Source organism: Phocaeicola coprophilus DSM 18228 = JCM 13818, assembly GCF_000157915.1.
GTDB classification, from domain to species: Bacteria; Bacteroidota; Bacteroidia; order Bacteroidales; family Bacteroidaceae; genus Phocaeicola; species Phocaeicola coprophilus.
The window spans coordinates 375,578-431,571 of sequence record NZ_EQ973632.1 but is presented as its reverse complement, the minus strand read 5'-3'; the positions used below and the strand labels follow the sequence as shown (position 1 = coordinate 431,571).

Genomic DNA, 55,994 nt, shown 5'->3' with positions numbered 1-55,994 from the left:
GATATTATCACTTATTTTCGTTTGAAACTATTGATTAATAAAACTCTATTTCCTTCATTTAATGCGTCTGTTATAGAGTCAGGTAACATGTTATAATCATTGCACATGTCGTTCAATTCTGGGCTGATAAGACTAATTATAGCTCCATTGTTATCAGAAAACATAGGTTCTATAATGTCATATACAGAAGATTCCCTTGTAAACTTCTTATATCCGAAATCATTGGTAAATGGATTAAAAATAGCTGTGTATTGATTGTTCCCATCTTCTATAAGTCCTATCCAAATGCTGTCAGAAATACAGATTGGATTGTTGACAAAATGCAAGAAATCGGCAGATTGTTCTTTTTGGCTAAATGAGATGTAATCAGTCTTTGCAATTTGAGGAACTGATTTGTTTAAGAAATCAAAAACTATAAACGCTTTAATTTTCCCATCTTTATCCAATATTGTTAGGGAATCTGAGGGTGCCCGATAAAAATTTAATCCTGTTTTATTCTCTCTTATAATATTATTTGTTGTATATCCTCCAATATAATTGCTTCTATAATTCAACGATTTACCAACAATATTCATTTCAGAATCTGTATAGATCAGGCTTGGTTGCTGTGTTCCATCAGGTGTTGTATTGAAAACGAAATTACCATTTTTAAGTCGTTTTATAGCATCTGCAAAAAAAGGAATTTTTCTTTCTTCCAGGAAAGAACCCTCTTCACTATAATGGATGACTTTTTTTGATTTTGTGTCTAAGATATATAGACCTGTTGTATCTATATCAAAGTCCCATGGAGAAACATATTCTCCTGGACCTTGTCCAATTCGCCCGTATTTTGTTATAGGATTTCCGTCTTTTTTAAATGAAACGATAGAACGAAGTGAACTTTTATCCAAAATGAAATATTTATTATTATGCTCTATGATCTTATTAGCATAAGAGAACATAATATTTTCCTTTTCTTTAAGGATTACAAATGCAGTGTCTGATATCAAGTTAATAATAGAGTCGTAGTAGTTTTTATTTGTCGATACTTCTACTTTGTATATATTGTAATCAGAAAGAATAGTTGTCTCAAAATTGTTTTTCTTATTAGAACAATTACTAAGTGTCAAAAACAAAGCAAGTAAAATTAATATTGTTTTCATATAGATATATTTTTAAGTTTAACAATATTCAAATATATAAACAATTATATCAATCGTGCGGTCGATGAGCCTGCAACGACTACACGATTCGGCCGCAACGAGCGGTCGATCTGACCGCAATGACCGCACGATTCAGACGCATCGGCTGCACGTTGAAACGGCACTGTCTGCAAAGGTAAGAAAAACAGACGGACAAGCAGAATGACGTGCAAAAAAAAATACATCCCCGCTCCCGAAGGAGTGAGGATGTATCTTTATGGATGTTTACAACGCCTTATGCCATCGTACCACCGATGATATCCAGCAGTTCATTGGTAATGGCCTGCTGACGGCTCTTGTTGTAAATCAGGGTCAGATCCTGTATCAGTTCATTGGCATTGTCGGTAGCAATCTGCATAGCCATGGTACGTGCTGCATGTTCGGCTGCATTCGAGTCGAGCAGAACGGTATAGATCTTCATGCGCAGTACCTTGGGAAGCAATTCCTGCAACACCTGTGCCGATGAAGGTTCAACGATGTAATCGGCCTGCATGTCGGCTCCTTCTCCCTTGTCCTTTCCGGCAGTTTCAGCCGAAAGGTCGAAAGGCAGATAGGTTTCGCGCGTCAGCACCTGTGTGGAAGTCGACTTGAAATGGTTGTACAGCAGTTCTACCTGCTGTATTTCCCCGCTCAGGAAGCGGTTGATCAAGTCAGTCGCCAGATCAGAAGCCTCCTTATAGTTCGGCTTTCCGCTCATGTGCTGGAAATCTCCCATGGGAGTGATTCCCATCTTCTTCACGGCATCGGCCACCTTGCGGCCAACGGGATAGACCAGCAGGTTCTCCTTTCCCACTTTCGCGCCATATTCATCAACAACCTCGTGCAGATGACGGATCACATTCATGTTGAATCCGCCGCAGAGGCTGCTGTTTGACGCGAACACTACAATCGCTATTTTCTTGACCTCACGCTTCACAATGAAAGGCGACTCCACGCTCAGCCCCGCACTCAGGAAGTTCGTCAGCATGCGGTGTAGTCTTCGTTCGTAAGGAAGCATGTTCTCGATGGCCTCCTGCGCCTTGTGGAGCTTGGAAGAGGCCACCATCTTCATGGCCGAAGTGATCTTCAGCGTCCCGTTTATCGAGTTGATTCTTCCCTTTACTTCTTTCAGTGATGCCATGATGCTTATTGTTTATACTGTAAAGCCGTTGCGGCCGCTACTTTTTCGATGATTGCTGTTACTTCGTCGTTGATCTTTCCGGATGCCAGAACGTCGAGCACGTCTTCCTTGTGGTTGGCGCGCAGGGTGGTCAGGAAGGTATCCTGGAAAGCACGAACCTTGCTCAGAGGAACTTCACGCATCAGTCCGTGGGTTCCGCAATACAGGATGGCAACCTGTTCGCCGACAGGCATCGGTGAATATTGCGGCTGGATCAGCAGCTGGTTGTTCTTACGTCCGCGGTCGATGGCCATGGCGGTTACCGGGTCCATGTCGCTGCTGAACTTGGAGAACGCTTCCAGTTCACGGTACTGTGCCTGATCGATCTTCAGCGTACCGGCCACTTTCTTCATACTCTTGATCTGTGCACTACCACCGACACGGGATACGGAGATACCGACGTTGATGGCCGGACGGAAGCCCTGGTTGAACAGGTCGGTTTCCAGGAAGATCTGTCCGTCGGTGATGGAGATCACGTTTGTAGGAATATAGGCGGAAACGTCGCCTGCCTGGGTTTCGATGATCGGCAGTGCAGTCAGTGAACCGCCGGCTTTGACTTTTCCTTTCAGGCTGGGGGGCAGGTCGTTCATCTGTTCGGCCACTTCCTGCTGGCTGATGATCTTTGCCGCACGTTCCAGCAGACGGGAGTGCAGATAGAAGATATCGCCCGGATAAGCTTCACGTCCTGACGGACGGCGCAGAATCAGAGATACCTCACGATAGGCTACCGCCTGCTTGGACAGGTCATCATAGACTACCAGGGCATGACGGCCGGTATCACGGAAATATTCACCGATGGCTGCACCGGCAAACGGTGCGAAATACTGCATGGCAGCCGGATCGGAAGCCGTAGCAGCCACAACCACCGTATAATCCATGGCTCCCTTTTCACGGAGTGCACTTACGATGCTGGCAACGGTAGAACCCTTCTGTCCGATTGCAACGTAGATACAGTACACCGGATTACCGGCTTCGTAATTGGAACGCTGGTTGATGATGGTATCGATGGCAATAGCCGTCTTTCCAGTCTGGCGGTCACCGATGATCAGCTCACGCTGTCCGCGTCCGATAGGAATCATGGCATCGATCGCCTTCAGACCGGTCTGAAGAGGTTCTGTTACCGGCTGACGGAAAATAACTCCCGGAGCCTTGCGTTCCAGCGGCATTTCAAAACGTTCGCCGCTGATTTCGCCGCGTCCGTCCATCGGTACACCCAGAGGGTCGATGACACGTCCCAGCATTCCTTCTCCCACATTGATGGAAGCAATTCTCCGGGTACGTTTAACGATCATGCCCTCCTTGATCTGGTCAGTAGGACCGAGCAGCACAGCTCCGACGTTATCCTCTTCCAGATTCATCACGGTACCCATTATACCGTTTTCAAATTGCAGAAGTTCGTTGGCTTCTGCATTGCGCAAGCCATAGATACGTGCCACACCATCGCTCACCTGCAGGACGGTACCTACCTCGTCGAATTTAAGGGAGGTGTCGATTCCTTGCAACTGGCGAAGCAGCACTTCAGAGACTTCGCTGGGTTTGATTGTATTTTCTGGCATAATTACTCGATTTGGATTAAACAATTCTTCTGTTTCTGGCGATAAACTGCTGTTTCACCCGCTTCAGCTGATTGGCAACACTGGCATCAAGCCGGAAACCGGACAATTCAATGATGTATCCTCCGATAATGTTCGGATCAATCCGTGCATCCAGTTCCACATTTTCATGCGTCCGGGCACCAATCAGTTCCACCAGATGCTGCACCAGTCTTTCCGAAGGAACAGCAGTAGTAAGCTTTCCGATCAGGATATGCTTCTCTTCCCGGTAAAGATCGATGTATGACCATGTCATAAACTGGAGAAATTTCTCCCGCTTGGCTTCCAGCACCAGCCGGAAGAAGCGTTTCAGCTCCTCACTGACATCCTTACCGCCTGCCGCTTCCTGAAGCAGTTGCAGCTTCGTTTCGATATCCAGTACAGGATTCTCTACGGCACGCCTCAATCCGGGAACAGTCACATAATGGTCGGCTAAAGTCTTGACTTCCTCATAGACCTGGTCTTCCTTTCCCTGTGCATCGGCATAGGCCAGCAGTGCCTTTGCGTAACGCATTGATACGACTCCTGTATTCATAAGACCTGTTATTTCTTAGAAGTTTCTATCATTTCGTCCAGCATTCTGTCGATCAGTTCCATCTGCTCTTTTTCGTCAGCCAGCTTGCTGCGCATTACCTTTTCGGCAATTCCTACAGACAATACGGCTACCTGACGGCGGATGTCACGAATGGCGCTTTCCTTTTCGGTCTCGATCTGCTTCTTCATTTCTTCCATCAGACGGTCGCCTTCAAGACGGGCCCGTTCCTTGGCTTCGTTGATGATGCGGTCACGAGTGGCAGCTGCTTCATTCAGAATACGGACTTGTTCTTCATTGGCCTGTGCCAGGATTCTTTCACCCTCCTGCTTCACGCTGGCCAGCTTTTCGTTGGCTTCACGTGCCGCCTTCAGCGACTGGTCAATGTATGCTTTCCGGTCCTCTACCATCCGGATGATTACCGGGAAGCCATATTTTGCCAAGATGAAAAATACGACTCCAAAAACGATAATCATCCAGAAGAGCAGCCCCGGATCCGGAGTTAATAATCCCATAATCTTTTACCTGTTTAAGTTGGACGGTGAAATTATAAGAACAATGTCAGCAGACAAACAACGATCGCAATCAAAGCGACACCTTCTACCAGCGCTGCTGCGATAATCATGTTCATACGCAAATCGCCTGAAGCTTCCGGCTGGCGGGCAATACCTTCCATGGCTGAGCTACCGATCTTACCGATACCGATACCTGCACCCAAAACTGCGATACCTGCGCCGATTGCTGCGCCTAACTTACTGATTCCAACACCTGCAGCTGCCTGCAATAAAATTGACATTAACATAATTCTTCAAATTTAAATGGTTATACTTTTTCTGTTTTTATCTCTTTTAGTTTTCTTTTGCGTGACCTTTCACGCGTGACAGTCCGATGAATACGGCTGACAACATCGTAAATACATAAGCCTGGATGAAAGCTACCAGAATTTCAAGCGCATCCATAAAGATACCGAATACCACGGCAACGAAGGTCATGGAACCGTTGATGACCGGTCCGGCCTTTACGGTGATGAAAATGATAGCGATCAGACTCAGAATGGCTGCGTGGCCTGCCATGATATTGGCAAAAAGACGGATCATCAGGGCGAACGGCTTGGTGAATATTCCGAAGAACTCGATCAGCGGCATCATGGGTACCGGAGCTTTCAGCCAGGTCGGAACATCGGGCCAGAAGATTTCCTTCCAGTATTCCTTTGAACCGTAAAGGTTGGTCAGCACGAATGTACAGAATGCCAGCACCAGGGTGATCGCAATATTACCGGTTACGTTGGCTCCTCCGGGAAAGATAGGAATCAGTCCCATCAGGTTGTTGACCAGCACAAAGAAAAAGGCGGTCAGCAAATAAGGAGCATAACGCTTGTAGTCTTCACCGATACAGCCTTTGATGACATCTTCGTAGATCATCAGCACCAGAGCTTCAATCATGCCGACTCCGCCTTTCGGTGCTCCCTGTTCTACCGGATGCTTCTTGTACCAGCGGACACAGCTCATCAGGATAATGAGCAGCACGGCACTGTTGATGAAGAGTCCCAGCACATTCTTCGTGATGGAAATATCCAGCGGCCTTACTTCCTCGCCGGCAGCGTTGCGCTCCACGATCTTTCCGTCGTAAGCACCTCCCCTGGCGATGTAAAGGCCTTCATATTCCCCTTCTTCCAGACGGGAAGAAGAAAAGACATGCCAGCCGGTACTGCTATGCACGATGACCGGAAGCGGAATACTCAGCGTCTTGCCCCCGATGGTGGCGATGTGCCACTCGTAAGCGTCACCGATGTGTCCGAATACCAGTTCATTCACATTTACTTCCCCGGCTTCCGTTGCAGACGCCTCCTGTGCCTGAACACTGGCCGACGTTGCCAGCAGCAGGGAAAGCATTAGGACTATGTACCGTAATTTTTTCATTTTTTATTCTTTTGTCTTAGTTTCAGTTTCTCCTCAAAGCGAAGGAAAAAACGAGTTTCAAAAATCAGAAACGCAAAGTAGAAGAACATGAATGTAGCAATGAAAGCCACCACTTCATGCCTGATTACGAATCCGTAGAAAATCAGGACGAAAGCGCTTAATATAAATTTCAGCACTTTACAGACCAGATAGGTCATGGCCAGTTTTTCCAGACCCAGGCGATAGCTGAACGAAAAGAATGCTATGTAAAGCAAACCGAACAGATAAAAGAATATCGGAATGGCAGGAAACCAGAGGAAATACCTTTCCGGTATAAATAGGTGATACACTATGGCCACCAGACCTGTCAACACTACACCGATGACGGTGAGTTCCTTGATAAACTTTTTTCTTACGGTTAACAAAAACATAGTATCGTGCAGTTTTTCATCCGGAAAGCTGCTAAAAACATCTTTGATTCAACAAATGCCTGTGTGGGGAGAAGCAATCCCGTTCAGAGTTCCACGCATGCGGAAACTGAATTGTCTCTGACCTCCACGAATCCTCCTGCAATCTGCAGGACCTGTGTTTCCTTTCCGACAGTATATTTCAACTCTCCGGCCCCTAATGAAGAAATCAGCGGAGCATGTCCCGGAAGAATCTGGAAGCTACCCACTTCACCGGGCAATGTCACCGAAAGTACCTTTCCGTCATATACGGTCCGTTCAGGTGAAACGACTGTCAGATGTAATTCTTTCGTATCCATACGCTTATCCCTTTGCTGCCTCCAGCAGTTTCTTACCCTTTTCGATGGCGTCTTCAATCGTACCTACATTCAGGAAGGCCTGTTCAGGCAGATAGTCGACTTCACCGTCCAGAATCATCTTGAAACCTTTGATTGTATCTTCAATGGAAACCATCACACCCGGAACGCCGGTAAACTGTTCGGCCACGGCAAACGGCTGTGAAAGGAAACGCTGTACACGGCGGGCACGGTTGACTGTCAGACGGTCTTCGTCAGAAAGTTCGTCCATACCCAGGATGGAGATGATATCCTGAAGTTCCTTGTTACGCTGCAGAATCTGTTTCACACGCTGTGCAGTCTCGTAGTGTTCCTTGCCCACGATCAGCGGATCCAGAATACGTGAGGTTGATTCCAGCGGGTCAACAGCCGGATAGATACCCAGCTCGGTGATTTTACGGCTCAGCACGGTTGTGGCATCCAGGTGAGTAAAGGTGGTTGCCGGTGCCGGGTCTGTCAAGTCATCGGCAGGCACATAGACAGCCTGTACTGAAGTAATAGAACCGTTCTTCGTAGAAGTGATTCGTTCCTGCATCTGTCCCATTTCCGTAGCCAGTGTCGGCTGGTAACCTACGGCCGAAGGCATACGTCCCAGCAAGGCTGAAACTTCTGAACCGGCCTGGGTGAAACGGAAGATGTTGTCAATGAAGAACAGGATATCACGCGGACCGTTGTCACCGGTCTTGCGGTCACGGAAGGATTCTGCCAGGGTCAGTCCGGAAAGAGCCACAGACTGACGGGCGCCGGGAGGTTCGTTCATCTGTCCGAACACCATCGCTACCTGAGACTTCTCAACTTCGTTGTAGTCTACCTTTGACAAGTCCCAGTTGCCTTCTTCCATGCTCTTCAGGAACTCGTCTCCGTAGCGGATAACTCCGGATTCAATCATTTCACGCAACAGGTCGTTACCTTCACGTGTACGTTCACCGACACCGGCGAATACGGAGAATCCGTTGTGCTTCTTGGCAATGTTGTTGATTAATTCCTTGATGAGGACCGTCTTACCTACTCCGGCACCTCCAAACAATCCGATCTTACCACCTTTCAAATAAGGTTCCAGCAGATCAATTACCTTAATACCTGTGAAAAGGACTTCCTGGGTCGTAGCCAGATCTTCAAACTTAGGCGGTTCGCGGTGAATGGGGAAACCGTCCGTACGATCGAGTTCCTTCATTCCGTCGATGGTTTCACCGACTACATTCATCACACGTCCCTTGATCTGGTTTCCTACCGGCATCGTGATAGATTGTCCGGTCGGGACGACCTCCATTCCGCGCTGCAATCCGTCGGTACTGTCCATGGCTACGGTACGCACCGTATCTTCTCCGATGTGCTGCTGTACTTCAACGACCAGTGTACGGCCATCTTTACGCACAATTGTCAGCGCATCGTGGATACTAGGTAACGCAATGTCCGCATCTTGCCCTTCCAGATTGAAGTGCACATCGACCACCGGTCCGATTACCTGCGAAATGTGTCCAACGATTTTTGACATAAGCAATTCTTTTTAAATTAAAAGTATCTCCGATTTTGTTCTTCAAACGTCTGGTTTTTTCCTTTTTCAGAAAGTGCCTTTCCGTTTGTTTCGGTTACGCAAATTTACTGAATAAAATCACTAAGGTGTTATCGCATGTAACATTTTTTAGCCCTAAAACTATGTTATCAGACATAAATCAAGGGATATAGAACAAGTGTATTTATAGAACAAAAGGTTTCTAAACATTTGTTCACACGGAGAAAAATAAAAAAACGGCTCTGGAGTACACAGAAAGCCGTTTTTTGTGCAAAAGCGAAATGTTCAGATTTCTCATTTTTTCTTTAACCAGATGGCCTGAACCTTCCGGCGGATGGCCAGAACATTGGCTGCCGAGACGAGAATAAAGAGGAAAAGACCGGTTATCCAGGCTGCGAGCAGACTCCCTGCCTCCATGCCCGGAAGCAGATGTTCCAGAGTTCCCAGATAGGCAGAACGGACTGGCAATACAAGAGCCATACCGATCAGCAGGACGGCTGCATTCAGCAGAACGGCCAACATCTGATAAGGGAGTGAAACCCGGACCGGACTATAGCCGATCAGCAGCAAGGTTTCAAGCTTGACCGTATTCTTCTGCAAAAGTAAATAAATGCTGAGCATCAGGAGGGCAAATGACAGGAAACTGATCACCAGCCCGACCGAGAGTACCAGTCCGACCGTCATTCGCAGGAACCAGGTTGTTTTCCCGGCATCCAGCTTGTCACTTTCAGTGGTGTATCCCTGCTGCTGAAAGTATTGGGCAATCCGTTCATCAGCCGGATTGTTCACTTCCAGAATCAGGCGCGACGGACTCTTCTCTTTTTCTTCTCCGTAAGTACTGTTGGCCCAGTTCATGAAATCTTCGGGAACCAGAATCGTATTCAGCCGGTTCGAGAATCCCACGATACGTCCCTTCAGTGTCTTCACCTGTCCGCGTCCGGACATCCGGATATCCAGCGTCATCATTCCCATGACACTTTCCGAAAGCTGGGGAAGATTGCGGCTCTGGGCAAAACCGAAATTATAGAGGTTCAGATAATTCCGGGGAATAATGATTGGTATTTCTTCCTGTCCCGGACGATAAGTCCAGTCATCTACCTTCACATCGACAAAACGGTCGGGAACCGATTCAAAAAACATGGCCGTAGAAAGCTGCATGCCCTGCATTCCCATACCGGCAGACACTTTGAAACGGGCTGGCTGAAAAGCCCCCACGCTTTCCGTAAAAGGCTGCTTCTCCAGTTTGGCCATTTCCGCATCTGAAAAAGTGCCGTCCCGTCCGACCAGCGAACCGAGTGTACTGACTTCTTTATTTATAATCAGGTAATCCTTTTTCAAAAAGCTGTCTCCCTGTGTAAATACCGGAAGCACATCCTTATAGAACTGAACACTGAGCAGGACAATAACCATACCGCAGAGGTTTGCCAGAAAGAACCCGGTCAGTTGCGACACGCTCAGATGCTGCCTTAATAATTTCCAAACCATATCTTCATCCGATTTCAAATTAATGTATTACAGCGAAAGTACCCGGTCATACGCCAGTTCCAGATGTTTCCCGATGGAGGTTACAATGATTCCGGCTCCCTGTCTGGCGGCTTCTTCTGTCAGAATACGGGCCATGCAACGTCCGTTCCCGTCATCCAGGTGACTGATCGGTTCGTCCAGAAAAATAAAGTCGAAAGGCTGGCACAAGGAGCGGATAAATGCCACACGCTGTTGCTGTCCGAACGACATCTGCCCCACCTTGCGGTCCCATTTATCAGCAATGCCCAGTTCTTCAAACCACTGCCGGATCTCCGAACGTTTCTTGTAACCGGTCAGGTTGTTTTTCAGCTGCACATTCTCCCAGGCTGTGAGTTCCTCAAACAGACGGAGTTCCTGAAACAGCATACTCAGGGAACGTTTCCGGATTTCTACCCAGCGGGATACGGAAATGTTCCGGATATTTTCTCCATCAAAGGACAGGATGCCCTGATAGTCTTTCCGGTATCCATAAATAAAACTGCACAGAGAAGATTTTCCGGTACCCGAAGCAGCTTCTACCAGATATTTCTGTCCTTTCTGGAAGGCCAGCTGACGATGCCAGACATCCGAAGTGATGCGGTCATTACCGGCAAATACTTCCGGCAGGACCTGTTGGAGTTCAATGACATGCATGGTCAGCTGTTTATCAGGTTCATGGTATGTACGGCAACCAGTGCAGCCGTCTCCGTACGCAGGCGGGATTTGCCGAGGCTGACGGCATGGAAGCCTTTTTCTTCGGCTCTGGCCACTTCTTCCGGACTAAAGTCCCCTTCCGGTCCGATCAGCACCAGGGCGTCTTCGCCCGGAACCAGCACATCCTTCAGCAGGGGTTTCTCGCCCTCATAGCAGTGAGCAATGAATTTCTGTCCCGGAAAATCGCGCTCCATAAATTTCATGAAATCCGTCATCTCGTTGACGACAGGTTTCCGGGCCTTGAGCGACTGTTTTACCGCAGAAACAACAATCTTTTCCACCCGTTCCGTCTTGATAACCTTGCGCTCCGAGAAACGGCAGTTCAGAAAACTCAATTCATCAAAACCGATTTCCGTCGCTTTTTCAGCCAGCCATTCAATGCGGTCCATATTCTTGGTAGGTGCCAAAGCCAGATGCAGATGTCCTTTCCAGAAAGGTTCCTGCGGAATGGTTTCCAGAATTTTCACCTGACAGCGTTTGTTCGTAGCCGCACTGATGACAGCCTTGTAGAAACAGCCTTTTCCATCGGTCAGCATAACTTCATCGCCCATACCCAGGCGGAGCACCCGCAGACAATGTCCGGCTTCTTCTTCCGGGAGCTCATTGCTGACAGCAATGTCCGGAGTATAAAATACATGCATATTGTTCCTTGTTTTATAAATGAAGAGGATTGGGTTCCTCTGTTTCTTTCTCTTCTTTCCGGCGCTTGATTTCATCGCGCAACTGCGATGCACGCTCATAATCTTCCTGTTTGACAGCCTCTGCCAGGGCCTGTTCCAGCATATCAGTGCTGACAGCATTGACCGTCAGCGTATAGACAGATCCGTCCGGAGAGATATTTCTCAGACGCTCACGTTCCAGCAACTCTTCTTCGATATAGATCGGGAAATGAGCACGCATGGACAAAGCCACGACGTCTGTCGTACGTGCATCCGCTTCATATTCCGAACCATCCGGACGCTCCATGTACAAATGCGTATAATAGATTCCATCCTTGACATCATAAATCACTGCCTGAATGAAATCCATTCCTCCTTCGTAGATCAGGTTCATCAGCAGTTCATGGGTAAATGGACGCGGTGTCCGGTAACCGATCTGGGCCATTTTGATGGCCTGGGCTTCCGGAGCCCCGATAATCACCGCCAGTTTTCTGTCCTTTCCTCCTTCAGCCTCTGTCAGTACCATTGCATAGGAATCAGACGGTTTCAACACCGTTGACATATCGCCGAAAAACATTTCAATCATTCTCATTTCCTTACGTGTTTATATTTAAAGACAAAGGCAAAAACGACAGCTACGATCAAGGCGTATCCGGCAAATATGTACCAGGCACAGCTCCAGCCTTCAATCTGGGGAGCTGTACTGTTGAAATCAACAAAGCGGTTGACCACCCATTGGGCACTCAGCGTACCGACTGTAGCTCCAATACCATTCGTCATGATGATAAACAGTCCCTGTGCGCTGGAACGGATGGAAATATCAGTTTCCTTGTCAACAAACAAGGAACCGGAGACATTGAAGAAGTCAAAGGCAACGCCATAGACCAGCATGGACAGAATAAACATCCAGACTCCGTTTCCCGGATTACCGGCACCGAACAAGGCGAAGCGAAGTACCCAGGCTCCCATGGCAATCAGCATGACCCGCTTGATTCCGAAACGTCCCAGGAAGAACGGAATCAGCAGAATGCAGCAGGTTTCACTGATCTGAGAGAGGGAAATCAGCAGATTGGCATGCTGTACGCCAAATGTATTCGCATATTCAGGAATCACGCTGAAGCTGGTGATGAAAGGATTGGCGAATCCGTTGGTAATCTGCAGGGAAACTCCCAGCAGCATGGAGAAGATAAAGAAAACGGCCATCTTCCGCTGCTTGAACAGCAGGAAGGCTTTCAGGCCCAGGGCTTCAACAAAAGATTTTTTCTCCTGGCCACCTCCGCTTGTCGGACATTCCGGCAGCGTATTGGCATAAAGAGCCAGCAGAACTCCCCAGGCAGCACAGGTGAAGAACTGGTTGGGGGTAGCCTGGAATCCCAGTAAATCAACCAGCCACATGGAACAGATAAAACCAATGGTTCCAAAAGTCCGGATCGGCGGGAAAGCTTTGATGGTATCCAGACCGGCCTGGTCAAGAGCCGAATATGCAACGGAATTGGAAAGAGCCAGTGTCGGCATATAGAATGCAACACTGACGGAATAGAAGGCAAACAGAACCTCAAAAGATACTGCATTTCCGGAAACCGTTCCATAATATCCCGCCCCTCCCATAAACAGGGCGGCCAATAAGTGACAGATGCCCAACAGACGTTGTGCCGGTACCCAGCGGTCGGCTATAATTCCCATAATGGCGGGCATAAATAAGGAAACGATTCCTTGCATGGCATAAAAAATTCCGATGTGATTACCCAAACCGATTCCGGCCAGATAAGTCCCCATCGATGTCAGATAGGCCCCCCACACGGCAAACTGCAGGAAGTTCATCAAAATCAGTCGGGCTTTAATGTTCATGGTTTTTCAGTTTTTTGTTAGTTAAGTTCAGGCTTTTTGCCCGAACAAATATAGAGAATATTCGGGAACTAACGAAAAAACGGACAGAAATTTGTACGGAAAGTCCTCGATACTGTCATAAAAGGGAACTGTTTCTCCTGAAAAGCCTCAGAAGCCCAGGCTGAGGCCGAAGACAAAATACGCTCCTTCCGTAGCCGGATTCCATGTTACACGGGCAAAAACGGGTAATGTGAATGAAGTCGTCACCGGCAATTCTTTCGTAGCCTGCAGACTGACTTCCGTTACTTCAAATCCATTGGCTCCGGAACTTTCTTCATCGGTTGCATTATAGTAGTCGGTTGCCCAGGGAACAGCACCGGCTTCCACATTCCAGTCGATCCCTGCCAAAGCAAAGGGAACATTCACTGACAGGAAAGAAGAATAGGCCCGCTTCCCGCTTTCCGTCTGTCCGTCACCACCGGCGAAATTTGTATACCAGTTAAGAGCTGCCCAGCCGAAATCATAACCGACCTGTGCCTCGAAGACATGACTGGTGCTGTGCGCTCCGTAATGAAAATACCCAGGTCCTTCATTGGTCCAGTAATCCGTAACGGACACACTGAATCCGCCCCGCTCATAGCCGAGAGTCAGATCTATTTCTTCCGTATCCTCACGGGTAAAGCCGACAGAACCCCATGCACTCAGTGAAAGCCCGTTCCATCCCAGTTCGATGGTTGGCTGGACACTGACACCTCCCAGATCCTGTCCTCTCCAGACATACCGGCTTACCAGATCAGCCCCTACACTTGCTTCCACTTTTTCACCTGCCTGTACTTTTTCTGCACAAGCCATCCCTGCAATCGCCACTGCGACTGCAGCCATCATCGTTTTTCTCATTCTACTGCTGTTTTTGTTATCCTTTTCTAATCTTGATTACGTGCGTTATGATCCGCCAGTCTACACCTTCATTCATCTTCCGGCCAGCAACGTTTCCAGTTCCCGCTGCAGACGTTCCGTCACTTCTTCCACTGATATTTCATGCCCTGTTTCACGGGCTATGGAGGTGACTCCTCTATCTATAAAGCCACAAGGATGAATGTAGCTGAAGTAACGGAGATCCGTATTGACATTCAGCGCCAGCCCGTGCATGGTAACAAAATGACTGCTTCTCACTCCCATGGCACAAATCTTGCGTTCCCGGGGAGTTCCCGTTTCCAGCCACACTCCGGTGGCTCCGTCCACCCTTCCCGCTTCAATGCCGTAAGACGCACAGACCCTGATGACCGCTTCTTCCAGCAGATGCAGATATTCCTTCAGTCCCAGATGAAAATCTTCCAGGTTCAGAATCGGATAACACACCAGCTGTCCGGGACCATGATAAGTAATGTCCCCTCCGCGGTCAATATGAAACAGGGAAGCTCCGATGCGCTCCAGCTGCTCTTCACTCAGCAACATATTGGCTGCCTTGCCGTGGCGGCCTAAGGTGTATACATGCGGATGCTGGCAAAACACGATGCGATTGACGTACGGACGTCCCTCCTGTTTGGCGTTTACCAGTTCGTCGAACAGTTCTGTCTGGCGCTGCCAGGCTTCCGGATACGAGATTACTCCCCAGTTTTCTATTTCCATATCAGTCTGTTAATGAATTACTCGTGCAAAATAAGCACATTTCTTTAACATATAGCAAGAAATTAGTTACTTTTTTTAAATGGTCGTTTCGGGAACTTATGCTATATTTGTCCTATCGGAACTTTTGCTTCCGGTGTCCATGACAAAAAAAATGAATATATGAACAGAAGAATTATTTTACTTACCGCCACTGTACTGGCCGTTACCGGATGTTTTTTCATGCAGGGATGCATCCAGCAGCACGCTCCTGCCTTCCCCGAAATTGCCAGTATTCAGGCAGACACGACCGTTTTGCTGAAACCGGAAGTGGAAACTTCACCGGACTGCCGCATTTCCATTGATTTTATGTATCTGAAGCCGGCTTCTCCCACAGATTCCGTTTCGGAAGCTGTCAACCGGATATTCTATGAGACCGTTTCAGAGAAGACGGCAGGTGCAGGTTCACTGACTCCGGAAGCCTTGTCAATTCCATGAAAGAGGGCTACATCGACGGATACAGAAAAAATCTTCAGAAATTCTACGACGCAGATCTGCACAACGGAGTCAAGCAAGAAGATATCCCTGCCTGGTATAACAACGAGTATGAGATTACCTCCACCCTGGAAATGGGACGCGACAGCGTATGGAATTATCAGGTATCCATTTTTGAAGATACCGGAGGTGCACATCCCAACACCCGCGGAAAATGGGTCAACATTGATGCTGCCACCGGAAAGCTACTGACACGCAAGGATGTTTTCCTCCCCAACACCGATCAGGCCATCTGCGAAATGATCTTAAAGCAATTATTGAACGAAGCGAATAAACGTCTTGAAACAGACACGATTAGTTCCATCGAAGGACTTCGTTCCGTCGGAGCTTTGCTGGAAGGAGACCTGTTCGTTCCCGACAACTTCAAGCTGGGTAAGGATGGAGTGACTTTCCTCTACAACCGTTATGACATTGCTCCCTACACTATGGGAGATTTCCAGCTTACCGTACCTTATGCCGAGATAGAAAACTGCTTACTGAAAAAATAAAACCGAAACAAAGAAAAAGATATGGATATTATACTGAAATATTTTCCTAACCTGACCGATACGCAAAAGGCACAGTTTGCTGCCCTCTATGATCTTTATACAGACTGGAACAGCAAGATCAATGTCATTTCGCGCAAGGACATAACCAATCTTTATGAACATCACGTGCTGCATTCCCTGGGCATCGCCAAGGTGATTAACTTCAAGCCCGGTACAGAGGTGATGGATCTGGGAACAGGAGGCGGTTTCCCCGGTATTCCTCTGGCTATACTTTTCCCCGATACCCACTTTCATCTGGTGGACAGTATCGGCAAGAAGGTTCGCGTAGCTACGGAAATCGCTGCTGCCGTCGGACTGAAAAATGTCACGACCCGTCACTGCCGGGCTGAGGAAGAGAAACAGCGCTTTGACTTTGTGGTGAGCCGGGCAGTCATGCCTCTGACCGATCTGCTGAAGATCATCCGTAAGAATATCAGCAAGGAACAGCGGAATGCCCTTCCCAACGGACTGATTTGCCTGAAGGGAGGAGAACTGGAAAAAGAAGTATTCCCCGTCAAGCACCAGACGCTGATCCACGATCTCAAGGAAGACTTCACAGAAGAATTCTTCGAAACCAAGAAAGTGGTCTACGTGACCATCAACGGACAATGAATCAGACTTTAAAACTCTACCGCTATGAATATAAAACGTTTTGAATTCAATATGTTTCCCGTCAACTGTTACGTGTTGTGGGACGACACCAAAGAAGCTATAGTCATCGATGCCGGATGTTATTACCCGGAAGAACAACAGCGTCTCAAGGATTTTCTGGTCAATAACGGCCTTCAGCTGAAACATCTGCTGAATACCCATCTTCACCTGGATCACATTTTCGGCAATGCATTCATGGAACGGGAATTCGGTATAAAGCCTGAGGCCAATCAGGAAGATGAATTCTGGCTGGCCAAGGCTGCCGGCCACTGCCGTATGTTCGGCTTTCAGATCAACGAATCACCGGCTCCTCTGGGAGGATATATCTGTGACGGCGATGTGATCCGCTTTGGGAATACGAATCTGGAAGCCATCCATGTACCCGGCCACTCCCCGGGCAGCCTGGTCTTCTACTGCCGGGCAGCCAACTGTCTGTTCAGCGGAGATGCTCTCTTCAAGGGAAGCATCGGACGTACAGACCTGGAAGGCGGCGATTTTGAAACATTGAGAGAACACATCTGCAGCAACCTGTTTTCGCTTCCGGCTGAAACCGTTGTCTATCCGGGCCATGGAGAACCGACAAGCATCGGAGCGGAAAAAATGACCAATCCGTTTTTCAGATAAATCTTTTTAACGAAATAAACCTTATACGTATCATGGAAACAACAAAATTTGCGAACCGACACATTGGCATTGAGGAGAAAGATCTTCCTCAAATGCTGGGGAAAATAGGTGTAAAAACACTTGATGAGCTGATTGATAAGACCATTCCGTCACAGATACGTCTGAAACAGCCGCTGCCGCTTGCTCCGGCTATGACAGAACGGGAATTTGCCATGCACATTGCGGAACTCGCATCACAAAACAAACTTTACAAAACGTACATCGGGGCCGGATGGTATGACAGCGTTACACCGGCCGTCATCCAGCGTAATGTCTTTGAAAACCCCGTATGGTACACCTCCTATACGCCTTACCAGGCTGAAATCTCACAGGGACGACTGGAAGCCCTGCTGAACTTCCAGACAGTGGTGAGTGACCTCACCGCCATGCCGCTGGCCAACTGCTCCCTGCTGGATGAAGCAACAGCTGCTGCCGAAGCAGCTACCATGATGTTCGGCCTGCGTTCACGTGCCCAGCAGAAAGCTGGAGCCGATACACTTTTCGTAGACGAAGAGGTCTTCCCGCAAGTACTGGCAGTGATCCGCACACGTGCCATTCCGCAAGGCATGAAAATCCGGACAGGCAATTACAAGACTTTGGAATTTACTCCCGATATCTTCGGCTGCATCGTTCAGTATCCGAACAACAGCGGAAGTGTGGAAGACTACCGCGCCTTCACCGAACAGGCTCATGCTGCCGGCTGCAAAGTAGCCGTTGATGCCGATATCATGGCACTCGTACTGCTGACTCCTCCGGGTGAATGGGGAGCTGACATCGTTTTCGGAAGCACCCAGCGGCTGGGTATCCCGATGTTCTATGGCGGACCGTCGGCTGCCTACTTCGCTACCCGCGACGAATACAAACGGAATATGCCGGGACGTATCATCGGTCTCTCAAAAGACAAATACGGACACTTGTGTTACCGCATGGCACTTCAGACCCGCGAGCAGCATATCAAGCGTGAAAAAGCGACTTCCAATATCTGTACCGCACAGGCCCTTCTTGCAACCATGAGCGGTTTCTATGCCGTTTATCACGGACCGGAAGGCCTGAAAGAAATTGCCGGACGAATTCACAGCATCGCCGTTTGGATGAGCAAACAGCTGACCAGACTGGGATACAAGCAGCTGAATGAAGTTTTCTTTGATACCTTGCGCCTGCAGTTGCCGGATCATGTTTCTGTTCCCAAGCTGCGTACCATCGCCCTGAGCAAGGAAATCAACCTCCGCTATTTTGACAATGGAGAAGTGGGACTGAGCATTGACGAGGCAACTACCGTGGCCGATGCCAACCTGCTGATGACCGTCTTCGGCATTGCAGCAGAAGAACCGGTTCCTGACGTTGCCGAAATCCCCGATGCCCCGGCTTTCACCGGCGACCTGAAACGAACAAGCGGTTTCCTGTCGCACGAAGTCTTCAACCGCTATCATACGGAAACAGAAATGATGCGCTACATCAAGCGGCTGGAACGGAAAGATATTTCCCTTGCTCACTCCATGATCTCACTTGGTTCCTGCACCATGAAACTGAATGCCGCATCCGAAATGCTGCCACTCAGCAACATGGCCTGGATGGGTATGCATCCATTGGTTCCGGAAGACCAGGCACAGGGCTACCGCACGCTGATTGCCAATCTTTCCGAACAGCTGAAGACCATTACCGGATTTGCAGGAGTAACTTTACAGCCCAACTCCGGAGCTGCCGGAGAATATACCGGTCTGCGTATCATCCGAAGTTATCTGGAAAGTATCGGACAGGGACACCGTAACCTCGTGCTGATTCCGGCTTCGGCTCACGGAACAAATCCGGCTTCGGCTGTACAGGCCGGCTACCAGCCGCTGACCTGCGCCTGCGACGAACATGGAAACGTGGATCTGAATGACCTGCGCGAAAAAGCAGAAGCTAACCGAGACAATCTGGCTGCCCTGATGATCACTTATCCGTCTACCCATGGAATCTTTGAAGAAGAAATTGCAGAAATCTGCCAGATTATCCATGCATGCGGCGCCCAGGTCTATATGGACGGGGCCAACATGAATGCCCAGGTAGGCCTGACCAATCCCGGAACCATCGGAGCTGATGTCTGCCACCTGAATCTGCACAAGACCTTTGCCAGTCCTCACGGAGGAGGCGGTCCCGGTGTAGGCCCTGTATGCGTAGCCGAACACCTGGTTCCGTTCCTGCCCGGACATGCCCTGTTCGGCAACGATGCCAATGAAGTATCTGCGGCTCCTTACGGAAGTGCCGGCATTCTCCCCATCACTTATGCCTATATCTGCATGATGGGAGCTGACGGACTGGCCCGTGCAACGAAAGCTGCGATTCTGAACGCCAACTATCTGGCAGCCTGTCTCAAGGATACCTATGGCATTGTCTACCATGGGAAGAATGGTTTCGTCGGTCACGAGATGATTCTGGAATGCCGCAAGATCCACGAAGAAAGCGGTATTTCGGAAAACGACATTGCCAAGCGACTGATGGATTACGGCTACCATGCTCCTACCCTGTCATTCCCCGTACATGGCACACTGATGGTGGAACCAACCGAAAGTGAAAGCCTGGCGGAACTGGATAATTTTGTTGATACGATGCAGGCTATCTGGAAGGAAATTGAAGAAGTGAAGAATGGAGACGCTGCCCGTGAAGACAATGTGCTGGTCAATGCACCGCATCCTGAATACGAAGTGGTAGGCAACCAGTGGAATCATGGTTACAGCCGCGAAAAGGCTGCATACCCCATTGAAAGCGTCCGCTGGAACAAGTTCTGGATCAATGTAGCCCGTGTAGACAATACGCTGGGTGACCGCAAACTTCTTCCTACCCGCTACGGCAGCTTTGACTGATCTGTCCGGGAATAATATTTAAAAGACTTTGTATTTAACACGGGTCGCATTATTTATTTCATCATAAAAATAAGAGGGTGTGCCATAAGGTTCAAAACTTAAGCATCACCCTCTTATATTTTCAGGAACAGTCCCTGATTTTATCTGTTGGGAGTTTCCCAAACCTTCGTTTCACTGCATTTCAGGTCTGCCGACTGATCTCCGCATCTCAATTTGAAATCTCCTGCTTCCAGACGCCACTTGCCGTCGTATCCCACAAAAGCCAGATCACTTCCCCGGATCGTCATGGTCACAGTCCGGGTCTCATTGGGTTGCAGAGCCACTTTCTCAAAGTTACGCAGGCGGATATTGTCAGGAGTGGTACTTGCCACCAGATCCTGGGAATACAGCAATACGGGCTCCTTGCCTGCCATCTTGCCCACATTCGTGACATCCACTGATACGGTAATTTCGTCAGAGGCGGTAAATGTCGGCTTGTCGACTTTCAGATTTGCATACTGATAAGCAGTATAGCTCAAGCCATATCCGAAGGGCCACTGCACGTCCATCACCGAATCATAATTGTAATTGCCATTCATCTGCCCCATGCTTTCACAAGGCTTATAATCGTAAGTAGCCAGTGCATTGGCATATTTCGGATAAGTAAACGGCATTCTGGCGCTGAAATTCGCATCGCCCGCCATCAGATTAGCCAGCGCATCTCCTCCGTAATTACCCGGAAGCATGATGTTGATAATCCCTTCGGCCAGCGGCTCTATGTCACTGATGATACGCGGACGGCCCTGGTTCAGAACCAGAATGACCGGTTTGCCTGTCTGAGACAATGCCTTCACCAGATTGCGCTGGTTGGCAGAAAGCGTCAGATCCGTAAGGTTACCGGGTGTCTCACAGTAAGAGTTCTCACCGATACAGGCCACTATGACATCTGCACGGGAAGCAGCAGCTACTGCCTTGCTTATTTCAGGAGTGTTTTCTTCCCACCAGTTGCCGGAAGCAGCATACGTCACACCCGGCTCATAAATGATATTTTCCTTTCCATACTTGTTGCACAGAGATTCATAGATCGTATTATACGCACCTGCACAATTGTCTGCCTGATCGCCCTGCCAGGAATACGACCAGCCTCCGTTAAGACAACGCATGGAGTTGGCATTGGGTCCTGTCAGCAGAATTTTCTTTCCCGGAACAAGGGGAAGGACATTGTTCTCATTCTTGAGCAGGATCTCAGACTCCTCTGCTGCCTGAAGAGCAACTTTGGCAAACTCTTCCGAGCCGAACTTGTCATATTTCCGGATATCCCAATAAGGGTTCTCAAAAAGGCCGAGACGGTATTTCAGACGCAACACGCGGGCAACTGCATCATCAATCCGGCTCATCGGTACCTCTCCCTCTTCCACCAGTTCTTTCAGACAGGTGCAGAAACTCACCTCATAGGGAACCATCGACATATCAATTCCCGCATTGATGGCAATTTTGATCGCTTCTTTCTTCGAAGCTGCAATATGATCACGTGTACACAGGTTGTTGATGTCTGCCCAGTCTGTAACGATCATTCCGTCCCAGTTCAGTTCCTCCTTCAGCCATCCGGTCAGCAGTTCGCGGTTGGCATGGAAAGGCATACCTTCATTCACTCCCGAATTGACCATCACGCTCAATGCTCCGTTGCGTACGGCTTCCATGAAAGGAGCAAAATGTTTTTCCCGCATCTCTGTGCGTGAAATGGAAGACGGCGTACGATCTTTTCCCGACACCGGAACTCCATATCCCATGTAATGCTTCATGCAGGCAGCAATGTTATATTCTCCGATGTGATTGGGATCATTCCCCTGAAAACCGGCTACTGCAGCCTTACCCATTTCGGCATTGACATAACAGTCTTCTCCATAATTTTCCCACATTCGTGGCCAGCGGGGATCACGTCCCAGGTCAACCACAGGAGCATACGTCCAGGGGATGCAACAGGCTCTGGTCTCGTATGCCGAGATTTCAGCACCTTTTCGTGTCAGTTCCCGGTTGAAAGATGCTGCCATGTTGATTCCTTGCGGAAACATGGTCCCGTCCAGTGTATAGGTGGTTCCGTGAATCTGGTCAACCCCGTAAATGCAAGGTATTCCGATCTCCTTCATCGATTTGTCCTGGATAATCCGGATGGCTTCCGCCCATTTCTCTTTTTTCTGGGCTATTCCCATCGGAACATTCAGCAAAGATCCCACTTTATATTTCCCGATCACCGTGTCCAGTTTTGCCTCGCTGAGCGTAAAACCGTTTTTCTTGCTGGCTTCAAAGTCCGTCACCACATCAATCGTGATTTCACACATTTGCCCGATCTTTTCTTCGAGTGTCATTTTTTTCAGCCACTGACGGATGTTGGCTTCAATCTCAGGATCAGAAGGTATGGCAGGTGATACCTTGTTTTCTACCTGGCTACAGGCACAGACCTGAATGCCCAGTAAGAATGCTGCTGCCGTTTTCATTAAATTTTTCATGGTACGATTTATATCATATTTAGTTGATAAGCTGTTATTTATCTGTATATGGTATAGCCTCCAGATACATATCTTTCAGATTGATAATCACTTTCGAGAATTTCTCCAGAAGGTTCAGGCCGAGAAAACCGTCTTCCTGTCCGTTCGAGAAGGCTGCCTTGTCCAGTTGTCCCGTATGCAGGTCAATTCCGGTATTGACACCGACCGAATCCAGCACTGCCGTACCGCTTCCGATACGGAACTTCTTCTGCGGCAGAATGTAACTGCGGGTAATGCTCACCCCTCCTATTCCCGCCTGACGGAGCGAATCCGGAATGCCCACGGCTTCCACTTCTTTCCGGTGACGTCCATACCAGGCCGGCTGCATATTGGTGTAATAGGAACCCGTATCAAAATGGAAATAAAGTGGAGCACCTGTCTCGTCCGCCACCTTTACCTGCAAGCATTCCGAGTCTGTGCGGATCATATTGCTTTCCCTGAGCGGACTGGGCGTAGGAACAGCCGGTATGACAAACTCCCGACGGGCAAAGTCCAGCTGGATTTCCTGCATACGAAGCAGGATGGGAAGACCAACGACAGGCGGAAGCTGAAGATCCTTGCCCAATCTGTCAGCTTCGGCATGTCCCGTCTGGAGATCTACCACATAAAAAGGTACATTTATCCACGTCATTCCACCAATGCGCAGGGTATCTGCCATCGCATAATATCCCTGCTTCATGCCTCCAATCCCTCCGACGGTAACATCCATACCCAGCCGCCGCAAGCCATACTTTTCTGCCTGCTCCGGAGTGAGCATGTTGCTGCCCGCTCCCGTATCGAGTACCATACGGCCCGCCTGTCCGTTTATGCTTCCGTCCATTTCAATAAAGTGCTGATCCGTTTCATGCTCCGTCACCATCGGGAAACGGTATTCTCCTGCCTTGTGCAGCGGTTGACAGACAGGCCCGCAGGAAGCCAGAATGCCATACTGCCTGGCCATCATACGATACGGAGCAGTCTGGGTGCTGTCCATTCCCAGGGCACCAAGCTGGTCACAAAGATTCCGGATCAGTCCGGCAGCATCGGCATACTGTTCTGTCCGTCCCAGATTGACAGCCAGCAAAACTACCATGTTCAGTGTATGGTCGCCCAGCTCCTGCTGATGCTTGCCCAGCAAATCCGTCAGTACCATACAGGCCGAATCCGGACGGTTAAAGAAATAGTGTGTCATAGCCACTCCCATCTGACGGACCCATGGTGTAACCGAATCAGCCGGAGTGGTTTTCAATTCCTGTGCCAGATCAAACCAGCGGCTTTCGTTCATCAGCTGGCTGATACGTGCATCAGCCAGCTGTGCCTGTACGTTCAAGGAGGCGAACAGACAGGATAAAACAAGAATTTTCCTCATCATTTGTCTATACATTTTTAGATGTGACAAATATAAAAAATCTTTCGGTGTTATCACAATTCTTCGTCTGAAGTTCAGTCCTGATACGGCTATCTCAGAATTTCTCAATCACTGATCCATCCGCAAAAGCATAAAGTTTCTGTGAATGTAAAAAAGTTCTCAAATTTCAGTCCTGGTTTTCATGCATACAACTTGAATATTCGGTTTTAATTGCTAAATTCGCAGTAGAATCAAAATCCAGTTGTTATGAGCAAGTTATATCCGGTTGGAGTACAGAATTTTGAAGGTCTGATACACGACGGTTATGTGTATGTAGACAAAACGGCACAGGTGTATGAACTGTTTAACACAAACAAATACTACTTCCTGAGCCGTCCGCGGCGTTTCGGCAAGAGTCTGCTTCTGTCGACAATTGAAGCATACGCACTGGGAAAGAAAGATCTTTTCAAGGGACTGGCGCTGGAAAAACTGGAAAAAGACTGGACCGTATATCCGGTACTGCATCTGGATTTAAACACACAGAAATACGATACTCCCGAATCACTGACCAGCATTCTGAATGATAACCTGTGCACCTGGGAAAACAGATATGGCGCACGTGAAAGTGAGACAAGCCTCTCTCTCCGTTTCCAGGGCATTATCCGCCGTGCCTGCGAACAGACCGGACGCCGGGTAGTGATCCTCATTGACGAATACGACAAGCCCATGCTGCAGGCTATCGGCAACGAAGCTTTGCAGAATGAATACCGCAGTACCCTGAAGGCTTTTTACGGGGCTCTGAAATCCATGGACGGATGCATCCGCTTTGCCCTGCTGACAGGTGTGACCAAGTTCGGCAAAGTCAGTGTGTTCAGTGACCTGAACAACCTGCGGGATATTTCCATGATTGACCAGTATGCAGAGATTTGCGGTATCAGTGAGAAGGAAATCCATACCTGGTTTGAGGAAGATATCCATGAACTGGCTGCAGCTACCGGGATGAGTTACGAAGAGACCTGCAAGGAATTGAAAACCAATTACGACGGCTATCATTTCACAGAAAACGCGATCGGCATGTACAACCCGTTCAGCCTGCTGAATACCTTCGCCAACCGGCGCTTCGGCAGCTACTGGTTTGAAACAGGGACTCCGACTTACCTGGTTGAACTGCTGAAATTGCACCATTTTCCGATTGAAGATCTGGAACACATCGTGACCAGCCAGCCGGTACTGGACAGCATCGACACGGCTTCCACCGATCCCATCCCCGTCATCTATCAGAGCGGTTACCTGACCATCAAGGGTTACAACAGGATGTTCGAAAACTATACGCTGGGCTTCCCCAACCGGGAGGTGGAACAGGGATTCTTCAAGTTCCTGCTGCCAAATTACGCTTCGGTGAGCGTCAGCAAGTCGCCCTACCAGATCCAGTGTTTTGTGGAAGAAATCATGGCGGGAAAGGTGGACGATTTCTTTGAGCGTCTGAAAACGATGTTTGCCGACATTCCCTACGAACTGGCTCGTGACCGGGAAGTGCACTATCAGAACATACTTTACATCATTTTTAAACTGATGGGCTTCTATGTACAGGTGGAATACCATACGAACCGGGGACGGATTGATCTGGTGCTCCAGACACAAGACTACGTGTACATCATGGAATTCAAACTGAACGGAAGTGCGGAAGAAGCGCTGGCACAGATCCGGGCAAAAGGCTACGCAGAGCCTTTTGCCAAGGACAAACGTACGGTCTACAGGGTCGGTGTCAACTTCAGTGACGAGATCCGGAATATTCAGGACATCAAAATCGAAACTCTCTAAAACATTCAGATATGACATCTTCCATCATCACTGCAGCCATGTTGGTCCTTATAGGCCTGCTGGTCTTGAAATTCCCCAAACTTATTGCCGGATACAACACCATGACTCCAGAGCAACAGAAGAAAGTGGACATCAAACGGCTCAAGACATTCATGTGCCGTGCATTCTGCGTCATGGGAATCGCCATCCTGCTTGTGTCTCTCCTCCTTCAGCCTTTCACCAGTGACATGATCATCAGCCTGGTCTCCGTACTGATCCTTGTGCCAGGAACCATCTATATGATCATCAAAGCCCAGCGCTACGACCATAACTGAGAAAGCCGGACCGCTCCGGCTATAAAAAAAAACGTTTCGGCGTCCGGATGAATTTGTTTCGTTGTTTCATCCATTACGTCGAAACGTTTTTTATAAATTCCCCGCTACAGATATGCAGCAGGGACAAATATCTTTGATATATCAGGACAGACCTTCGATTTCTCCGTTGACAATATCGATGTGCAGTGCCTGCGGTTCTTTGGGAAGTCCCGGCATACGCATGATCTCACCGGCTACAATGACCAGCATTTCCGCACCGGCATTGATCACGATGTCGCGCACGGCAAAGTTGAATCCGCTTGCCACACCATACAGCTTCGGGTCGGTTGAGAATGAATACTGAGTCTTGGCAATACAGATCGGGAAACGGGTGTAACCCAGCTCCTGAATCATCTTCAGTTTCTTGCGGGCAGCCGGACCGAACAGTACCTGTTTGGCTCCATACAGTTCGCAGGCTACCTTGGTTACTTTTTCTTCAACAGAATCTGTTTCATCATAAGCAAAGCTCAATGGCTGAGAAGGCTGATTTTCGATGGTGTCAACTACCAGCTGAGCCAGTTCTACGGCACCGTCGCCACCTTCCATGAAGGCGTTGTTGATGGCAAAGCCCACTCCGATTTCTTCGCAATGACGGCGTACGAAATCCAGTTCCTCATCCGTATCGTTGGCATAGCGGTTGAACGCAACGACAACTGTCTGACCGAACGACTGAAGGTTTTCGATATGCTTGTCAAGGTTCTTGATACCCTCTTTCAGACCTTCCATGTTCGGTTCCTTGATCAGTTCGGGAGCCACACCTCCGTGCATCTTCAAGCCCTGTGCAGTAGCTACCAGCACGGTCAGCTTGGGCTGGAGTCCGCCCTTGCGGCATTTGATATCATAGAATTTCTCGGCACCCAGATCCGCACCGAATCCGGCTTCCGTAATGGCATAGTCACCGAAAGTCATCGCCAGTTTGGTAGCCAGGATAGAGTTACATCCGTGAGCGATATTGGCAAACGGACCTCCGTGGATGAAAGCAGGCGTATGCTCAGTGGTCTGCACCAGGTTCGGCGAAATGGCATCCTTCAGCAATACAGTGATGGCTCCGGCCACACCCAGATCTTTCACCGTGAAAGGCTTGTTGTCAATGGTGAAGCCCAGCAGAATATTCTCGATACGGCGACGCAGGTCGTCTTCATCCGTAGCCAGACACAGGATAGCCATGATTTCCGAAGCCGGAGTGATGTCGAAGCTTGATTCACGGGTAATTCCGTTGGTCTTGCCTCCCAGCCCGGTTACGATGTAACGCAGACCACGGTCGTTCACGTCAAGTACGCGGTTCCAAAGCACTTCCTTCAGGGCAAATCCGTTGTCCTGGTTCTGATACATATAATTATCCAGCAAAGCGGCGATCATGTTGTGTGCCGAAGTGATGGCGTGGAAGTCACCCGTAAAGTGGAGGTTGATCTTCTCCATCGGAAGTACCTGTGCATATCCTCCTCCGGCAGCTCCACCCTTCATGCCGAAACAGGGGCCGAGTGAAGGCTCACGAAGAGCACAGATGGCTTTCTTGCCGATCTTGTTCAGTCCCAGTGCCAGACCGATGGAAACAGTGGTCTTACCGATACCGGCCTTGGTCGGAGTGATGGCAGTCACCAGGATCAGGTTGCTGCGTTTCACCTTTTCTTCATCAATGAGTGACTCGGACACCTTGGCAATATAGCGTCCGTAATTAGAGATTTCTTCTACGGGGATGTCATAGTCCCGTGCAATTTGTTTGATTTTTACCAGCTCGATGCTGCGTGCGATTTCTATATCCGATTTCATACGTAGTTTGAAAATTGAAAGCACAAAGTTAACAAAAATCTCCGGAATATCCGAAGAAAAACGGAGAATCCTCCCTGCGGTGACGGATTTCAGATGGAAGCAGCATCCAGCAGCCAGTGCTTCAGTGCCTGGCTGATACCGTCTTCTTCAACGGACGAGGTCACATAATCGGCCACAGCCTTCAGAGACCCGTTGGCATTGCCCATGGCCACTCCGATTCCGGCTTCCCGGATGATGGGGATATCGTTGCCTCCGTCTCCGAAAGCCATGGTTTCTTCACGCTTCAGTCCCTTCCAGGCCATGACAGCCCGAAGCCCCTTCCCCTTGTCGGTATCCCGGGCCGTAATGTCGGCAAAGTCCGGATACCAGCGTCCCGAACAGCATTGGGACAACTGGGGCAGAACGATTTTCTCTTCTTCCTCAGTGATGACCGGTGTCAGCTGGAGCACTTCCTGTCCCTGAAGGAAATCCAGAGAATCCACTTCTTTCAGATCCCGGACATTCAGCATCTGCCGGAAGATAAAGTCGGACTTCTCATTGGCATTGTACATTGCCAGATCCTTCTCGCCCACCACCATGCAGGAGAAATTCATTTCGTCAGCCAGACGAATCAGGGTCTGCACATCCTTGCGGGGAATCGGGCTACAGGAAATGACCTGTCCGTCCATAAAGCAATAGGCTCCGTTGACGGTGATGTATCCGTCGATCAGATGCCGGATATCCCCCAGATTGTTGATGAGCGCAAACGGCCTGCCTGTAGAAATGTATACCTGGATTCCCCGTTCCTTGGCCTGCTCAATGGCACGTACGGCCGAAACCGGTATCTGATGGGTCTGGAAGCTGACCAGTGTCCCGTCAATGTCAAAAAATAATGCTTTTATCATAATTGGAGTTTGTCAATAGAAATTTCAGATTTCATCCAGCGGCTTCAGCCGGTGTTCCTTCATCCGCCTGAACTGGGTAGGCGACAATCCCGTCAGCGACTTGAACTGGGCACTCAGATGGGCTACGCTCGAATAATGCATCCGGTCAGCAATCTCACTGACACTCAGTTCATCATAGAAGAGCAGTTCTTTCACCCGTTCGATCCGCTGCTGAATGGAATATTTTTCAATACTGATCCCCTGAAGCTCGGTGAACAGCTTGCTGAGAAAACTATATTCGCGGTGACACTTGTCCTGCAAATATTCGGACAGGTTCTGCCGGTCCTGCAAATCCGGATCGCGCACATACCCGATCACTCCCAGACGGATCTGTTCCACCATCCGCATCCGCCGGTCGTCGATCACCTCAAAACCGACCGCCTCCAGCTGTTCCCGAATGCGCTGGAACTGTTCAGGAGACAAGGGAGCGGCAAGGGTGATCATACCCAGTTCCACTTTCAGCGGCAAAATGCTTTCTTTCCGGAAAATGTCCGTAACGGTCATTATACACCGGCGGCATACCATATTCTTTATATAAATTGTCGTTTCCATGATCCGTATGCAAAGATAGTAAATGTTTCGCAAGTGAACAGCTTCCCTTCCCGCTTTCTCGTTCCGGTCTCTCCGGATTCAGCCTGTTTCAAGCAGCCGTAAGATGGGCAGACAGCCCTCCGGAAATCCTTGCAGGCAGACCTGTGTAACCCCTTCTGCAATACCGTCTGAATAATTATTTTGCATAAAGATTTGGAAAATATTCAAATCATACTTACCTTTGCACCGTCAAATTACAAGAACCAATGAAAGAAAGAATGATACATATCCCGACTTCCTGTCTGCCGCACAGAATTGCCTGTGGCAGCCACCGGATCGTGCATATCCATTGGTTCAGCGGGTTCCAATGAGGTTTTGCCGCGTCCGGCGGCCTGATACGAGATCAGAAATCAGTTTATCCAACCTCATAATTACGTTTTATATGTTTACCATTATCGGATTTATGTTGACGGGTATCACATTAGGATACCTGTTCAGAAATATTGCCTGGCTGCAAAAGACAGAAAAAAGCATTTCACTGACCATCATCCTCCTGCTGTTCCTTCTGGGAACCTCAGTAGGCTCCAATCAGCTAATCGTCAACAATCTGGCCACCTTCGGAGGACAGGCCGCCATACTGGCTCTTTCGGCTACATGCGGCAGCATCCTGGCTTCCTGGATGGTACTGAGATTCTTTTTCAGGAAAGGAGGTGAACAATGAAAGGCAGTATCATTGTCCTGCTCTTCTTTGCGGCAGGATGTCTGTTGGGAGTAATGGGATGGCTTCCGTTCAATCCGGAAGGCAGTAACCTCACCTTATACATGCTTTATGCGCTGATGCTGCAGGTGGGACTGAGCATCGGTTCCAGCAAGGACCTGAAGTTCATCGTGGGAAGCCTGCGTCCGAAGTACCTGCTGATTCCGCTGGGAACCGTATGTGGCACACTTCTCTTCTCCGCACTGGCCAGCCTGCTGCTCTCACGCTGGAGCATCTTCGACTGCATGGCGGTAGGAAGCGGATTTGCCTACTATTCACTCTCGTCCATCCTGATTACACAGTTCAAGGAACCCTCCATCGGACTGCAACTGGCAACGGAACTGGGTACCATTGCCCTGCTGGCAAACATCTTCCGCGAAATGATGGCACTTCTGGGCACTCCCTTACTTTGCAAATATTTCGGGAAACTGGCACCTATTTCAGCAGCGGGAGTAAACTCCATGGACGTGGTTCTTCCGTTGATCACGCGCTATTCAGGCAAAGACATGATGCCTGTCGCCATTTTCCACGGCATCCTGATCGACATGAGCGTTCCGTTTTTTGTATCTCTGTTCTGCCGGCTGTAGAATTGTCAGCCGGCTGTCTCCGTGTCTTCAAAAATTTTTATACCTTTGGTCCGCTAACCAAAAAAAATCCGACAGTCATGCAATTCAACAATTCACAGTTACGTCGGCAGGACCGGCTATTGGACGAAAAGAAAGCTTTCCAGCTTTTGAAGGAAGGTACATACGGCATCCTCTCCATGCAGGATGAAAATGGAGAAGGAGCTTACGGAATCCCAGTCAATTATGTTTGGGATCACGGAAATTCCATTTATATACACTGTGCCCCCGTGGGACGGAAACTGCGCTGCATGGACGCCTGCAACAAGGTCTCCTTCTGCGTAGTAGGACATACGGAAGTGCGCCCTGATCAGTTTACAACCGCATACGAAAGTGTCGTTCTGCGCTGTTCAGCCTATCGCACCCTGCATGAAGCAGAACGCATGTCAGCTCTTTCCCTGCTGATTGCCAGGTATTGTCCCGGCCATAAGATAGCAGGCATGGGATATGCCGAAAAGAATTTCCTGCGCACAGAAATCGTTCGTCTGGATATCGAAGAGATCAGTGCCAAAACTAACCCGATATTCACTGCCGGTGCCCATGGAACAGAAAGCCGTTGATTATTCTTACCGCAGTATCTGGCTGATGGCCTACCCCATTCTGATCAGTCTGATTATGGAACAGATGATCGGAATCACCGATACCGCCTTTCTGGGAAGGGTCGGTGAAGTGGAACTGGGTGCTTCAGCCATTGCCGGAGTATACTATCTGGCCATTTTCATGATCGGTTTCGGCTTCACGGTCGGTTCGCAGATTCTGATGGCCCGCCGTAACGGAGAAGGCAACTACAAAGCAATCGGAGGCATCTTCTATCAGGGAATTTATTTCCTCCTGCTGATGAGTGCAGTGATCTTTACCGTCTCCCAGGTCTATTCTGAGGAGATACTCGGACTGCTCGTCACTTCCGACAAGATTGCCGGAGCAGCCTCCAGCTATATCCACTGGCGGGTGTACGGCTTTTTCTTCTCTTTCATCGGCGCCATGTTCCGTGCATTCTTCGTAGGAACTACCCAGACCCGTACCCTGACGCTGAACTCCATCGTAATGGTACTGGCCAATGTGATATTCAACTATACCCTGATCTTCGGAAAATTCGGTTTTCCCGCTCTGGGTATTGCCGGAGCAGCCATCGGTTCCTCCCTTGCCGAACTGGTATCTGTAATCTTCTTCGTGATCTATACCTGGCGCCGGATAGATTACCGAAAATACGGGCTCAACCGGATTCCGGCTTTCCGTACCCGTTCGCTTACACAGATCATGAACGTTTCCCTGTGGACCATGGTACAGAATTTCATTTCCCTGTCTACCTGGTTCCTGTTCTTCATCTTCGTGGAACATCTCGGTGAACGCCCTCTGGCCATATCAAACATCATCCGCAGCGTTTCCAGTCTGCCGTTCATGACCATCATGGCTTTTGCATCGACATGCAGTGCCCTGGTCAGCAATGCCATCGGACGGGGTGATACCGCTCAGGTCCGCTCGCTTATCGGCCGTCATATCCGTCTGTGCTCCTGCATCGTATTGCCGGTCATTGCGCTGATTGCCCTGTTTCCCCATCCGGTACTCCGCATCTATACAGACATTCCGGAGCTGGTGGAAGCCAGTGTTCCAACCCTCTGGGTACTGTGTTCCTCATACCTGGTCATGATTCCGGGAAACATCTATTTTCAGTCCGTTTCAGGCACCGGAAATACACAGGCTGCCTTTATCCTTGAACTGGGTGCGCTGGTGATTTATCTGGTCTATATTACCATCGTCATTCAGGGACTGAAAGCAGACGTTGCCTTCTGCTGGACTGCTGAGCATCTGTATGCTTCCTGCATCGGTATCGTCAGCTATCTTTACCTGCGGAAAGGAAGCTGGAAGAACAAGAAAATCTAGAACGGGGAGAAACAAAACACTTCGGCGTGCAACCTGAAATGCTTCGATATTCAGGGTTGCACGCCGAAGTGTTTTTTCAATATATGCAAGACTCAGACCAGCCCTTCCGGCTTATCTCAGTCTCTCGTATGCTTTTACCAGCATTTCGTCCTTGCCGATGGCACGGATAGCCAGCCACGAAAGAATGATCGAAATCAGTGGCAGACATACAGTCCATGACGGAACGAAAGAGGCATCTCCTTTCAGGTTCAGCACGAAAATGACCAGTGTGACATAATAGCCCACCAGCACCAGCATGTTGAACAGAGTCAGACGGATTTGAAGCATGCGCTTCTTGTAGAGGAAGATCGTCACCAGAGCAAGGATGGCAGAAACGGTCTGCAAGGCAAACAAGGCCCACGGAGCATAGTCTGAAACTCCTTCTTCAGACACGAGCGCCAGATTGGTCAGTTCACTCATGTGATAATCCGGCGTAACGAAACTTCCTACCGGCAGTGAGATCATTACTACTGCCAGAATGGCTACAACCAGCAGATAAACGGTCTGAATGCGCTGTATCATAGTTCCGGCTTATTGCAGTCTTTCCTTTTCCTTGGCCGGATTTCTGTAATACACCTTTCCTTCGATGTATTCCTGAGTAGCGATCAGAGTCGGCTTCGGAAGTTTTTCGTAGTAACGGGAAATCTCAATCTGTTCTCTGTTTTCAAAGACTTCTTCCAGGTTGTCGCTGTATGAAGCAAATTCCTGCAGCTTCTTGGAAAGATCGTTCTTCATTTCCACAGCAATCTGGTTGGCACGTTTGCCGATAATTGCTACGGTTTCGTATACATTGCCTGTATCTTCGCACAGTTCCATCATGTCACGGGTAACGGTGTTAGTAGGGGCATTTGTTTTTTTGTAATCCATAACTTATTGTTAATTATACATTTAATGTGATTAATTATTCTTCAGTTGTTGTTGTGTCCTCATCCGGGTTCACATACTTGTTCGCTTCCTTGAAAATGGATTCCACCTCCTTGCGGTACTTGCTTTCGGGGAATTCATTGATGAAGGCATAATATTCGTCGATGGTGTCGCGCATACGGTCTTCCTTCTTTTCCAGCACACTTTCCCTGGCCATGCCATACTTTGCACGCAGGATCAGGATCGAAAGATCTTCACGCATCTTGGTATAAGGATATTCCTTCAGGATGTTCTGGGCAGTGATCACGGCTGCCAGATAGTTGTTACCGGTACTGCTGTACACGGCGTTACCCGTATAAGAGCCCAGATCATAATACAGCTTGGCCGACATATACTCCTTCTCCACGAGCTTGTCCTGCAGTTCGAAGATCATGCTCTGAGCCTGATCCTTCCGTGAACTCATCGGGAAATATTCGATGAACATCTGCAGTTCCTCAATAGCCTTGTAAGTACTGCTCTGGTCCAGACGCGGTTCGGGAGTATCCAGATACAGCGCGCGTCCGCAGTTGAAGCGGGCCAGTTCCGTATAGGTTCCGCGCGGATAGGTTGTATAATAGGTATTGAAATAATGCGAAGCCGTCACGTAGTCACCCTGATTGAAATAGGTCATAGCCTGCATATACAGGGCTTCTTCCCCGTTCATCATACCTTTCAGGATATTGACCAGTTCTTCCAGAAGTGTAGCGGCCTTGGTGTTCTGCCCCTTGGCAAAATACTCTTTTGCTGCTTCGTATTTGTATTCATAATCCGTGCTTTTCAGCACCTTGTTGTACTCTCCGCACGAAGTTAAGACTCCCGCGGAAAGGAGGGCCATTGCTATGTACTTTTTCATGTCAATCAATATAGTTGTGCAAAATTACTCTTTTCCAGTGAATAAATCAATACCCGCGGATATTTTAATATTATTTTCGCTTTCTCCGGGGCAAAAAAGGTCCGCTTCCGTGGCTTTTCCGACAGAAATACGTACCTTTACACTCACTTTTGATCACAATTTCACTGATTATGAACTTTGAACTGAAATCCGACTATCAGCCCACCGGCGACCAGCCGGAGGCTATCGCACAACTGACTGACGGAGTACTGAACGGCCTGCCCGCCCAGACACTGCTGGGAGTGACAGGCTCCGGAAAGACTTTTACCATCGCCAACGTGATCCGCAACGTCAACAAACCGACGCTGATCCTGAGCCACAACAAGACGCTGGCCGCCCAGCTCTACGGGGAGTTCAAGGCGTTCTTCCCCAACAATGCGGTGGAATATTACGTTTCCTACTACGACTATTACCAGCCGGAGGCATACCTGCCTTCCACGGATACATACATTGAAAAGGACCTGGCCATCAACGAAGAAATCGACAAGCTCCGGCTGGCGGCCACCTCTGCCCTGCTTTCAGGCCGGAAGGATGTCATCGTGGTTTCGTCCGTATCGTGCATCTACGGTATGGGAAATCCGGCCGACTTTTATAATAATGTGATCGAAGTCAGACGGGGCAAGCGCATGGACCGCAACGTCCTGCTCCGCCAGCTGGTGGACAGTCTCTACACCCGCAACGATGCCGAACTGAACCGCGGGAATTTCCGGGTCAAGGGAGATACGGTGGATATCTTCCTGGCTTATACGGATCACATCCTGCGCATCATGTTCTGGGATGACGAAATTGACGGCATTGAGGAAGTCGATCCGGACACGGGAGCCCGTATCTCCACCTTCGATGAATACAAGATTTATCCGGCCAATCTTTTCATGACGACCAGGGAAAGCACCCTGAGAGCGATCCATCAGATTGAGGACGATCTGACCCTGCAGGTACAGCATTTTGAGGAGACCGGCAAGTTCTACGAGGCAAAGCGCCTGAAGGAACGGGTCACTTACGATATGGAAATGCTCCGCGAACTGGGACACTGCTCGGGCATCGAGAACTATTCCCGCTACTTCGACGGACGCGAAGCGGGTACAAGGCCCTACTGTCTGCTGGATTTCTTCCCGAAGGATTTCCTGATTGTCATCGACGAGAGTCATGTCAGCGTACCGCAGATCCGGGCCATGTACGGAGGCGACCGGGCCCGCAAGACCAACCTGGTGGAATATGGTTTCCGCCTCCCCGCTGCCATGGACAACCGGCCGCTGACCTTCGACGAGTTCCGGGAAATGGCGCGTCAGGTCATCTATGTCAGTGCCACTCCTGCCGAATATGAATTGCAGGAAAGTGAAGGGGTAGTCGTGGAACAGGTGATCCGCCCCACCGGACTGCTGGATCCGGTCATCGAAGTACGCCCCAGCCTGAACCAGATCGACGACCTGATGGAAGAAATCCAGCAGCGCATCGAGGCTCAGGAAAGGGTGCTCGTCACCACACTGACCAAGCGTATGGCAGAGGAACTGACGGACTATCTGTCACGCCACGGCATCCGCTGTACCTATATCCACAGCGATGTGGAAACCCTGGAGCGGGTGAAGATCATGGAAGAACTGCGTCAGGGTATTTTCGACGTCCTGATCGGTGTCAACCTGCTGCGTGAGGGACTCGATTTGCCGGAAGTGTCCCTCGTAGCCATCCTGGATGCAGACAAGGAAGGATTCCTGCGCTCTCACCGTTCCCTGACACAGACTGCCGGACGTGCTGCCCGGAATGTCAACGGAAAGGTGATCATGTATGCGGACAAGATCACGGACAGCATGCGCCAGACCATCGACGAGACCAACCGCCGGCGGGAGAAGCAGCTGGCCTACAACGAAGCCAACGGAATCACTCCCCGCCAGATCAGGCGCAGTCACACCAACATCCTGCTGGAAAACCAGGAGGCAAAGGCAGGACAGGGAAAGAAGGCAAAGGAATATGCCGATATGCCGGACGGCCTCACGATGGCTGCCGACCCGATTGTGGAATACATGTCGAAGGATCAGCTCAAACGCAGTGTCGACCGCACCCGCAAGCTGATGCAGGAAGCAGCCAGGAAACTGGACTTCATCGAAGCTGCCCAGTACCGCGACGAACTGATCCGGCTCGAAGAGATTCTCAAACAGAAGAACGGATAGCAGACAAGCGAATAGCAAACGGACCGGTCAGAGTTTTTCCAGCATGAAGCAGTCCAGATCCGGTGTCCAGGTCAGACGGCTTCCGATACTCACCGTGTTGTATCCTTTTTGCAGGTCAACGGTCAGTTCCGCACGGCAGACTCCTTTCGAACGGTCCGTTTCCAGCTCCGTCAGGCTTACCCGGGTTCCGTTGACCGTCACTTCCAGTCTCCGGTCATTGATTTCGCGTTCCCGCTTGGCTGCCGGCACATAACAGACGGTCATCCTGTAACGGCCGCCCTCTTCGCTGAACACCTCGTTCCAACGGGCATAATTGTCCCGGTGACCGCCCAGATTGGTGACAAGCATGCCTCCGGAAGCTCCCTCATAAGGCAGATAAGCCACTCCCCGCGGACGCTTGGCCAGGTTGTCAAACTGATGCAGATAAGCCTGTTCTGCTTCGTAGCGCACCGGTTCCAGCCGTTCCTCGCCTTCCACGCGAAGGATTTTGACTCCGTGAGCCGGCACGTCATACTGGAAACTGCCCGTCACCCGTCCTTCGTCTTTCCGCTTCACCAGATCACGCACACGTGTCTTGCCGGCCAGCTCCAGAATCTCCAGAGGCACCCGGAAGGAGCAGACCGAATCCGAGGGATTATACAAGGCCACGGCACGCACCTTGCCCCGTTTCTGTTCGATATCTTTCACCAGCACATAGCCGCCTCCTTCATGCTGCACGATGTATGCCTGCAGCCCCAGCGGATCCTGGTTCAGGGCAATCAGTTCCTCGTTGCGGAGCAGTTTCAGCGACTCCTCCGGAATCCGGGTCAGGTCACATCCGATCAGCAGCGGCGAACTCATGATACACCACATGCCGAAATGCGTCTCTTCCTCTTCCGGTTTCAGGCCGCGTCCGATCTCCAGCATGTCCATATCGTTGTAATGCCCGCCTCCCGCATAAGCCGAGAGATACAGGTTCATATCAATGCAGCGTTTCACGGCTGCCCAGTTCGGAGCGATGTCAGGACTGATTCTCCAGGAACGGGCCAGATTCCGTACCCAGGTCCCCGGATAAGCCCAGCGGCAGATATTCAGGGAGATATTCCGGGGACAGACTTCCCGGATCGCCCGTACGATCTCCGTATAGCGCTCCTGTTCGTCCAGTTCCAGCTGCTGGCCGGCCCCGCAATAGTCTATCTTGATAAAGTCGAATCCCCATTCATTGAAAAACAGGTCTGCATCCTGGCGTTCAAAGCCGTACAGCCCTACCCCGATGCCATGCTTGTCGGCATCCCAGATCGATCCGCAGGTATTGGCCCCGGCCTCCGAATAGATTCCGGCCTGGAGTCCGAGTGAGTGAATATAGGCAGCCACGCCCTTCAGCCCGTTCGGGAAACGTTGCGGATGCGTATGCAGCCGTCCTTTCTCGTCCCGGTAGCCGAAAAATCCGTCGTCAATGTTCACGTAGCGGTATCCGGACTCCTTCAGTCCCAGTTCCACCATGGCATCAGCCTGCTTCCGGATCAGTGCTTCATCAATGTTCACCCGATATGTATTCCAGGAACTCCACCCCATTACAGGCGGTTCTATCCATTCGTTCTGTGCATTCATTCCCCCGACGCCGCCCAGCATCAGCAGGCAGGCAACCCATTTTCTTCCAGTTTTCAGTGTTTTCATATGACAGTCATTTATGTTTCCTGCAAATATAGAATAATTTTGCGGATCTCTCATTGCCACGGGAGAAATGAAAACAAAAATGCCCATGCATTTGCACGGGCCAAAAAACAACACCGCCGGACAGGATTGTCCGGCAGAACTAATCTAAATCACTTCTGTGCAACATCAATGCCTTTATTCCGCAGAGTAACAGCCATCAGACGCACATAGTCAGCATATTGCTTCTCGTTCAGCGTTTGCTTCATCAGTTTCAGGTTTCCGTAAACAGCGTTGCGCACTTTCTCATCGCTGTTCTTCTTCGCACGCAAGGCACGGCTCATCTCGCCCTGGAAATAGTCGCAGATGTTCTCTACTTCTGTGTGTTGGTCAGAAGTCAACTGCAAATAACGGCTCAGCTTCACCTTATTGATGCTGGCGTCCCAACGTGCAGCTGACTTCGTTTCATTTCCCTGAGTTCCTCCCGCAAATACAGATGCGGAAAAAGCCAATGCGGCTACCAATGTTAATCCTGTTCTTTTCATCTTTTACCTTAAAAATTTAATTAATACCTGAATTAAAAACCTTAAAATAAGAATCTTGTTACCTTAAAAACTTTCTTTTACCTTCGCAAAGGTAAGCACCGGAAATCAAACAGAAAAGTAATTAACAGATAAAAACACAGAAATGCGTCATTTATTGACGAACATCAAGAAAACACTTTCAAATAAACAATTTATATTACATTTCTGTAACATTTCGACATATTCGTTAGCAATATTTCCCCTCCCTTTGCCTTCTCCCCTGTCTTAATTTACAGAACGCTGCCAAATAGGAAAAGATTGTACAACATTCGGAAATTATGAAAGAAAAATTGCGGATATTTCCGACTTCTTGCTATATTTGCGGGCAAATACTAATGAAAACTTATGAAAAACGACAATTTGTACTTACACCCCGAGTTGGAGACGCTCTCCCGCTCCCGACTGGAGAAGCTGCAGATGGAAAGACTGCAGCAGACCCTTGCCCGCTGTATGCGCATTCCCTTCTATAAACAACGGTTCGCTGCCTGCGGACTCCGGCCTGAAGATATCCGAACCCTCGACGACGTACGGAAACTCCCGTTTACCACCAAGCAGGATCTGCGCGACAACTATCCCTTCGGACTCTCTGCCGTTCCTTTGGAAGAGGTCGTACGCCTCCATTCTTCCAGCGGTACCACCGGCACTCCCACCGTCATCCTGCACACACAGCACGACCTTGACGAATGGGCCAACGCCGTAGCCCGCTGCCTCTATATGGTCGGACTGCGCAAGGGAGACATCTTCCAGAACTCTTCCGGCTACGGCATGTTCACCGGCGGTCTGGGCTTTCAGTACGGTGCCGAACGCCTGGGCATGCTCACCGTTCCTGCTGCTGCCGGAAACACCAAACGGCAGATCAAGTTCATCACCGATTTCGGCACAACGGCCCTGCATGCCATTCCGAGCTATGCCGGACGCCTGTATGAAGTGATGGAAGAAATGGGCATCGATCCCCGCCGGGACACCCGCCTGCGTACCCTGATCATCGGAGCCGAACCCCATTCCGACGAACAGCGCCGCCGCATCGAGCAGATGCTGGGCGTCAAGGCCTACAACTCCTTCGGAATGTCCGAAATGTGCGGTCCCGGTGTGGCTTTTGAGTGCCCCGAACAGAACGGACTCCACATCTGGGAAGACTATTACATCGTGGAGATCGTCGATCCCCAGACCCTCGAGCCGGTACCCGACGGTGAAGTGGGCGAACTCGTGCTGACAACCATCAACCGCGAAGCCATGCCTCTGCTGCGCTACCGCACCCGCGACCTGACCCGCATCCTTCCCGGAGAATGCCCCTGCGGCCGTCACCACAAACGTCTGGACCGCATGAAGGGACGAAGCGACGATATGATGATCCTCAAGGGAGTCAACATCTTCCCGATCCAGATCGAAAACATCCTCATGCAGTTCCGCGAACTGGGCACCGATTACCTCATCACGCTGACCAACCTCGAAGCCAACGACGAAATGACCGTCGAGGTGGAACTCAACGAGTTTACCGACGACTACGGCTTCCTCCAGCGCCTGACCAAGGAAATCACCCGCCAGCTGAAGGACGAAATCCTCATCACTCCGCGTGTGAAACTCGTGCCCAAAGGCAGCCTGCCCAAGCAGGAAGGCAAGGCAGTCCGCGTAAAAGACCTGCGCAAGACATTGATTTAATGAACTTTCAAAACAAGAAACAAACTTATGACCATTCATCAATTATCCGTTTTCGTGGAAAACAAGTCGGGAACCTTGCTTCAGGTGCTCGAACTCTTCAAGGAAGCCGGCATCCAGCTCATCGCTTCCACCATTTCCGATACGGTGGAATATGGAATCTACCGCATCATCTGTTCCGAACCGCAGCGGGCGTATGACACCCTGAAGCAGGCCGGCATTTCCGTCAGCATGTCCGAAGTCTTTGCCATCACCCTCGACAATACCCCGGGACAGGCAGCCAATGCGGTCCGCCGTTTCAGTGAAGCCGGAATCGGCATCTCCTACCTCTATTCCTTCCTGCTCGGAGGAAAAGGTATTCTGGTGTTCCGTACCGACAGCAACGATCTGGCACGCGACGTCATCCTGACCCACCGGATGAACTACATCGACGAGCAGGCACTCACTGCCATCTGAATCATCTGAAACAACTTTATATGAAAATCCTCCTGCCTTCAGCCTCAGACAAGTCCAGGCCGGAAAACAGGAGGATTTTCATATAAGGTTCCGGAGACAGGGTGCCCCATCTGTCCGGAAAAATCTTCTTCAGCAAGAATCCACAAATAACAAGCGGCTATTCCGTGAAAGCCTCGCAGAAAGTCCGCATGCTCTCAGCGGAAAGTCAGAAATTTGTTGCAGGAGAAATTCACGGCCCCGTAAATAAAGAGCCCCAGGAACTGAGCCAGATACTCATTGCAGTGCAGAAGTTCCACCAGCACCAGCAGGAACACAAACTGCGCACTGTAAGCCAGCGCGAAAGCCCCCGCAAAGAACAGCATCTGATGCCATACCGTATTCTTCTTGTTTTCCTTGTCCAGCGGGAAAATCCAGTACTTGCACCAGATAAAGTTATGAATCTGCGACACCACATACGCCGTCACATTGGCCAGCATGTAATCCTCCTTCCTGATGTGCATCATCAGCCAGACCACAAAGGCCGCAATGAGCGCATTAAGCGTTCCGATTATTGTAAAGCGCAGAATTCGTACACGTTCTTTCATTCACCAAGTTTTCGGGGTTTTCACAATAGGAATTGTCACAAACAGGGATTGTCACAAACAGGTTTTTCACAAAATGAAGGACACGAAATATCACATCTCATGTCCTTCTTCTGAAAAGTTTAAAATTCTCCAATAAAGAATCACTTGTTATCTACAATCTTCAAATTCAGTTCATCAAGCTGCTTCTGGTCGAGGAATCCCGGAGCATCCAGCATCACGTCGCGTCCTGAATTGTTCTTCGGGAATGCGATACAGTCGCGGATGGAATCCAGTCCTGCGAACAGAGATACCCAGCGGTCGAGTCCGTATGCCAGACCTCCGTGAGGAGGAGCACCGAACTTGAAGGCGTTCATCAGGAAGCCGAACTGCTCCTGAGCCTTCTCGGGTGTAAAGCCCAGAATCTCAAACATCTTGGCCTGAAGCTGTGAGTCATGGATACGGATAGATCCTCCACCTACTTCCACACCATTGACCACCATATCGTAAGCATCTGCACGTACAGCTGCCGGATCAGTATCCAGTAAAGGAATATCCTCATCTTTCGGATGAGTAAACGGATGGTGCATAGCCATCAGACGGCCTTCCTCTTCGCTCCATTCGAACATCGGGAAGTCAACCACCCACAGACAGGCAAACTTGTTCTTGTCGCGCAGTCCCAGCTGGTTACCCATTTCCAGACGCAGTTCACACAGCTGCTTGCGGGTCTTCATCGCATCGTCACCGCTCAGAATCAGGATCAGGTCACCCGGTTTGGCACCGAAAGCCTCCTTCATCTGCTGCAATACTTCCTGTGAATAGAACTTGTCCACGCTTGACTTCACGTTGCCGTCAGCTTCCACACGGGCGTAAACCAGTCCCTTGGCACCGATCTGCGGACGTTTCACAAATTCGGTCAGCTGGTCCAGCTGCTTGCGGGTGTAGTGGGCAGCACCTTCGGCACAGATACCGCCGATATAGGCTGCATTGTCGAATACAGAGAATCCGTATCCCTTCAGGATGTCCATCAGTTCCACGAACTTCATGCCGAAACGCAGGTCCGGTTTGTCGCTGCCGTAATATTTCATGGCATCTGCCCAGGGCATGCGCAGGAACGGTTCAGTCAGTTCCACGCCGCGCAGTTCCTTAAACAGGTGCTTGGCCATACCTTCAAAAGTCTCGATAATGTCTTCCTGTTCCACGAAGCTCATTTCGCAGTCAATCTGCGTGAACTCCGGCTGACGGTCAGCACGCAGGTCTTCATCGCGGAAACACTTCACGATCTGGAAGTAGCGGTCGAATCCTGATACCATCAGCAGCTGCTTCAGCGTCTGCGGAGACTGCGGAAGCGCATAGAACTGTCCCGGATTCATACGTGAAGGAACCACGAAGTCACGGGCACCTTCCGGAGTAGAACCGATCAGCATCGGAGTTTCCACTTCCAGGAATCCCAGTCCGTCCAGATAACGGCGTACTTCCATGGTCATGCGGTGACGCAGTTCCAGGTTCTTGCGCACAGCCGTACGGCGCAGGTCCAGATAACGGTATTTCATACGCAGGTCATCCCCGCCGTCGGTATTGTCCTCGATGGTAAACGGAGGAGTCTGTGCCGAATTCAGCACGGTCAGCTCTTCCACCGTGATTTCCACCTCACCCGTAGGCAGGTTGGGATTCTTGCTGGAACGTTCGTTCACCGTACCCTTTACCTGAATGACATACTCACGGCCCAGGTGGCTGGCCCGTTCGCAAAGTTCTGCGTTCACGTCCGTGTTAAACACCAGCTGGGTGATACCGTAACGGTCGCGGAGGTCAACAAAAGTCATACCTCCCATCTTGCGTACACGCTGTACCCATCCGGCCAGCGTCACGCTCTTTCCTGCATCAGCGATTCTCAGTTCGCCGCATGTATGATTTCTGAACATATCTTCAATCTTGTTTTTTTCTTCGCACAAAGGTAATACATGTTTTTTACATGCCCAAACCTTCCGCCTATTTTTCGCACTTCTTTCCCCGCTAAGGCTCGCCCAGACATTTTACGATCAGTTCCACCTCCGGTTTCAGGTAATATTTCCGTGTCTTCTCATAACCCATGCGGCGGAGGCCCTCCCACAGTTCCGGACACCCCTGTATCCAGCGGCTCAGGTTCTGTGAAGCCGTTTTCTGCCGGCTTTGCGGGAAATACATCCGGGCCAGTTCACTCTTGTGGTAGATCCGCAGCCGGAATTCCCCGGTCTCTTCTGCCACACAGGATCGTTCATTGAGGTTCATTTTTCTTCAGTTTTCCAGGTTTCTTACTACCTATAAAGATACAAAAAATATCCCGGAACACCAAGTGCTCCGGGATATTTTTCAGGAAAAATTCCGGGGGATTATCCGAACAGCCTGCACCGTCCCCGGCATTTCTGTTCCGCCAGGTCACTCTCCACGTCATAGCAGGGACAGAGCTTGATCCACTCTTCCGGTTCCACCACTCCGTCGCCGTCCCTGTCCGGGCTCAGATCCCTGTGGCCCACCACCTTCCGGATTCTGTAGTCCTCACAGAGCACCCTCACCAGTACGCGGATCGACCGTTTCTGTTCCTCGGTCCGGGTGTCTGCCGGATTTCCTCCCGCATCCAGTCCCCCTTCATACGCAATGCCGATGCTGTTCGCGTTATGCCCTTTCGCATGTGCGCCCGCCTGCCCACCGGACGCATGGAACAGATCTCTCCGTCACGCCGCACGTAATAATGATACCCGCACCCGTTGAATCCCCGCTGCCGGTGCATCCGGTCCAGTTCAGCCGGAGAGAGGGACTTGTCCTCTCTCGTGGCCGTACAGTGAATGACAATCAGGTCAATCTTTCTCATTCTCCACTCCTTTCTTTCCATTTCCCGGTCAGGATGCAAAGCAGGCATCTCAGAATCCGGACAATTACTTTTACAGCTTTCATACTTCCATTATTTTACGGTCAGACACCCATTCCGCCTCCTTCCTCTTCTTCCCCGGCTTCAGCCGTCTTCTTAACCGGCACACGCTCATACGACAGGTTCGCCAGCGCATCCTGCAGGGTCAGTCCCGGACGGAAGTTGATGCGTGCCCTCTCGATCAGCCCGACATGGTATTCCTCTTCCACTTCCGCTCCCTTGCCGCTCAGTCCCAGCTGGAGCGATCCCAGTTCACCCAGACGTACGATTTCACCGCTCTGCAGCCCCTCGCTCACCACGTCTTCCAGGGCCGTCAGCACCGCCATGGTGTCCGCCCTCGTCACCGTACATTCCCGCTGGATGCGCTCCGCGATCTCACGGATCCCCATCACCCCGCGCGCCTGCGCCTGTGCATAATACTTCATCGGAGCCCCTTTGTCGCCCGGATTCTTTCTTCCCACTACTGAATAAGTCACTGCTTTCTCCATACACAATTTGTTTAAAAGGTTAGTACTTGTTTTAATTTGACAAAACAAAGATACGACACCCCTTCCCCCGCCATGTAGACATTTGCAGGGTTGTGTAGACTTAAAGGGAAAATATTTTTTTGTTTAACTGTCATTATTACAGATCAATGCCATGCAGCAGAAAAAGTACTCTTTTTTATGCTAATTCTAGGTTTTATCAAAAATATCTATTACCTTTGCATCAACAAATCCCGCCCGCTTCCCGTAAGATTAGCGTACCCAGCGGGACATTTTTATTTATGGGAGTCAGATATACACATCAAGCCATAACTACAGAACAGCAAATTGAAATTCTAAAAGAAAGAGGTTTGCTGATTGATGACGTTAAGCAAGCAATTGAAATTCTTGACACCATCAGCTATTTTCGTCTTGCGGGTTATTGGCGACACTTTGAGACTGACCATTCTACCCATCAATTTAGGGAAAACTGTAGTTTCTCTGATGTTACAGACCTTTACTCTTTTGACAAACAACTTAGGGTTTTACTGTTTACTGCCATCCAAACGATTGAGGTTTCTGTCCGCACTAAAATAATCAAGCATTTAGCTCTTGAATTTGGTGCTTTTTGGTTTATGGACGAAAACTACGCCATCAATAAAACCCGTTTTGCAGCAAATCTGTCTGTAATCCGTAAAGAAGTATCTCGTTCACACGATGATTTCATCACCGAGCATTTTCGAAAATATAGCGAACCAGACCTGCCGCCTGTTTGGAAAACATTGGAAGTTATCTCAATGGGTACACTATCCAAGCTCTACGCAAATTTTTCGGATTCAGCAGCAAAACATGCTGTGGCAAGAGAATTCGGTTTGAAACACCACAAATTCCTGAGAAGTTGGCTGGAATGTCTTGCTGTACTTCGTAACTGTTGTGCCCATCACTCAAGACTGTCAAACCGTGTCTTTCCTGTCAAGCCAATGATGCCGGAGCGTATGCCGAACACTTGGATAACGGATTTTTCATTTCGCGAACAAACTCTTTATCCTCAACTCTGCTATGTAGTGTATTGGCTTAACTCCATTTTTACTGACAACACTTTTGTAACTGACTTCAAGCAGCTTTTGGCAAGACATCAATCAGTAAATCCGCACTTGTTAGGCTTCCCTTACAACTGGGAACAAGAGCCTTTGTGGAAATAAAAATCGGAAAGATGATGGATTTCAGCAAACTCACTAATGGCAGCAACAATATATGCAATTACATTTTTGTCAATTTCCTGCTCACCTTTTAAAACGACAGATGCCGACATGCCAAGGGCATCAAGCACCTTTGTAACTGTCTTTATCGTAAGCCCTTTTCCTCTCTCTATCTTAGAAATCTGAGCTTTACCGACTCCTACCCGTTCACCGAGCTCTTCCTGAGTAAGTCCTTTGCGAAGACGTTCATTCCGAATCATCAAACCTATATTTTCCAACCTGTTTGTCATACGATCTATTTTTACACGCAAACAAATATACAACAAAGTTTCCAAAACAGGAAACAATTATATGTATATCCGTAAAGATACCACTCTGAAAGCAATGATGAACAACAGAATAAAACAGTCCGTAGAGGTTTCTGCAAAAGAAACACTATCTTTGCAGCGTTATCCGACATCTGAAATTTACGAACGATTATGAAGAAAAAAATTGTAACATTTGGGGAAATTATGATGCGACTGACCACTCCGGGAAACCTGAGACTCCAGCAAAGTCGCGAACTGTCAGTCAATTACGGAGGAAGTGAGGCCAATGTAGCCATCTCGGTGGCAAACTTCGGCGGCCAGGTGGACTATGTGACCCGCCTGCCCGAAAACCCGCTGGGAGAAGCCTGCATCGCCGAACTCCGCTCACATAACATCGGTACGGATCACATCCTCACGGGAGGAAAACGCCTCGGTACCTACTACATGGAAAAGGCTGCGGCCATGAGAAACTCACGCGTCATCTACGACCGCGAAGGCTCCTCTTTTTCCGAACTCGAACCCGGCATGATCAACTGGAAAGAGATCTTCAGCGATGCCGGCCTGTTCCACTGGTCCGGTATCGACGCAGCCCTGACTCCGGGACTGGCCGAAGTGTGCCGGGAAGCCGTTGAAACCGCCAGGGAAATGGGAATCTCCGTCTCCTACGACATCAACTACCGCAAGAACCTCTGGAAGTACGGAAAGACAGCCCAGGAAGTACTCCGCCCGCTGATTGCCTCCAGCGACATCATGTTCGGCAGCGAAGGCGAATATGCCATGCTCTTCGGACTCAAGGCTCCGGGATTCAAGGCCACAAGCGCAGCCGACCGGTATGACACCGCAGCCTACGAAACATTCTGCCGGGAGATCGCCCGGGAAGTGCCCCAGTGCCGCTACATCTACACGCCCTGCGCAACGTGATGAACTCCGAACACCACACCTTCGCCGGAATACTCTATGCCGACGGCACCATGTACCACACCCGCGTGTACGACATCAACAATGTCATCGACTGTGTCGGAGTGGGAGACGCATTCTGCGGTGCCCTTCTCTATGCCCAGTCAGCCTGGACCGACAACCAGAAAAGAGTGGATTTCTCTACGGCCGCTTCCGTCCTGAAAAACACCATCTCCGGCGACTACAACATGGTCAAGGTTTCCGAAGTGGAGGAACTGATGGCCCGCAACGAAAAGGGGGAACTGGAAAGATAATCAAAAAGGGGGAAAATCAACATGAGAGGGTGCCTGCTTCACCAGCAAGACATCCTCTCATGTCAGCTATTTCATCTGTGCATGAAACACTTGCGAATGACATATTTCAATAATAGGTTCTCCAAGTACATCTTCAATAGAAATCAGTGTATCAATAGTGAAGTTATGAGTTCCACGCATCCACCGACTTATTTCAGACTCTTTTTTCCCAAGACGCAGGGCAAGGTCTTTTTGCTTAAGGCCCTTATCTTTCAGAATTTCGTGTATTCTATCCACAATCTTAAAAGACAAATCAACCATACGCTTAACTTCAGGATTAACCTTCTCGCGTCTTTTCTCGATTATGCTACTCTTTTTCATCTCTTGCAAAATTTAAATTACCAACTAATTCTTTATCTACCAAAATGATTTTGCCATCTTTTATGCGTGAGGCAATAAAACGGCTTGTATCAATCAGCATCTCCACATATGGAGCAAGTGATTTACTATTTTGCCATGAATCAGAATCTTTCAATCCACCATTTCCAAAAATCAATATCTTATCTGAAATCCTCAAACAATACAAACGAAGCTTATTCCCTACATCAATCGGAACTACTCCAACTCCATCCCCATATCTTCCTTCGGGACGAAAATAGCGTTCTAATGCACCATTCTCTCCGATTTTATCAAGCCATGCAATGATAACATCAATCTCTTCATCATATCCACAGCCTTCCGGAAATTTCTCAAAAAAACGTTCAAGCTCTGATAGTTCTTCCTCTTCCAGATGAATGCTATAAAAATTTACGGCATCATGCTCTTCAACTAATTCGATATGATATTTTTGCTGCATCTTAACATAAAAGTTAATTCTGATACAAATATAGAATTATTATTTCAAATATCAAAACTTAACTTATAAATTAAGCTGATACTATTTTTATCAGACAATTTATCCCTCCCCGGGATCCTCATGTATCCTCACATGTATTTCCAAATTGTTTTTACATAAAACACCAGTAAAAATTATAATTCATTGATCACATTCCCAAAATTCCCTCTGAACTAACTTCATTCTTTACTTTAAAGAAATATGCTTATAAACCCTACTTTTCAACATATTATAAATTCATAATTTTCGCATCTTTGTTTTAACATTTCACCTTTCCGGATGGTTGCCTTAACTTTGCTTCTGTAAAACAAATATTATTTACTTTTTTTTCATTCAACCTTAAATTTGGAAAGATGGAAAACAATCTGATGACCGTATTCACGCGCATCTTCCACACGCAGGGAGACTCCCTCGTGGAACTGTCTGCCTGGATCGAAAATGTCCGCAACGGACAATGGAAAAATGAAGTGGAGAACTACCGCAGGCTGATGGCCGAAGGAAAGAAACAGGAAGCTGCCTCCGTCAAGGAACAGCTGCCTGCCCTCGTACCTGCCGGAAACTGCCTGCGCGGACGTTATCCCAAGTGTCTCACCAACCGCACCGGCTATGCCATGTTCGACATGGACAAGATGCCGCCCGACGTGCTCCGGAACGCTTTTGCCCGGCTGAAGGAAGTTCCCTGGGTGGCAGCCTGTCATGTCACTGTCTCCGGAACCGGTCTCCGCATCTTCGTCTGCATCGGTGTGGTACATCCCGATGTCTACCGCCGGGCCTATGAGATCGTGGCGCACGCCCTTGAACAGGTTGCCGGACATCCCTGCGACATGCAGTGCAAGGATCTCTGCCGCCTCACGCTCGCGTCTTATGACCCTGAAGCTTATCTGGCACCGGAACCCCTCACCTTTCCCTACGAGGAAGGAAACAATCCGCTCCTGTATCAGCCGGCCACGGGAACCGACTCTTCCGAGGATTACCGGTTCAATGGCAGAAACGCAGGCTATGCGTACGGGGATACTCTCCGGAACGCAGGGAATTCGGGTGGACCGGCTCCCGGAAACATGCCCGGTTATGCTCCCGTAAATCCTGCTGATTATGCTTCCGGAAACGCCGGTTTCAGGCCCTTCGGAATCCCCGAAGATCCCAACGACGACTGCCGTTATGTACCCCTCCGTGACCCCGAAGCTTTTCTGGCGAATTTTTTCCGGAAAAACAAGTTTCAAGAGGGTCAGCGGCACAATGTCCTGCTCCGTCTGGGACGCAACATCCGCTGGCGGAGATTCAACCCGTACGACTTTGAACGGCTGAAACACAGCGCCTTCCGCATGATGGGCCAGCTCCCTTACAGCGAATATTGCAGCGCGATGGACTGGGGCTACAACCATGCCGATTTGGGTCCATGGGTCCACATGGACCCTAATGGACCCTCCACCGTGAGAAAAGAATCCGACGAGGATGATCTGATGAGTCATGCACCCCTGTTTCCCGAGTGGATTTACGACAAGCTCCCGCCCCTGATCCGGCGCGGCATCATAGCCGCCCGTTCCGGCCGCCAGCGCGACATGCTCCTCATGTCCATACTCACCAACCTCAGCGGATGCGTTCCGCTGGTGCGCACCCTCTATGCCCTCCGTCTCTACTCCCCCCATTTCTTCTTCGCAGCCGTCGCCCCCGCAGGTTCCGGCAAGGGTGTGGTAGCCCTGTCAGCCCTGCTCGGCAGCAAGATTCACCGCGAAATGGAGGAAAACAACCGCCGGGAGCGCAAGGAATACGAGCAGAAGATGCTGGAATGGGAGGCCGAACAGAAACGGGCCTTCCGCGAGAAACGCAAGCCCGACATCAGTCTCAAGCCCGAAGAACCCCGGTGGCACGTGCTGAACGTACCGCCCAACACCTCCAAGAGCCAGCTGATGACCGACCTCTACAACTCCGGCGAGATCGGAATCATCTGCAACACCACCGAGATCGACTCCTTCACCGCTGCCCTGGGAACGGACTACGGCAAGCATGCCTCCGAACTGCGTATGATCTACCACCACGAAGCCGTGGGACAGAACTACAAGATCGACGGCCACCCCATTCTCATCCAGCGCCCCCGCATGGCCATCTGCATGGCCGGTACCCTGCAACAGCTGGTCAACTTCGTGTCATCGAAGGAAGACGGTATGTACAGCCGTCTGGCCCTGCTCACGGGAAAGGGTGAAAGCGGCTGGATTTCAGCGGCTCCCGATTCGGACGACGAATGGATCGACGGCGACGAACTCTTTGAGAATCTGGCAGATGATGTGCTTCAGGCCTACCATTTCCTGCTCAACTCCCCCACCTCCGTCCATTTCACCCGCGAACAGTGGAAGATCCACAACAAGCTGTTCGGTCACATGATGCAGAATGTCTCGCTGGAGGACGGAGAAGGCAACGAGGCCATTGTGGGACGTCACGGACTGCTGACGATGCGCATCGCCATGGTGCTCACCGCCCTGCGCAAGTGGGAAGCCGGCTGGAACATGAAGGATGTCACCTGCAGCGACGAGGATTTCAACATCACCATCGAGCTGGTCAAGGTGCTGCTGGAACACAGCCTTTCCCTCTCCACCATCCTGCCCGGAACGGAACGGAAACGCTCGCAGATGACCTGTTTCCACCGCGTACTGGAGTGCTACAAGAAGCTGCCCGAGAGCTTCACTTACATGGAATATCTCACCGCGACGGCTGCCATGGACATCTCCCGTTCCACGGCCAAGCGATGGCTCAAGAAGATGCTGAAACAGAACCTGGTAGCATACGACAACGGCATCTACCGCAAGGTGCATTCCACGGAATAGGGTCCATATAGAAAAAGTGGACCCAGGTGGACCCTGAAAACGTTTCGGCGTTTCAGTCAAAAGGCTTCGGCGTTTGCATGGAAACGCCGAAGCCTTTTTTTATTTTCCGGGCAGGTATTTCCGGCCTGTCCGCGGAGCCCTAATCTTCCAGGATCTTCTTCCGTACGCTTCTCCAGGGCCCCTTGAAGAGCATCCGGACCAGATATTTGGTCAGCCGCTTGAGCTGCATCTCGTCCGACCAGCTCAGCTTGATCTTCCCGCAGGCAATCAGGGTCAGGAAATTCCCCAGTGCATTCAGTGCATACTCGGCCTCCGTAAACTGATACCCTTCAGGGGTGTGGCGCAGCCATCTTTTCGGTTTCTCACTCTCTGTCTTTTGCTCCCGTTTTTCTGTTTTTACTTCTTTTTGTCTCATGGGTGAATATATTTTACCGGCCAAATGAAAAAAAATGTCCGGTTTTAAGATTCTTTAAACTCGTTAAAATCGAGAACGAAATCGAATTGAAATTCTCATAAAATCTCCTTGAAATTTCTTTTTCTTAAGAAGTCCAACACAAAATTAATAGTTGTTTTTGAAAAATATTGGAAATTTTGTTTTAAATTAAAACATAATGTTCACCTTTGTCTCGCAATTGTGAATAACAATTGCATCTGCACCCAAAAAATTCCGGTTTTATCCCTTCTTCCCGGTCCCCGGTTGGGAGAGGTAACCGCGAAGCGCACCCCAAACGTAGCTTCCTTTCGCTCTGGCCCCCGGACGAGGAAGTGACCACGGTTCCGGCCCCCGGGGCGTGGTGGTCAACAATGAATCTATTCAGCAAAAAATCGGAAAGTCAGTCAGATTCCGGCCCCCGGAATCGCGACGGCTTAGTAACATCAAAGGAAACCTAAAATCATTATGACATTCAAATCAAACATTCTCTGCTTCCTGACAGCAGCCTTCCTGCTGTCAGGCTGTACCTCTTATAAGAAGGTGCCCTATTTGCAGAATTCTGCGACAGTCAATGTACCGGCCGGAGAAATTCCGCTCTACGACGCCCGGATCATGCCCAAGGATCTGCTGACCATTACCGTCAGCACCACCGATCCCCAGGCCAGTGTTCCTTTTAACCTGACGGTCCCCACTACCGTGTCCCAAAATTCCACCAGCCTGACTTCCCAGCCTGCAATGCAACAGTATCTGGTAAATAATAAAGGAGAAATTGATTTCCCTGTACTGGGAAAATTAAAGATCAGCGGCATGACCAAAAATGAATGCGAAGCCATGCTCCGCGACCGGCTGGCCCCCTACCTGAAGGAAACCCCGATTGTAAATGTCCGCATGGTGAACTATAAGATTTCCGTATTGGGTGAAGTCAAAAGCCCCGGCACTTTCACGGTCAGCAACGAAAAAGTGAATGTACTGGAAGCCCTGGCTATGGCAGGAGATATGACAGTATATGGAGTCCGTGACAATGTGAAGCTGGTCCGCGAAACGGCAGACGGAGGACGCGACATTCAGGAGCTGAACCTGAACGATGCCAATCTGATCCGTTCCCCCTATTTCTACCTCCAGCAGAATGACATTCTGTATGTCAGTCCCAACAAGACTGCCGCCCGCAACTCTGATATCGGCAACAGTACGACCCTGTGGATCAGTGCCACTTCCATTTTAGTATCAATTGCCAGCCTGTTAGTCACCATATTAAAGTAAAGTTATCATGAGCAACGAAAAATACGACGATCTTTTTACGGCTGAAGACGAAAAGCCCATCGACTATAAAGCGATTCTGTTTGAATACCTGATGTACTGGCCCTGGTTTGTAGCCTGCCTCATTCTCTGCCTGATCGGAGCCTGGGGATACCTGCGCTATCAGACTCCGGTTTACAATGTGAATGCCACGGTACTGATCAAGCAAGATGACAAGGGGAAAGGCAGTGCCAACAGTCCGCTTGCCACCATGCAGGATCTCGGGATGCTGAGCATGGCCAGCAATTTTGACAATGAAATGGAAATCCTCCGTTCCCGCACCTTAATCAAAAAGGTAGTCAATACCCTGGGGCTGAACATCCGCTATGCGGAACCCCGCAGTTTCGGCTATGCCCTGCCGCTTTATAAGCATGATACTCCCATCAAGGTCTGGATGACTCCCGAAGAAGCGGATAAGTTGGCTGCCCCCTTGAATTTACAGCTGGACTGCACACCTGACGGTAAAGTCAAAGCTACCGCAAAGTATATACAAAATGGAAAGGAAGGCACCACTGAAAAGACTTTTGACCGCCTGCCCGGTGTACTCGTCACTCCCGTGGGAACCCTGACGCTGAATGCGAAAGATAGTACAAAGATTCAGGAAGAACGTACTATTCAGGTACAGATTGTTTCTCCTACCTCAGCCGCCAAGGTATGTCAGAGAAATCTGTCTACCGAACCAACCAGTAAACAGACCACCATTGTACGACTGAACTACAACGATACCCATGTAGGCCGGGGTCTGGATTTCCTGACTACGCTGGTAGCGCTGTATAATGCCGATGCCAACGATGACAAGAACGAGGTAGCCAGCCGGACGGCCGAATTTATCGACGAACGCATCAGCATCATCAATCACGAACTGGGCACTACGGAAAGCGAACTGGCCCAGTATAAACAGAAGGCGGGACTGACCGACCTGACCAGTGATGCACAGTTGGCTCTGCAAGGCAATGCCGAATATGAGCAGAAACGGGCTGAGAATGCCACCCAGCTCCGTCTTGTAGAATTCCTGAAAGAATACATCGAACGTCCCGAGAACCGGATGGAAATTATTCCGGCCAATATCGGACTGAGCGACAACGGACTGTCCACCCTGATCGGACAGTATAACGAGATGCTGACCGAGCGCAAACGGTTGCTCCGCACTTCCAGTGAAAGCAACCCCGCCGTGGTCAATCTGGATACCTCTCTGGAAGCTACCCGAAAGAATATCCAGACCTCCGTGGCAAGCGTGCTGAAAGGACTGGAAATCACCCGCAACGACCTGAACCGCGAGGCTGCCCAGTTCGCAAGCCGGATCAGCAATGCCCCCCAGCAGGAAAAAGAATTGCTCAGCATCTCCCGTCAACAGGAAATCAAGGCCAGCCTGTACCTGATGCTGCTTCAGAAGCGCGAAGAAAATGCGATAACCCTAGCCGCTACGGCGAATAATGGCCGTATGGTGGAAGAACCGCTGGCCGGCGGTATGGTCGGGCCGAATGGAAAAACGTATTATATGCTGGCCCTCCTTCTTGGACTGGGCATTCCTGTAGCGATCATCTTCCTTCGCAACCTGCTCCGCTTCAAGATAGAAAGCCGGGCTGATATCGAAAAAATCACCGATGTTCCGGTCATTGGAGATATTCCTCTGACCGATACGGAAGGACATCCCATTGTGGTGCAGGAAAACCGCAACGGCCTGATGGAAGAAGTGTTCCGTTCTGTCCGTACAAATGTACAGTATATGCTGGGAGAAGGCCAGAAAGTGATCCTCTTTACCTCCACCACCTCCGGTGAAGGCAAGAGTTTCAGTGCCGGAAATCTGGCCTGCAGTTTTGCCTTTATGGGCAAGAAGGTGGTGATTGTCGGTCTGGATATCCGCAAACCCGGACTGAACAAGGTCTTTGAGATCTCTCATAAGGAACGGGGGATTACCCAATACCTGGCCGATCCGAAACAAACCGATCTGATGAGTCTCTGCCAGCCTTCTGCCATCTCCCCCAACCTCTTTATCCTGCCGGGCGGAACAGTCCCTCCCAATCCGACAGAGTTGGTAGCACGGAAATCCTTGGATCATGCACTGGAGATTCTGAAAGAACACTTTGACTACGTCATTCTGGATACCGCACCGATCGGTATGGTCACTGATACTCAGCTGATTGCCCGTGTAGCAGATCTGAGCGTCTATGTCTGCCGCGCTGATTATACCCACAAAAGCGACTATGAACTGATCAATGACCTGAAACGTGAAAACAAGTTGCCGAATCTCTGTACCCTGATCAACGGTATTGATATGGATCAGCGCAAAAATGGTTACTACTATGGTTATGGCAAATATGGCAAGTATGGCAAATATGGCTATGGCAAGAAATATGGCTATGGCTATGGCTACGGCTACGGAAAAGAGAAATAGCCCTCTTGCATTATAAAAATACAGTTTTTGCAGGGACTCTGGGATTGGATCATTTTGAAGTATATATATGGAAAATAAATCAACTATACAGGAATTTCTGGAAAGACTTATAGACAATTCACAAGAAACAAAAACTTCATGGGAAAGTCTGAAAAAAACAACTACCGTCTCCTGTTGAAAAGCGGGTCTGTCATTTTCGAAATCACAGAAAGTGAAAAATCAGATACCGATTTTGCCTATAATCTGAGTCTGTATGACCTACATGAATGTTTTGCTTCCTATAATGTCAAACTTTCCTATGATCCGGAACAGATTTTCAGCTTGCTGGAAAAACTGAGAAAAGCCATTTATCAAAACCAGAAAGTACTGGAAGAAAAAAAGATTCGTTCACTTTATAATGATCTGTTGTAAACAAAGACAAAGCTATGATATAAACTGACAATTCCTCTGCTTCTAGATATTTCATAA

54 protein-coding genes and 2 pseudogenes are annotated in these 55,994 nt (G+C 49.5%); 20 read left to right on the top strand and 36 right to left on the bottom strand.

All coding sequences use genetic code 11. The features are described 5' to 3' along the window. Positions 1–11 precede the first annotated feature (11 nt). From BACCOPRO_RS03460 to lipB, 17 genes are all read right to left on the bottom strand, one after another. Positions 12–1,142 carry a DUF4934 domain-containing protein gene (locus tag BACCOPRO_RS03460; RefSeq protein WP_008140975.1) on the bottom strand — a complete coding sequence of 377 codons (1,131 nt, stop codon included), beginning with the start codon at positions 1,140–1,142 and terminating at the stop codon, positions 12–14. A gap of 274 nt (positions 1,143–1,416) precedes the next feature. Continuing rightward, positions 1,417–2,301 carry a F0F1 ATP synthase subunit gamma gene (locus BACCOPRO_RS03455; RefSeq protein WP_008140971.1) on the bottom strand — a complete coding sequence of 295 codons (885 nt, stop codon included), beginning with the start codon at positions 2,299–2,301 and terminating at the stop codon, positions 1,417–1,419. 5 nt (positions 2,302–2,306) lie between these two features. After that, positions 2,307–3,896 (bottom strand): F0F1 ATP synthase subunit alpha, encoded by a 1,590-nt coding sequence (atpA, locus tag BACCOPRO_RS03450; RefSeq protein WP_008140969.1) that lies wholly within the window; start codon positions 3,894–3,896, stop codon positions 2,307–2,309. A gap of 16 nt (positions 3,897–3,912) precedes the next feature. Further along, positions 3,913–4,467, bottom strand: coding sequence for a F0F1 ATP synthase subunit delta (locus BACCOPRO_RS03445; RefSeq protein ID WP_040311089.1), 555 nt, complete (start codon positions 4,465–4,467; stop codon positions 3,913–3,915). Positions 4,468–4,475: 8 nt separating this feature from the next. Continuing rightward, a complete protein-coding gene (atpF, locus tag BACCOPRO_RS03440; protein ID WP_008140965.1) occupies positions 4,476–4,979 on the bottom strand; it encodes a F0F1 ATP synthase subunit B in 504 nt (167 codons plus the stop codon). Positions 4,980–5,011: 32 nt separating this feature from the next. Then, positions 5,012–5,266 carry an ATP synthase F0 subunit C gene (atpE, locus tag BACCOPRO_RS03435; protein WP_008140964.1) on the bottom strand — a complete coding sequence of 85 codons (255 nt, stop codon included), beginning with the start codon at positions 5,264–5,266 and terminating at the stop codon, positions 5,012–5,014. A gap of 46 nt (positions 5,267–5,312) precedes the next feature. Beyond that, entirely contained in the window at positions 5,313–6,383 is a 1,071-nt protein-coding gene (gene atpB / locus BACCOPRO_RS03430; protein WP_008140963.1) for a F0F1 ATP synthase subunit A, read from the bottom strand. Next, the gene (locus BACCOPRO_RS03425) at positions 6,380–6,793 is read right to left on the bottom strand and encodes a hypothetical protein (protein ID WP_008140961.1); all 414 of its coding nucleotides are present in this window, start codon (positions 6,791–6,793) and stop codon (positions 6,380–6,382) included. The genes atpB and BACCOPRO_RS03425 overlap by 4 nt, the downstream gene beginning before the upstream one ends. An 83-nt stretch (positions 6,794–6,876) precedes the next feature. Further along, positions 6,877–7,128 (bottom strand): ATP synthase F1 subunit epsilon, encoded by a 252-nt coding sequence (atpC, locus tag BACCOPRO_RS03420; protein ID WP_008140959.1) that lies wholly within the window; start codon positions 7,126–7,128, stop codon positions 6,877–6,879. Positions 7,129–7,132: 4 nt separating this feature from the next. Beyond that, complete coding sequence (gene atpD / locus BACCOPRO_RS03415; RefSeq protein WP_008140958.1) at positions 7,133–8,659, bottom strand: F0F1 ATP synthase subunit beta; 1,527 nt, start codon at positions 8,657–8,659, stop codon at positions 7,133–7,135. Between the two features lie 312 nt (positions 8,660–8,971). Further along, complete coding sequence (locus tag BACCOPRO_RS03410) at positions 8,972–10,162, bottom strand: transporter (protein ID WP_008140956.1); 1,191 nt, start codon at positions 10,160–10,162, stop codon at positions 8,972–8,974. Positions 10,163–10,189: 27 nt separating this feature from the next. Then, on the bottom strand, positions 10,190–10,834 hold the full coding sequence (locus BACCOPRO_RS03405) for an ATP-binding cassette domain-containing protein (protein ID WP_008140954.1): 645 nt from the start codon (positions 10,832–10,834) through the stop codon (positions 10,190–10,192). 2 nt (positions 10,835–10,836) lie between these two features. After that, positions 10,837–11,535, bottom strand: a complete 699-nt coding sequence (locus BACCOPRO_RS03400; protein WP_008140952.1) for a 16S rRNA (uracil(1498)-N(3))-methyltransferase — start codon at positions 11,533–11,535, stop codon at positions 10,837–10,839. A 13-nt stretch (positions 11,536–11,548) separates the two neighbouring features. Then, the gene (locus tag BACCOPRO_RS03395) at positions 11,549–12,145 is read right to left on the bottom strand and encodes a bifunctional nuclease family protein (protein WP_008140951.1); all 597 of its coding nucleotides are present in this window, start codon (positions 12,143–12,145) and stop codon (positions 11,549–11,551) included. Further along, a complete protein-coding gene (locus tag BACCOPRO_RS03390; protein WP_008140949.1) occupies positions 12,142–13,401 on the bottom strand; it encodes an MFS transporter in 1,260 nt (419 codons plus the stop codon). Before BACCOPRO_RS03390 ends, BACCOPRO_RS03395 begins: the two co-directional genes overlap by 4 nt. Before the next feature lie 147 nt (positions 13,402–13,548). Beyond that, on the bottom strand, positions 13,549–14,277 hold the full coding sequence (locus BACCOPRO_RS03385; protein ID WP_008140947.1) for a hypothetical protein: 729 nt from the start codon (positions 14,275–14,277) through the stop codon (positions 13,549–13,551). Between the two features lie 72 nt (positions 14,278–14,349). Further along, the gene (gene lipB, locus BACCOPRO_RS03380; RefSeq protein ID WP_008140943.1) at positions 14,350–15,009 is read right to left on the bottom strand and encodes a lipoyl(octanoyl) transferase LipB; all 660 of its coding nucleotides are present in this window, start codon (positions 15,007–15,009) and stop codon (positions 14,350–14,352) included. A 159-nt stretch (positions 15,010–15,168) separates the two neighbouring features. Here lipB and BACCOPRO_RS03375 point away from each other — a divergent pair, with 159 nt between their 5' ends. Genes BACCOPRO_RS03375 through gcvP form a run of 5 tightly spaced genes read left to right on the top strand, consistent with a single transcriptional unit; the run spans position 15,169 to position 20,224 of the window. Beyond that, the gene (locus BACCOPRO_RS03375) at positions 15,169–15,483 is read left to right on the top strand and encodes a hypothetical protein (protein WP_008140942.1); all 315 of its coding nucleotides are present in this window, start codon (positions 15,169–15,171) and stop codon (positions 15,481–15,483) included. Further along, positions 15,480–16,028: an RsiV family protein gene (locus BACCOPRO_RS03370; protein WP_008140940.1), complete on the top strand. Its 549-nt coding sequence runs from the start codon at positions 15,480–15,482 to the stop codon at positions 16,026–16,028. The genes BACCOPRO_RS03375 and BACCOPRO_RS03370 overlap by 4 nt, the downstream gene beginning before the upstream one ends. 21 nt (positions 16,029–16,049) lie before the next feature. Next, positions 16,050–16,679 carry a 16S rRNA (guanine(527)-N(7))-methyltransferase RsmG gene (rsmG, locus tag BACCOPRO_RS03365; protein ID WP_008140938.1) on the top strand — a complete coding sequence of 210 codons (630 nt, stop codon included), beginning with the start codon at positions 16,050–16,052 and terminating at the stop codon, positions 16,677–16,679. A 24-nt stretch (positions 16,680–16,703) separates the two neighbouring features. Further along, entirely contained in the window at positions 16,704–17,342 is a 639-nt protein-coding gene (locus BACCOPRO_RS03360) for an MBL fold metallo-hydrolase (protein ID WP_008140936.1), read from the top strand. 32 nt (positions 17,343–17,374) lie between these two features. After that, the gene (gene gcvP / locus BACCOPRO_RS03355; RefSeq protein ID WP_008140935.1) at positions 17,375–20,224 is read left to right on the top strand and encodes an aminomethyl-transferring glycine dehydrogenase; all 2,850 of its coding nucleotides are present in this window, start codon (positions 17,375–17,377) and stop codon (positions 20,222–20,224) included. Positions 20,225–20,364: 140 nt separating this feature from the next. Here the strand turns inward: gcvP and BACCOPRO_RS03350 are convergent, their stop codons facing one another. Together BACCOPRO_RS03350 and BACCOPRO_RS03345 are read right to left on the bottom strand one after the other, a co-directional pair. Next, positions 20,365–22,710, bottom strand: a complete 2,346-nt coding sequence (locus BACCOPRO_RS03350; protein WP_008140933.1) for a glycoside hydrolase family 3 N-terminal domain-containing protein — start codon at positions 22,708–22,710, stop codon at positions 20,365–20,367. 34 nt (positions 22,711–22,744) lie between these two features. Then, a complete protein-coding gene (locus tag BACCOPRO_RS03345; protein WP_155819045.1) occupies positions 22,745–24,100 on the bottom strand; it encodes a retropepsin-like aspartic protease in 1,356 nt (451 codons plus the stop codon). Positions 24,101–24,343: 243 nt separating this feature from the next. Between BACCOPRO_RS03345 and BACCOPRO_RS03340 the strand changes: the two genes are divergently transcribed. After that, positions 24,344–25,897, top strand: a complete 1,554-nt coding sequence (locus tag BACCOPRO_RS03340) for a PD-(D/E)XK nuclease domain-containing ATP-binding protein (protein WP_008140928.1) — start codon at positions 24,344–24,346, stop codon at positions 25,895–25,897. Between the two features lie 11 nt (positions 25,898–25,908). Further along, on the top strand, positions 25,909–26,211 hold the full coding sequence (locus BACCOPRO_RS03335; protein WP_008140924.1) for a DUF3784 domain-containing protein: 303 nt from the start codon (positions 25,909–25,911) through the stop codon (positions 26,209–26,211). 141 nt (positions 26,212–26,352) lie between these two features. Here BACCOPRO_RS03335 and BACCOPRO_RS03330 read toward each other — a convergent pair whose 3' ends face one another. From BACCOPRO_RS03330 to BACCOPRO_RS03320, 3 genes are all read right to left on the bottom strand, one after another. Next, positions 26,353–28,020, bottom strand: coding sequence for a formate--tetrahydrofolate ligase (locus tag BACCOPRO_RS03330; protein ID WP_008140922.1), 1,668 nt, complete (start codon positions 28,018–28,020; stop codon positions 26,353–26,355). An 89-nt stretch (positions 28,021–28,109) separates the two neighbouring features. After that, positions 28,110–28,904: a Cof-type HAD-IIB family hydrolase gene (locus BACCOPRO_RS03325; RefSeq protein ID WP_008140921.1), complete on the bottom strand. Its 795-nt coding sequence runs from the start codon at positions 28,902–28,904 to the stop codon at positions 28,110–28,112. A gap of 24 nt (positions 28,905–28,928) precedes the next feature. Then, complete coding sequence (locus BACCOPRO_RS03320) at positions 28,929–29,495, bottom strand: helix-turn-helix domain-containing protein (RefSeq protein ID WP_246497782.1); 567 nt, start codon at positions 29,493–29,495, stop codon at positions 28,929–28,931. Between the two features lie 421 nt (positions 29,496–29,916). On the opposite strand from BACCOPRO_RS03320, the gene BACCOPRO_RS03315 reads away from it, so the two are divergent. From BACCOPRO_RS03315 to BACCOPRO_RS03300, 4 genes are all read left to right on the top strand, one after another. After that, positions 29,917–30,195 (top strand): LysO family transporter, encoded by a 279-nt coding sequence (locus tag BACCOPRO_RS03315; RefSeq protein ID WP_008140915.1) that lies wholly within the window; start codon positions 29,917–29,919, stop codon positions 30,193–30,195. Continuing rightward, a complete protein-coding gene (locus BACCOPRO_RS03310; RefSeq protein WP_008140912.1) occupies positions 30,192–30,818 on the top strand; it encodes a LysO family transporter in 627 nt (208 codons plus the stop codon). Before BACCOPRO_RS03315 ends, BACCOPRO_RS03310 begins: the two co-directional genes overlap by 4 nt. A 77-nt stretch (positions 30,819–30,895) precedes the next feature. Then, on the top strand, positions 30,896–31,414 hold the full coding sequence (locus tag BACCOPRO_RS03305) for a pyridoxamine 5'-phosphate oxidase family protein (RefSeq protein WP_008140910.1): 519 nt from the start codon (positions 30,896–30,898) through the stop codon (positions 31,412–31,414). Further along, positions 31,395–32,735 carry an MATE family efflux transporter gene (locus tag BACCOPRO_RS03300; protein WP_008140909.1) on the top strand — a complete coding sequence of 447 codons (1,341 nt, stop codon included), beginning with the start codon at positions 31,395–31,397 and terminating at the stop codon, positions 32,733–32,735. The genes BACCOPRO_RS03305 and BACCOPRO_RS03300 overlap by 20 nt, the downstream gene beginning before the upstream one ends. Positions 32,736–32,846: 111 nt before the next feature. Here BACCOPRO_RS03300 and BACCOPRO_RS03295 read toward each other — a convergent pair whose 3' ends face one another. Genes BACCOPRO_RS03295 through BACCOPRO_RS03285 form a run of 3 tightly spaced genes read right to left on the bottom strand, consistent with a single transcriptional unit; the run spans position 32,847 to position 34,530 of the window. Next, complete coding sequence (locus tag BACCOPRO_RS03295) at positions 32,847–33,296, bottom strand: DUF4293 domain-containing protein (protein ID WP_008140907.1); 450 nt, start codon at positions 33,294–33,296, stop codon at positions 32,847–32,849. Positions 33,297–33,305: 9 nt separating this feature from the next. Beyond that, a complete protein-coding gene (locus BACCOPRO_RS03290) occupies positions 33,306–33,641 on the bottom strand; it encodes a DNA-directed RNA polymerase subunit omega (RefSeq protein WP_008140905.1) in 336 nt (111 codons plus the stop codon). A 34-nt stretch (positions 33,642–33,675) separates the two neighbouring features. Continuing rightward, positions 33,676–34,530, bottom strand: a complete 855-nt coding sequence (locus tag BACCOPRO_RS03285; protein WP_008140904.1) for an outer membrane protein assembly factor BamD — start codon at positions 34,528–34,530, stop codon at positions 33,676–33,678. A gap of 170 nt (positions 34,531–34,700) precedes the next feature. Between BACCOPRO_RS03285 and uvrB the strand changes: the two genes are divergently transcribed. Then, a complete protein-coding gene (gene uvrB, locus BACCOPRO_RS03280; protein WP_008140902.1) occupies positions 34,701–36,734 on the top strand; it encodes an excinuclease ABC subunit UvrB in 2,034 nt (677 codons plus the stop codon). Between the two features lie 27 nt (positions 36,735–36,761). Here uvrB and BACCOPRO_RS03275 read toward each other — a convergent pair whose 3' ends face one another. Further along, a complete protein-coding gene (locus BACCOPRO_RS03275; protein WP_040311136.1) occupies positions 36,762–38,390 on the bottom strand; it encodes an alpha-galactosidase D in 1,629 nt (542 codons plus the stop codon). 149 nt (positions 38,391–38,539) lie between these two features. Further along, positions 38,540–38,911, bottom strand: a complete 372-nt coding sequence (locus tag BACCOPRO_RS03270; protein ID WP_008140900.1) for a hypothetical protein — start codon at positions 38,909–38,911, stop codon at positions 38,540–38,542. Between the two features lie 399 nt (positions 38,912–39,310). Here BACCOPRO_RS03270 and BACCOPRO_RS03265 point away from each other — a divergent pair, with 399 nt between their 5' ends. Continuing rightward, a complete protein-coding gene (locus BACCOPRO_RS03265) occupies positions 39,311–40,609 on the top strand; it encodes a phenylacetate--CoA ligase family protein (RefSeq protein ID WP_185109691.1) in 1,299 nt (432 codons plus the stop codon). A gap of 27 nt (positions 40,610–40,636) precedes the next feature. Beyond that, a complete protein-coding gene (locus BACCOPRO_RS03260) occupies positions 40,637–41,062 on the top strand; it encodes an ACT domain-containing protein (protein WP_008140897.1) in 426 nt (141 codons plus the stop codon). Positions 41,063–41,256: 194 nt separating this feature from the next. Here the strand turns inward: BACCOPRO_RS03260 and BACCOPRO_RS03255 are convergent, their stop codons facing one another. From BACCOPRO_RS03255 to BACCOPRO_RS03235, 5 genes and pseudogenes are all read right to left on the bottom strand, one after another. Beyond that, a complete protein-coding gene (locus BACCOPRO_RS03255) occupies positions 41,257–41,646 on the bottom strand; it encodes a GtrA family protein (RefSeq protein ID WP_008140894.1) in 390 nt (129 codons plus the stop codon). Positions 41,647–41,786: 140 nt separating this feature from the next. Further along, entirely contained in the window at positions 41,787–43,544 is a 1,758-nt protein-coding gene (aspS, locus tag BACCOPRO_RS03250) for an aspartate--tRNA ligase (RefSeq protein ID WP_040311135.1), read from the bottom strand. A 91-nt stretch (positions 43,545–43,635) separates the two neighbouring features. Further along, positions 43,636–43,890, bottom strand: a complete 255-nt coding sequence (locus BACCOPRO_RS03245) for a DUF4248 domain-containing protein (protein WP_008140890.1) — start codon at positions 43,888–43,890, stop codon at positions 43,636–43,638. Between the two features lie 101 nt (positions 43,891–43,991). Further along, positions 43,992–44,470 (bottom strand): annotated as a pseudogene (locus BACCOPRO_RS03240) (N-acetylmuramoyl-L-alanine amidase). 101 nt (positions 44,471–44,571) lie between these two features. Then, positions 44,572–45,015, bottom strand: coding sequence for an HU family DNA-binding protein (locus BACCOPRO_RS03235; protein WP_008140883.1), 444 nt, complete (start codon positions 45,013–45,015; stop codon positions 44,572–44,574). A 278-nt stretch (positions 45,016–45,293) separates the two neighbouring features. On the opposite strand from BACCOPRO_RS03235, the gene BACCOPRO_RS03230 reads away from it, so the two are divergent. Continuing rightward, a complete protein-coding gene (locus BACCOPRO_RS03230; RefSeq protein WP_008140879.1) occupies positions 45,294–46,193 on the top strand; it encodes an Abi family protein in 900 nt (299 codons plus the stop codon). Here the strand turns inward: BACCOPRO_RS03230 and BACCOPRO_RS03225 are convergent. After that, positions 46,160–46,525, bottom strand: a complete 366-nt coding sequence (locus tag BACCOPRO_RS03225) for a helix-turn-helix domain-containing protein (protein WP_246497784.1) — start codon at positions 46,523–46,525, stop codon at positions 46,160–46,162. The genes BACCOPRO_RS03230 and BACCOPRO_RS03225 overlap by 34 nt on opposite strands. A 144-nt stretch (positions 46,526–46,669) precedes the next feature. On the opposite strand from BACCOPRO_RS03225, the pseudogene BACCOPRO_RS03220 reads away from it, so the two are divergent. Further along, positions 46,670–47,709: pseudogene (locus BACCOPRO_RS03220) on the top strand (PfkB family carbohydrate kinase). 66 nt (positions 47,710–47,775) lie between these two features. On the opposite strand, the gene BACCOPRO_RS03215 reads toward BACCOPRO_RS03220, so the two are convergent. Both BACCOPRO_RS03215 and BACCOPRO_RS03210 read right to left on the bottom strand, forming a co-directional pair. Beyond that, positions 47,776–48,069 carry a helix-turn-helix domain-containing protein gene (locus BACCOPRO_RS03215; protein WP_008140870.1) on the bottom strand — a complete coding sequence of 98 codons (294 nt, stop codon included), beginning with the start codon at positions 48,067–48,069 and terminating at the stop codon, positions 47,776–47,778. Next, positions 48,056–48,544, bottom strand: a complete 489-nt coding sequence (locus BACCOPRO_RS03210) for a hypothetical protein (protein ID WP_008140869.1) — start codon at positions 48,542–48,544, stop codon at positions 48,056–48,058. Before BACCOPRO_RS03210 ends, BACCOPRO_RS03215 begins: the two co-directional genes overlap by 14 nt. 392 nt (positions 48,545–48,936) lie before the next feature. On the opposite strand from BACCOPRO_RS03210, the gene BACCOPRO_RS03205 reads away from it, so the two are divergent. Next, positions 48,937–51,402 (top strand): DUF3987 domain-containing protein, encoded by a 2,466-nt coding sequence (locus BACCOPRO_RS03205; protein WP_040311087.1) that lies wholly within the window; start codon positions 48,937–48,939, stop codon positions 51,400–51,402. Positions 51,403–51,541: 139 nt separating this feature from the next. Here the strand turns inward: BACCOPRO_RS03205 and BACCOPRO_RS03200 are convergent, their stop codons facing one another. Continuing rightward, entirely contained in the window at positions 51,542–51,817 is a 276-nt protein-coding gene (locus BACCOPRO_RS03200; protein WP_008140862.1) for a hypothetical protein, read from the bottom strand. A 483-nt stretch (positions 51,818–52,300) separates the two neighbouring features. On the opposite strand from BACCOPRO_RS03200, the gene BACCOPRO_RS03195 reads away from it, so the two are divergent. The 3 genes from BACCOPRO_RS03195 (at position 52,301) to BACCOPRO_RS03185 (ending at position 55,937) form a co-directional block, all read left to right on the top strand. Then, on the top strand, positions 52,301–53,095 hold the full coding sequence (locus tag BACCOPRO_RS03195) for a polysaccharide biosynthesis/export family protein (RefSeq protein WP_008140860.1): 795 nt from the start codon (positions 52,301–52,303) through the stop codon (positions 53,093–53,095). Between the two features lie 7 nt (positions 53,096–53,102). Then, complete coding sequence (locus BACCOPRO_RS03190; protein WP_008140858.1) at positions 53,103–55,526, top strand: GumC family protein; 2,424 nt, start codon at positions 53,103–53,105, stop codon at positions 55,524–55,526. A 138-nt stretch (positions 55,527–55,664) separates the two neighbouring features. Continuing rightward, the gene (locus tag BACCOPRO_RS03185) at positions 55,665–55,937 is read left to right on the top strand and encodes a hypothetical protein (protein WP_008140856.1); all 273 of its coding nucleotides are present in this window, start codon (positions 55,665–55,667) and stop codon (positions 55,935–55,937) included. The last annotated feature ends 57 nt before the right edge of the window (positions 55,938–55,994 follow it).

Coding starts and splice junctions, on each gene's coding strand:
- BACCOPRO_RS03460 (WP_008140975.1), bottom strand. CDS start 1,142: ATGAAAACAATATTAATTTTACTTGCTTTGTTTTTGACACTTAGTAAT.
- BACCOPRO_RS03455 (WP_008140971.1), bottom strand. CDS start 2,301: ATGGCATCACTGAAAGAAGTAAAGGGAAGAATCAACTCGATAAACGGG.
- atpA (WP_008140969.1), bottom strand. CDS start 3,896: ATGCCAGAAAATACAATCAAACCCAGCGAAGTCTCTGAAGTGCTGCTT.
- BACCOPRO_RS03445 (WP_040311089.1), bottom strand. CDS start 4,467: ATGAATACAGGAGTCGTATCAATGCGTTACGCAAAGGCACTGCTGGCC.
- atpF (WP_008140965.1), bottom strand. CDS start 4,979: ATGGGATTATTAACTCCGGATCCGGGGCTGCTCTTCTGGATGATTATC.
- atpE (WP_008140964.1), bottom strand. CDS start 5,266: ATGTTAATGTCAATTTTATTGCAGGCAGCTGCAGGTGTTGGAATCAGT.
- atpB (WP_008140963.1), bottom strand. CDS start 6,383: ATGAAAAAATTACGGTACATAGTCCTAATGCTTTCCCTGCTGCTGGCA.
- BACCOPRO_RS03425 (WP_008140961.1), bottom strand. CDS start 6,793: ATGTTTTTGTTAACCGTAAGAAAAAAGTTTATCAAGGAACTCACCGTC.
- atpC (WP_008140959.1), bottom strand. CDS start 7,128: ATGGATACGAAAGAATTACATCTGACAGTCGTTTCACCTGAACGGACC.
- atpD (WP_008140958.1), bottom strand. CDS start 8,659: ATGTCAAAAATCGTTGGACACATTTCGCAGGTAATCGGACCGGTGGTC.
- BACCOPRO_RS03410 (WP_008140956.1), bottom strand. CDS start 10,162: ATGGTTTGGAAATTATTAAGGCAGCATCTGAGCGTGTCGCAACTGACC.
- BACCOPRO_RS03405 (WP_008140954.1), bottom strand. CDS start 10,834: ATGCATGTCATTGAACTCCAACAGGTCCTGCCGGAAGTATTTGCCGGT.
- BACCOPRO_RS03400 (WP_008140952.1), bottom strand. CDS start 11,535: ATGCATGTATTTTATACTCCGGACATTGCTGTCAGCAATGAGCTCCCG.
- BACCOPRO_RS03395 (WP_008140951.1), bottom strand. CDS start 12,145: ATGAGAATGATTGAAATGTTTTTCGGCGATATGTCAACGGTGTTGAAA.
- BACCOPRO_RS03390 (WP_008140949.1), bottom strand. CDS start 13,401: ATGAACATTAAAGCCCGACTGATTTTGATGAACTTCCTGCAGTTTGCC.
- BACCOPRO_RS03385 (WP_008140947.1), bottom strand. CDS start 14,277: ATGAGAAAAACGATGATGGCTGCAGTCGCAGTGGCGATTGCAGGGATG.
- lipB (WP_008140943.1), bottom strand. CDS start 15,009: ATGGAAATAGAAAACTGGGGAGTAATCTCGTATCCGGAAGCCTGGCAG.
- BACCOPRO_RS03375 (WP_008140942.1), top strand. CDS start 15,169: ATGAACAGAAGAATTATTTTACTTACCGCCACTGTACTGGCCGTTACC.
- BACCOPRO_RS03370 (WP_008140940.1), top strand. CDS start 15,480: ATGAAAGAGGGCTACATCGACGGATACAGAAAAAATCTTCAGAAATTC.
- rsmG (WP_008140938.1), top strand. CDS start 16,050: ATGGATATTATACTGAAATATTTTCCTAACCTGACCGATACGCAAAAG.
- BACCOPRO_RS03360 (WP_008140936.1), top strand. CDS start 16,704: ATGAATATAAAACGTTTTGAATTCAATATGTTTCCCGTCAACTGTTAC.
- gcvP (WP_008140935.1), top strand. CDS start 17,375: ATGGAAACAACAAAATTTGCGAACCGACACATTGGCATTGAGGAGAAA.
- BACCOPRO_RS03350 (WP_008140933.1), bottom strand. CDS start 22,710: ATGAAAAATTTAATGAAAACGGCAGCAGCATTCTTACTGGGCATTCAG.
- BACCOPRO_RS03345 (WP_155819045.1), bottom strand. CDS start 24,100: ATGATGAGGAAAATTCTTGTTTTATCCTGTCTGTTCGCCTCCTTGAAC.
- BACCOPRO_RS03340 (WP_008140928.1), top strand. CDS start 24,344: ATGAGCAAGTTATATCCGGTTGGAGTACAGAATTTTGAAGGTCTGATA.
- BACCOPRO_RS03335 (WP_008140924.1), top strand. CDS start 25,909: ATGACATCTTCCATCATCACTGCAGCCATGTTGGTCCTTATAGGCCTG.
- BACCOPRO_RS03330 (WP_008140922.1), bottom strand. CDS start 28,020: ATGAAATCGGATATAGAAATCGCACGCAGCATCGAGCTGGTAAAAATC.
- BACCOPRO_RS03325 (WP_008140921.1), bottom strand. CDS start 28,904: ATGATAAAAGCATTATTTTTTGACATTGACGGGACACTGGTCAGCTTC.
- BACCOPRO_RS03320 (WP_246497782.1), bottom strand. CDS start 29,495: ATGGAAACGACAATTTATATAAAGAATATGGTATGCCGCCGGTGTATA.
- BACCOPRO_RS03315 (WP_008140915.1), top strand. CDS start 29,917: ATGTTTACCATTATCGGATTTATGTTGACGGGTATCACATTAGGATAC.
- BACCOPRO_RS03310 (WP_008140912.1), top strand. CDS start 30,192: ATGAAAGGCAGTATCATTGTCCTGCTCTTCTTTGCGGCAGGATGTCTG.
- BACCOPRO_RS03305 (WP_008140910.1), top strand. CDS start 30,896: ATGCAATTCAACAATTCACAGTTACGTCGGCAGGACCGGCTATTGGAC.
- BACCOPRO_RS03300 (WP_008140909.1), top strand. CDS start 31,395: ATGGAACAGAAAGCCGTTGATTATTCTTACCGCAGTATCTGGCTGATG.
- BACCOPRO_RS03295 (WP_008140907.1), bottom strand. CDS start 33,296: ATGATACAGCGCATTCAGACCGTTTATCTGCTGGTTGTAGCCATTCTG.
- BACCOPRO_RS03290 (WP_008140905.1), bottom strand. CDS start 33,641: ATGGATTACAAAAAAACAAATGCCCCTACTAACACCGTTACCCGTGAC.
- BACCOPRO_RS03285 (WP_008140904.1), bottom strand. CDS start 34,530: ATGAAAAAGTACATAGCAATGGCCCTCCTTTCCGCGGGAGTCTTAACT.
- uvrB (WP_008140902.1), top strand. CDS start 34,701: ATGAACTTTGAACTGAAATCCGACTATCAGCCCACCGGCGACCAGCCG.
- BACCOPRO_RS03275 (WP_040311136.1), bottom strand. CDS start 38,390: ATGAAAACACTGAAAACTGGAAGAAAATGGGTTGCCTGCCTGCTGATG.
- BACCOPRO_RS03270 (WP_008140900.1), bottom strand. CDS start 38,911: ATGAAAAGAACAGGATTAACATTGGTAGCCGCATTGGCTTTTTCCGCA.
- BACCOPRO_RS03260 (WP_008140897.1), top strand. CDS start 40,637: ATGACCATTCATCAATTATCCGTTTTCGTGGAAAACAAGTCGGGAACC.
- BACCOPRO_RS03255 (WP_008140894.1), bottom strand. CDS start 41,646: ATGAAAGAACGTGTACGAATTCTGCGCTTTACAATAATCGGAACGCTT.
- aspS (WP_040311135.1), bottom strand. CDS start 43,544: ATGTTCAGAAATCATACATGCGGCGAACTGAGAATCGCTGATGCAGGA.
- BACCOPRO_RS03245 (WP_008140890.1), bottom strand. CDS start 43,890: ATGAACCTCAATGAACGATCCTGTGTGGCAGAAGAGACCGGGGAATTC.
- BACCOPRO_RS03235 (WP_008140883.1), bottom strand. CDS start 45,015: ATGGAGAAAGCAGTGACTTATTCAGTAGTGGGAAGAAAGAATCCGGGC.
- BACCOPRO_RS03230 (WP_008140879.1), top strand. CDS start 45,294: ATGGGAGTCAGATATACACATCAAGCCATAACTACAGAACAGCAAATT.
- BACCOPRO_RS03215 (WP_008140870.1), bottom strand. CDS start 48,069: ATGAAAAAGAGTAGCATAATCGAGAAAAGACGCGAGAAGGTTAATCCT.
- BACCOPRO_RS03210 (WP_008140869.1), bottom strand. CDS start 48,544: ATGCAGCAAAAATATCATATCGAATTAGTTGAAGAGCATGATGCCGTA.
- BACCOPRO_RS03205 (WP_040311087.1), top strand. CDS start 48,937: ATGGAAAACAATCTGATGACCGTATTCACGCGCATCTTCCACACGCAG.
- BACCOPRO_RS03200 (WP_008140862.1), bottom strand. CDS start 51,817: ATGAGACAAAAAGAAGTAAAAACAGAAAAACGGGAGCAAAAGACAGAG.
- BACCOPRO_RS03195 (WP_008140860.1), top strand. CDS start 52,301: ATGACATTCAAATCAAACATTCTCTGCTTCCTGACAGCAGCCTTCCTG.
- BACCOPRO_RS03190 (WP_008140858.1), top strand. CDS start 53,103: ATGAGCAACGAAAAATACGACGATCTTTTTACGGCTGAAGACGAAAAG.
- BACCOPRO_RS03185 (WP_008140856.1), top strand. CDS start 55,665: ATGGGAAAGTCTGAAAAAAACAACTACCGTCTCCTGTTGAAAAGCGGG.